Raw genomic sequence first — 54,520 nt, 5'->3', positions numbered from 1 at the left:
GCAGGCTGCGCGGCAGTGGCGCTCCGGCGTCGGCGGCCTGCAGCAGACCCTGCAGCAGCTGCGGCACCAGAATCAGACTGTGCGGCTGGCTCTGGTTCAGCACCGTCAGCAGCCGGGCCGGATTGATCTGCGCGCCCTGCAGGCCGGTGTCGGTCGGTACGCTGATGCTGGCGCCGTTGAGCAGCGCGGTGATGGCGCCCAGATTATCCAGCAGCACGGCCAGCGGCAGCAGAATCAGGTGCTGCTGCGGATCAACCGGCGAGCAGGCCTCACGCAGGCTGTCGGCGACCTGCAGCATGGCTTCGGCAGACAGACAGACGCCCTTGGGCGTCCCGGTGGTGCCGGAGGTAAAGGTGATCTTGGCGGTGCCGGCCGGGATGCCGACGCCCATCGGTGCCCGTTGCCAGCCCAGCGAAGTGGCGGCAAAGCCCTGTGCCAGCAGCTCGGCGCTGTCGTCGGCCATGCCCAGCACGGTGTCGACGCCGGCGCTGCGCAGCAGGTGCTCGCGCTGCTGACGGGTAAAGAACGGCGCAATCGGCACGCAGATCAGGCCGGCCTTGAGAATCGCCAGATCCCACAACAGCCACTCGCGACCGTTGGGCAGGGCCAGCGCCACGCAGCGGCAGCCGACCGCGCGCAGGTGCTCGGCCCGGCGCTGGATCTCGGCGGGCAGCTCGGCGTAGCTGATGCTGCCCTGCTCGTCGCTCAGCGCGAGCTTGTTGGGGCGCTCGGCCGCGAAACGGTCGAGGCTGTGCCAGAGCGTCTCAGGCGCAATCATTAGCGATCTCCAGGCCGGTTTGCAGGTAATCGGGTTGGTAGCGCATGCGCTCGAACAGGCCGCGGCGCTGCAGCTGGTTGAAGCCTTCGGGGATATAGCCGGCCATTACCCGGGGGCGGGTGGCGTAGTAGCTGCCCCACTCCAGGCGGGCTTCCCCCAGGCGCAGCGGGTCGGCCGGGCCCAGATCAATCGGGCTCAGGGTCAGGCGCTGGAAGCTGTTGAGCAGCATCGGTGTGCCGGTGAAGACCACCCAGGTGTACCCGCTGGTCGCCAGGTAGTGGGTCAGCGCGATGATCAGCAGGCGCCCGGCTCCGGGAGCCAGTGCGGCCAGATTGCCGACTTCCACCACCTGCTCGCGGTTTACCGGCAGGTCGGTGTGCTGACGAATGGCGTCGCACACCGGCTGATCCAGATAGTGTTCGAGAAACAGCGGGCCACTGGCGCCGCCGCGGATACCCACACCGGCCTGCAATGCGCCCTGCTGGCAAAGGCCGAGCAGCTCCGGCATGAACTGGCGGACGTTGGCGCCGTAGGTGTCGGCAAAACAATCGTGAACAAAGCTCTCCAGCCGCGACCGCAGCGTGCAGTCTGGGTGCTGGGGAGCGTGCAGCAGGGCGGCGTCATCGCCCAGGCGGGCGAGTTGTCGAGCCTGTGGAACCGGGGTCTGTGACATGGCCTTCCTCCTCATGTTGGGGAGGAGAATGGCGGGTGAATCTTAAGATCGGCTTAAGCGAATATTTTGCTGCGCGTTTTTGTTGGGTTTTGTGTGTGAGCGCCTTGTTTTCATCAGCACTCCCTGTGTTGGTCAGGTTCGCTTTTCGCCTTCGCGGCGAGCCAAGGGGGGCTGCTTGCCCAGCCCCCCAAGGGCAGTAATAGCCAATTCCACACGCCCTCTGCGAGTGCTCAAGCGTGCAGATGCAAGGCGCGATGTGCAGCCAATAGTGGTTCTATTGGCAAGCAGCGTAACGCAGCAGATGCATGCTTGAGCGCCCGCCCTGCGGGGCGTTCCGGCCGGGCTGCACTCTGCGTTGTGATTTCTCGACAGGTCTAGACATGCCTTCGAAACCACGCCTTGATTGCAGCCCGGCCGGAACGCCAGAGGGCATGTGGAGTTGACTATTACTGCCCCTCAATCCCCCCGGGGCACCCGGCTACGCGGCCCTTCGGGTTCGCTGCGTTGCTCGGTCTGACGGGGATGGGCGAAAACTCGTCGCTTTGCTCCTCAGACACCTCGCCCATCGTTTTCCCGTCAGCCCTGCGCTACTCGCCCGCGTAAACGGGAGTTGGTCCGTGCGCGCTTCACGTCTGGCTAACTAGAGCGCGCATCGCAGGGGCACGGCATGCCGTGCCCGTCTGCGTCTGGGAACCCAAGGGTTGAGCGCCTCCCTGTCCCTGCGTATATGCTTATCCCCTGCTGCCCCACGCCACCAACCCGAGACCTGTCATGGAACAGACTGCTCTGCTGATCAACACGCCAACGACCCTCGCGCTGACGGTGATTGCGCTGTGGCTGGGGTACTGGATCAACCAGCGGGTCAGTTTGCTCAGCCGTTACAACATCCCGGCTGCGGTCAGTGGCGGGTTGCCGATCAGTGCGCTGGTGGCGGTGATGCAGTTGCTGTCTGGTCGTGAAATTCAGTTCGATTTGGAGCTGCGCAACCTGTTGCTGATTGCCTTCTTCAGCACTATCGGGCTGTCGTCGCGGTTGCGTCAGTTGCTGGCCGGCGGGCGGGCGTTGGCGATTATGCTGGGGCTGGCTGTGGTGTTTCTGCTGTGTCAGAACCTGGTGGGTACGCTGTTGGCGCTGGGTCTGGGCGAAAGCCCTTTGGTGGGGCTGATTGGCGGCAGTATTTCGCTGGCCGGCGGCCACGGCACCGCACTCACATGGGGACAGTTGTTCGAGGAACACTTTCAGCTGGCTAACGCCAGCACCCTGGGGCTGGCAATGGCGACCGCCGGTTTGATCAGCGGAGGGCTGCTGGGCGGGCCGGTGGCGGCCTGGCTGATTCGTCGCCATCAACTGCTCAGCAGTCAGCCGGAGAGCGAGCTGCCGCACGTCGAGGCGCATGGCAAGACCACCTACATGATCGATCTGGATCACCTGCTCACGGCGGTGCTGCTGATTGCGCTGTGTTTTGCCCTGGGTGCCAGCGTTTACGACTGGCTATCCGGGCTAGGGCTGCGCCTGCCTGCGTTTCTGACTTCGATGCTCCTTGGCATTGTCCTAGCCAATGGTCTGGATCTGGCCGGCGTGGAGGTGGATGCACGGCCGATTCAGCTGGTCGGCGACCTCAGCCTGCAGCTGTTTCTCGGCATGAGTCTGATCAGCTTGCCGTTGTTGTCGCTGCAAGGCGCCTTTGGCTTTATCGGGGCGATGTTGCTGATTCAGGCGGTGGTCATCACGCTGTTTACCGTTTTTCTGGTCTTCCCGCTGCTGGGCCGCAATTACGACGCGGCCTGTATCAGCGCGGGGTTTATCGGCATGGGGCTGGGCGCCACGCCGGTCGGCATCGCCAATATGGATGCCTTGACCAGCCGCTACGGTCCCAGCCCCAAGGCCTATCTGGTGATCCCGCTGCTCGGTGCCTTCTTTATCGACATCGCCAACGCGACGCTGGTGCAGACGCTGCTCGAATTCAGGTTGTTCAGCTCTTGAGTACCTGACCGTCGCTGTCGAGCACGGTGAGCTTGATCGGCAGTGCCGCAGCAACGCTCTGCGAGACGGTGCAGAACTGCTCGAACTGATCAAGGATGCGGTCCAGCCGCTCGAAGCTGCCTGCCGGGTGGCCCAGATGCAGGGTGACCTCGACACCGACAACCCGCATGCGGTTCTGCTCGTTGCGGCCGATCAGGCCCACCGCCTCGGTAAGGATACCGTCATTGGGCTGGCGGAACTTGCCGAGGGCAAAGATCAGACTGTCACTCAGACAGTTGCCTAGTGCCGTGACCAGCAACTGCGCGGGGCTGGGACCCTGATTGCCGCCCAGCGGTGCGGGCTCGTCGGTGATCAGCGGCGGCGTGCCGTTGCTGAAGCGGGCTTCAAAGCGATAGCCCTGTTGTTGCTCAAGGGTGACTTCTACGCGGTCTTCACTCATCTGTGGCTCCATTTCCGTGGGCTTGCTTGCAAACAATCTATTTTTTTATATATTGTTAGTCAATAGAGTGTTGCAAGAGATCGTACAGCTGTATGAACAATCAAAGTGATATCCAGCGCCTGCGCAGCTCCGCCGATCAGGCCCATCAACTGCTCAAGGCGCTGGCCAATCGTGACCGTCTGCTGCTGCTCTGCCAACTGGTGGACGGAGAGCGCAATGTCGGTGAGCTGGAGGAGCTGCTGGGTATCGTTCAGCCGACCCTGTCGCAGCAACTGGCGGTATTGCGCCGTGAGGGGCTGGTCGATACCCGCCGGGAGGGCAAGCAGGTGTATTACCGCGTCGCCAGCCAGGAAGCGCTGGCTATTCTGCATACCCTGTATGGCCTTTATTGCGCCGAGGAGTCTGCTGATGAGCATTGATTGGATGGCCTTTACCCCGTGGTCGGCGTTGCTGGGCGGCGCCCTGATTGGCGCGGCGGCGGCATTGCTGATGCTGTTCAATGGCCGCATTGCCGGCATCAGCGGGCTGGTCGGGCGGCTGCTGACACCGCAGGCGGGTAACGGCGAAGCACTGCTGTTTGTACTCGGATTATTGCTGGCACCCTGGATCTATCTGGCCGTGGCAGGCGAGATCCGCGTGCAGGTGGAGGCCGGCCCGCTCGCGCTGATCGTCGGCGGCCTGCTGGTGGGCTTTGGTTCGCGGCTGGGCTCGGGGTGTACCAGCGGTCACGGCGTCTGCGGGCTGTCACGGCTGTCGCCGCGCTCGCTGGTGGCCACGCTGAGTTTCATGGGCGCGGGCTTTGTCACCGTGTTCGTGCTGCGTCATCTGTTGGGAGGCTGAATCATGCGTGGACTAATTGCGTTGGCCAGCGGCCTGCTGTTCGGTTTCGGCCTGCTGATCTCGGGCATGGCCAACCCGGCCAAGGTGCTGGGCTTTCTGGATCTGGCGGGCGCCTGGGACCCGTCGCTGGCGCTGGTCATGGCGGGCGCGGTGGCCGTTGCCTTCGTGCCGATGCAGTGGATACAACGCCGCGGCATTACCCTGCGGGGTGAGCAGGCGCAATTGCCGACCAGCCGCATCATCGACCGTCGGCTGGTGCTCGGCAGCCTGCTGTTTGGCGCGGGCTGGGGCGTGGCGGGATTCTGCCCCGGCCCGGCGCTGGTCGCCGCCTCCGCACTCATGCCACAGGCGCTGCTATTGGTTGCCGCCATGCTGCTCGGCATGTGGCTGTTCGCCCAATACGACCGCAGGGTGACAGCGTGAGTGAATCACCGCGTCTGCAGCCGCCGGGCAGCAATGCGCTGTTCGGCTGGATGCGCCAGTATCGTCGCGCCTGGCTGGGAGGTGATCTGACCGCTGGCCTGGTGGTCGGCATCATGATCATTCCGCAGAGCATGGCTTATGCCATGCTGGCCGGTCTGCCGGTGCAGATTGGTCTGTACGCCAGCCTGCTGCCGCTGCTGGGGTACGCATTGTTTGGCAGCAGCATGACCATGTCGGTGGGGCCGGTAGCGGTGACGGGATTGATGACGGCCACGCTGCTCTCGCCGCTAGCCGTAGCGGGCTCTGCCGATTATCTGCAGCTGGCGATCTGGCTGGCGCTGTTGTCGGGCGTCATGCTGTTTGCCTTTGGTCTGCTGCGTCTGGGCTTTCTGGCCAACTTTCTCAGTCACCCGGTGATCAACGGCTTTATCAGCGGCGCGGCGATTCTGATTGTGCTCAGCCAACTGCCGAAGCTGTTTGGTCTGCCCGGCTGGCCGGACAGCCCCGCCGCGCTGCTGGCCGGCTGGCAGCGCAGCAATACGGTGGTGCTGGGCATGGGGCTGTTGGCGCTGGGCTGGCTGTTGTATGCGCGTCACGGTCTGGCTGCTCAGCTGCAGCGTATCGGGCTGAGCGCGGCATTGGCCGGGCTGTTGGCCAAGCTGGCGCCGCTGGTGGTGGTGGTCCTGGGTGTGCTGGTCACCTGGCGTGCTGACCTGGCGGCGCAGGGAGTGCCGGTGGTGGGCAGTATCCCGGCGGGGTTGCCGGCACTGGTCTGGCAGACGCCGGATATGGCCAGCCTGCGGTCATTGTTGCTGCCGGCGGTGTTGATCAGCCTGGTCAGCTTTGTCGAAAGTGTGTCCATCGCCCAGTCGCTGGCCCGGCGCAAGCGCCAAAGCATCGACCCGGACCGCGAGCTGCTGGGCCTTGGCGCGGCCAACCTGGGGGCGGCGTTGAGCGGTGGCTTTGCCGTGTGTGGCGGCTTTTCGCGCTCCAGTGTGAATATCGAGGCAGGCGCCAATACTCCGCTGGCCGGTGTGATCTCGGCGGCGGTAATCGGTCTGATTCTGATCAGCCTGGCACCCATGCTTGCCTGGTTGCCCCAGGTGGTGCTGGCCGCCGTGATTCTGGTCGCGGTCGTGCCACTGATTGACCTGGCCAGCCTGCGTCGGGCCTGGCGCTATGACCGTGCCGAGGGGCTAACTCTGCTGGGCACAGCATTGGGAGTACTGTTGTTGGGCATTGAGGCGGGCATCGTACTGGGTATCTGCTGCTCGATCATTGCCCAGCTCTGGCGCGGCAGCCGCCCGCATGTGGCGGTGGTCGGCCGGGTGCCGGACACGCACTATTTCCGTAATACCAAGCGCCATCTGGTCGAAACCGAGCCGCACCTGCTGGCACTGCGCATCGACGAGAACATCTTCTTTGCCAATACCAAGGCGGTCGAGCAGGCCATTTATCAGGCGCTGGGTGACTACCCGGACACCAGAGAAGTGTTACTGATTCTGTCGGCCGTCAATCACATCGACAGCACCGGACTGGACATGCTCAGCGAGCTGACCGAGGGCCTGAAGGAGCGGGATATTGGCCTGCATCTCGCGGAGGTCAAGGGCCCGGTGATGGATCAGCTGCAGCACACCGACTGGATTGGTCGACAGATTGGCCAGGTTTTCCCCAGCACCGATATCGCATTCAACACCCTGGGCAAGGTGGCAAACCGCGCCCCAGAGCACTCTGGAGAGTAACCATGAAAGCAAATGTAGGTACCATTGATCGGGTTCTTCGCATTCTTGTGGGCGTATTGCTGATTGCCCTGACGCTGACCGGCACCATCGGTCTGTGGGGCTGGATAGGCTTGGTGCCGCTGGCAACGGGCGTGCTGCGCTTCTGTCCGTTGTACCCCTTGTTGGGGATCAGTACCTGCAAGCAGTGAAGTGCCTAGAAAAAAGCCGATAAGGAGATTATATGAAATCCGTGATTGCTACCCTGGTTGGCGGCGCTCTGCTCGCCGGCAGCCTGTCCGCCGCCGCCGTGGAGCCTGCAAAGCAGATCGAACTGCGTCAGGCCGGTTTCAGCTACATGGCCTGGAACATGGGCAAGATCAAGGCGCAGGTCATTGATGGCAGCGTCGAATACAACCAGCAGCAGGTAGAGGCCGCAGCCAACACCATCGCCGCCATCGCCAACTCGGGTATCGGTGCGCTGTTTGGCCCAGGTACTGAGCAGGACATTGGTGATGTGCATACCAAGGTCGACCCTGCGTTGTTCGAGAGCATGCAGGACGTCGCGCAACTGGCCGGTAATATGGGCACCGCCGCCAACACCCTGGCGGAAAAGGCTGCAAGCGGCGATCAGTCGGAAATCCGCGTGGCCTTTGGCGAGGTCGGCAAGACCTGCAAGGCCTGCCACGACAAGTATCGGCTCGACTGATACCTCACGCGAGATGAACGTGACCCCGCCGCTGGCGGGGTTTTGTTTTCTGGGGTGCCGCACGGCAATCCGCGGCACCGCTGTGGCCGGGCAGGCCCGCGGCTGTACCGATTACCAGGCCGGCACGGCCGGCGCCGGTGGCGGCGCGGGAATCCAGCTGCCGGTAGCAAACCAGATGGCCGCAGCAGCGATGACCAGAGCAATGACCAGTGCCAGCCAGCCGCCGCCCTTCACCGGGTCGGCCTGATTGGCCGGCACCTCTGCCTTGCCGTGCAGCATGGGCCCGAGCAGGTTCTTGCCGCGCAGGCGGTACAGCACGATGGCGAGGATATGCAGTGCCAGCAGCGCGTAGATCAGCTCCTCGGTGGAGCGGTGCCAGCCGCTCAGCAGGCTGCCGGTATCGCTGGAAACCAGCCGGCTGAGCGGGCCGTAAAAGGCGACGTCGTCGTTGCTGAACAGCCCGGTCACTGCCTGAAAGGCCATCAGCCCGAGCAGGGCAAACACCGACAAGGCACCCACCGGGTTGTGGCCCTGGTGCCGCCACTGACCGGTGACATAGGCCTTGAGGCGCGCAGGGGTAGGAAAGAAACTGGCAAAGCGTGAGTGGGTAGAGCCGCACAGGCCCCACACCAGGCGGAAGGCCAGCAGGCCGATCACGGCGATACCAAAGCGTTCATGCCAGAGCATCCAGTTGCCACCCAGACTGATGGTCACCAGGGCGCCGGTGACGCTCAGTGCCAATAGCCAGTGGAACAGTCGCAGGGGCAGGTCCCAGACCAGGGTTTTCATCAGACAGGTACTCGATCAGACAACGGAGGCCTGCAAGGCTAACCCCGCGCCGGCAAAGCCCGCAAGCGTCTGGGCCGCGGGCTTGTGAGCTGATGTTGCTCAGGGCTGCATGTTGCGGCCGAGTTTGTCGCGCAGCAGCTCCGGGTTGTTGCCGGCGGCCTTGTCCAGCTCGGCCAGGTCCTCGGGGATGTACCAGTGCAACTGGTCGGAGTGATAGCTGTTCCATACCGCCTTGGCCACTTCGATGGCCTCGATCAGGCGGAACGGGCCTTTTTCCGGTGCTGCCGCCATCAGCTCTTCGCTCGGCATGCCGGTCTTGATCAGTCCGGGCAGGGCGTCGGCGCAGCGGATGTCGTAGCGGCGAAACTCGTTGGACAGCGCCTCGGTGAGGCCTTTGACCGCGTGCTTGCTGGCCGAGTACACGGCGATCAGCGGCATGCCCATGGTGGCCGAGGACGACGAGGTATTGAAGCACAGCGCGTTGGGCGTCGCCTTGAGCAGCGGCAGCGCGCTGTGGGTGCCGTTCAGTACGCCGATCACATTGACGTTGATAATTTTCAGCTGGTCTTCGAAGGACATTTCGTCAAAGAAGCCGCGCATGATGATGCCGGCGTTGTTGAACAGAATGTCCATGCGCCCGTCCGTGGCCTGGCCGAACGTCGCTACCGCCGCGTCAAACTGCGCCTTGTCGCTGACATCCAGGGTCTGGATGACGCAGTTGTCTGCTCCCAGCTCGGCCTGCAGTGCTTCCAAACCTGCCAGATTCAGATCGAAGGCGCCGACAAACCAGCCCTTCTGATGAAACAGCCGCGCCGTCTCCCGTCCCATGCCGGATGCTGCGCCAGTAATAAAAATCGACTGCCGTCCTGCTGCCTGTGCCATGTCCCGTCCTCTTGTTGGTTTTCTGAGTTTGCTTGACGGTAGCACCACCGCCCGGGCTTGGGAGCCAAGCGGCAGCAGCATTGATTGAGGGGCAATCAGTCGGGTGATGGGGATGGCGACCGGCCGCAGCAGTGGGCCCGGATCGGGCCTCAAGGCAGTCGTTGGATGGCGCCCTGTCCCGTACCCTCTTCTGCCCGCAGGGTCAGCACTTCATAGCCATCGGCGGTGACGGCGATGGTGTGCTCCCACTGGGCGGACAGCTGCTTGTCGCGGGTGACCACCGTCCAGCCGTCCTTCTGCGTGCTGGTGCGGGCGGTGCCCTGGTTGATCATCGGCTCGATGGTAAAGGTCATGCCTTCGCGCAGGATCAGCCCTTGCCCTGGCCTGCCGATGTGCATGACCTCCGGTGCTTCGTGCATCTCGCGGCCGATGCCGTGGCCGCAGTAGTCGCGCACCACGCTATAGCCGTGGCGCTGGGCGTGCCGCTGGATGGCGTAACCGACATCACCCAGCGTGGCGCCCGGCTTGACCACCCTGATGCCTGCCCACATGGCCTCGTAGGTCTTGTCCACCAGTTGGCGGGCGGCGGGTGTGACCTCGCCAATCAGATACATCTTGCTGGAGTCGGCGATAAAACCGTTCTTCTCCAGCGTGATATCGATGTTGACGATATCGCCCGCCTTGAGCACCTGCGTCTCGGACGGCACGCCATGACAGACCACATGGTTGACCGAGCTGTTGAGCACATACTGGAAGCCGTATTGCCCTTTGCTGGCCGGGCGGGCCGCCAGCTGGTCGACAATGTAGCGCTCGGTCAGGTCGTTGATCTGCATGGTCGAGAGCCCGGCCCTGATGTGCTGGTCAAGGTAGGCAAAGACCTGGGCCAGCAGCTTGCCGGACTGCCGCATCAGCGCCAGCTCCTGCGGCTTCTTCAGCTTGACCTCAGACATGGGCAAGCTGCCCGGTGTCCACGTCCGCTTGCCTGAGCTGCTCGCGCATGATGTCGGTGAACGACAGGTGTGGATTGGCCTCGGCCAGCATGCCGACCTTCATCCAGTATTCAGCCTGTGCATTGATGGAGCGAACCATCACGGTGCTGGCCTTGCGCACCTCTTCGTGCAATTCGTCGTTGATCTTGACGATGCCCATAATCCGAACCTTGATATGAAATATATATGAATCATATACATTGTGTATGTTCTGCGCAATGACCACTGGACGGCCCGGATCGCCCACGCAGTCGTAACAATTGCACACCAAAAAGCGGGTTTTTCTTTGCGTGGACATCTACAGGTTGCGATGGGGGGTATAGCCTGCAGGAACGCAACAAGCGATGGATACGGGAAGCGCGCATGGCAGGTAGCGAATTTGATTACGAAGGCACTCTGGAGGCCTGCGCCGCAGGGGACCGGGCGGCGTTCAAAAGGCTGTATCAGCAGGAGGCCGGACAACTGCTCGGCCTGGCCATCACCCTGCTGGGCCGGCGTGATCAGGCGGAAGACTGTCTGCACGATGCCCTGCTCAAGGTCTGGGTCAACGCCGAGCGTTTTGATCGCAGCCTGGGGTCGGGCCGCGCCTGGATCTACAGCATCCTGCGATACCGGGCGCTCAACCAGCTGCGCGGACGCAAACAGCTGGTCGCCACCGACGACGGTTTTATCAACGACATGGCTGATGAAGCCGCGCAGGCAGAAGAGCTGGCCGATGCGCGCTCCTCTGCCCGTCAGCTGCACGCCTGCCTGCGGCTGCTGGAACGACCGCGCCGCCATTCGATATTGCTCGCGTTCTACCGGGGCCTGACCCATGACCAGATTGCCGCACGTCTGAGCGCGCCGCTGGGCACCATCAAGGGCCGTATCCGCGCCGGATTGCGCGCACTACAGGAGTGTCTGCAGCCATGATTCCGCAAGCACCCGAGCAACGCCGGGCTCTGATCGGCGAATACGTGCTGGGTCTGCTCGATGAGCCAGAGGCCAGCGAAGTGCGTGAGCTGATCGAGCACGACCGCGCTGCAGCGCGCATGGCGCTGGAGTGGGAGTATCACCTGCTCGATCTGGCCGACGCCCTGCCCGCCCAGCAGCCCTCCCCGGCGCTCTGGCAGCGCCTGCAGCAGAGCCTTGGCTGGTTGCCCGCTAGCGGCGCGACCGAGGGCGGCCTGAGTCGCTGGTGGAACAGCCTCGGCCTCTGGCGCCTGACCAGTGCCGGGTTGGCCCTGCTGGTGCTGCTAAGCTGGTTGCCGGGCGTACTGCGCGACGCCCCGACCGGCGCCAGTTATACCGCCGTGCTGCAGGTACCGGGTGAGAGCGCCAGACCGGGCTGGGTGATCACGGTAGATGGCGACGGCACCCTGACTCTCGACTCGCTCGTCGCGGACTCGATTCCGGCCGATCGTAGCGTACAGTTCTGGACGCTGGTCGATCCCAAGGATGGGCCGCGCTCACTGGGCCTGATCGAGCCGGGCAAGGCCGTAACGCTCAGCGCCGAGCAGATTGGCGCGGTGCAGGCTGGTCAGCTGTTTGAGCTGACGCTGGAGCCGAAGGGCGGCTCGCCGCTGGATCGGCCGACCGGTCCGGTGCTGTATATCGGGCGGGCGGTGTTGACGGCAAGCAACTAAAAAAATCTCAGCTGCTGACATCCAGGGTGCGTTGTGGCGGGTATTGCATCTAGAAAAGCACCACGTCAGACGGGCTTTCCGTCATCACCTGCAAGCGAGGATTCACCGATGAAAACAATCACTACTCTGATTCTTGGCAGCTCACTTGTACTGGCCGCCGGCACGGCCAGCGCAGCCCAACTGATCGCCCTCGGCCAGGACGGCATGCTGCACAAGGTCGACATCGACAGCCTGAGCGTGACCGGCAGCATGGCAGTGACCGGGGCCAGCGACCTGCGCGGTATCGACGTGCGCCCGGCCAACGGCATGCTTTACGCCCTCAGCGGCGGCGACGGGATCGTCACCATTGATACCGCCAGCGGCGCGGCCACGACCGCCACCACCCTCAAATCCGTACTGCCGGGCGACGGCCCCGCCGTAGTCGACTTCAACCCCAAGGCCGACCGGTTGCGCCTGCTCGCCGCCGACGGCACCAACTACCGGGTCAATGTGGATAACGGCGATGTCGCCGTCGATGGCAGCGTGGCCTATGTCGCTGACGGCGCCTACGCCGGGCAGACCGCGCAAATCGTCGCGGGTGCCTACACCCACTCCTTTGCTGGCGCGGACGTGACCGAGTTGTTCACCGTTGATCTGGCGACCGGCATGCTGATGTTCCAGAACCCGCCGAACGACGGCGTGCAGCAGGCTGTTGGTGAACTGGCCAAGGGCCTGGACGGCGCCGCCATGGACATTCTCAGCGACGGCAAGGGCGACAACACCACCTACGTGCTGACGGGCACGACGCTGCACACCGTCGACCTGACCACCGGCACACCCACAACCCTCGGCGATGTTTCCGGTTTGCCGAGCGACATCATTGATATCGCCGCTACCAACGGCATGTAAGGCCGGCTGGGAACATGAACCCCGCGCGTTGGCGCGGGGTTTTTGTTAAGCGCGCTGGTCGTCAGGTCACTCATGCGCCGGTTTTGAGTGCCAAATCAGGCCTGAATAGGGTGACTGCTCCAGTGCGCGCAGCCGTGTCTGCAGTGAGCCGCAGTGCAGCTCAAGCCGGTGTCCGTCTGGGTCCAGCAGATAGAGCGAGTCGCCCTCGCTGCTGTTCTGCTGCCATTGCTGTACAGCCAGATCCGGCAAGCGTGCGCGTAGCGCAGCCAGTGCCTCGGCCTGCACCGAGAAGGCGATATGGCTGTAGTCCGCAGCGGGTTTCGGCTGTCCAAGATTCAGGCAGAACCACAGCTCTCCGGCACTCAGGTAGGCGCCCTTGTCCCAACTGACATGCAACTGCATGCCCAGCACGTCGCGGTAGAAACTGATCGATGTGCCGAGGTCGCCGACAGTGATCGTGATGTGGTTTAGGGCTTGGATCATAGTGTCTGTCGAGAACCTAAGGTGCGAGCAGGGCGAAGGCACGAACTGCCCCGACAGCCTCGCAGGTGGCGACGTCAGTTCTTGCAGCCGTTCTTGTCGCAGGTAATACGCTCGGAGGACTGTACCCAGTGATGGGCGTTCTCCCGGGTGTTAAATCCACACCCGGTCTTACCGCCTTTGCTGCCTGAATGAACGATACCGGTCGGTGTGTGCTTCACGGCCATTTTCCATCTCCCTTGTGTTGTTGTCACATCCCTTATGGCGTTGCGCCTCTGCAGGTTCGCTGCAGAATATGCAGTGTAGTTGAAGGGTTTTGGCGGGAGGAAAGCCAGGGGACTCGGAGGCCAGGACTGCGATGAGCCGATTAGGCGTGCTATTCGGCTCATATGGTGAGCCGAATAACTGCTATATTTGGCTCATGACATCGTGAGGGCGGGTAATGAGTGGTGTGGAATGGATATGGCAGCGGCCAGAATGGCCGGCGTTTACCTGGCAGGCGGATGCCTTGGCCGCGCCGTTGCGGGCCTGCGTGCAGGCCCAGGGCACACTGCTGGGGATGGCCGGCGCGGTAGACCGGGCTGACGAGCTGCATGGTCAACTGGATACCCTGCTGCAGAACATCATCACCTCCTCGGCCATCGAGGGTGAAACGCTCAACGTGGCCTCGGTGCGCTCTTCGCTGGCGCGCCGCCTGGGCCTGGAGCCGGACAGCAAGCCCAGCCCACGCAGTGAGGGGGCTGCCGAGTTGCTGCTGGATGCTACCCGCAATATTGACCGGCCCTTGACCCTGGAACGCCTGCTCGGCTGGCACCAGCAGTTATTCCCGGATGATGCCTTGCCGCTGCACGGTGCCATGCACGTCGGCGGGTTGCGCGGCGACGAGCCGATGCAGGTGGTCTCCGGCCGGCTGGATCGGCCGAGAGTGCATTTTGAAGCGCCGCCCCGCGCAGGCCTGGAGGCGCAGCTGGAACGGTTTCTTCAGTGGTTTGCCGATAGCCGTGCAGACGCCGGGCTGGACCCGCTGCTGCGCGCCGGTATCGCGCATTTCTGGTTCGTTACCCTGCACCCCTTCGATGACGGCAATGGCCGGCTGACTCGTGCCATCACTGACCTGGCTTTGGCTCAGGCCGACGGTCAGGCCATCCGCCTGTATGCCATGTCGGCCAGTATTCTCGACGATCGTTCGGGGTATTACCGGGTGCTCGAAGCCAGCCAGAAAGGCGGTCTCGATATCACCGAATGGCTGCAGTGGTTTCTCGCTACCTTGCTGGACAGCCTGCGGCAAGCCATTGCGCGTATCGATCGATTGCTGACCAAGGCGCGTTTCTGGCAAAACCATCGCAATGATGGGTTGTCGGCTGAGCAGACCAAAGTGCTCAACCGATTGCTTGATGGAGGTGAGCGAGGTTTTGCTGACGGCATCAGTGCCAGCCAGTATCAGGCGGTTGCCAAGGTGTCCAAGGCCACCGCTACCCGCCATCTGGCTGATCTGCTGGAAAAGGGCTGCATTGAAAAGCTGCCGGGCGGTGGACGCAGCACCCGGTACCGGATTAGCGCTGGCCCGTAGGGCGGAGTAAGCGCAGCGTCTCCGCGGCTTTTTCGTGTGGGGTGTTGCGCACTTATGGTCGCCGGGTCGGTGCATGGATGGTGGAGACGCCGTTGGCTTTCTCCACCCTAACTTGCCGCGCCGACCTGTCCGTCAGAGCGCCGCCTTGGCCAGCAGCAACACGCCCGTGACCACCAGCAGGCTGTAGACCACTTGCCGAAAGTGCTGCTCGTTCAGGCGGTGATGGAGGATTTCGCCGAGCACCACGCCGATCACCAGCAGCGGCAGGTAGCTGGCGATGCGTGGCAGGTTGGGCAGCAGGCTGCCGTCGAGCAGAAACAGCACGGTCATGCTGCTGTTGAGGGTGAACCAGACGCTGATCAGGGTGGCGCGCAGTTGGCTCTTGTCCAGCCGGGTGCCGGCCAGTGCGTAGACCAGCAGCGGGCCGCCGGAGGCGAACAGGCCGTGGGTCAGGCCGGCGCCGAGGGTCAGGCTGCGGCTCAGCCAGCTTGGGTGCGGCGGGCTGATATGACCACGGAACATGCGTAGCAGCTCACGACCGGCAAACCACAGCACCAGCACACCGAACAGTGCCTTGAGCAGCTCACCGCTGAGCCAGGGTCGCAGGCCGTAGCCCAGCAGCATGCCGATCAGCATCAGCGGCAGGATCAGTTTCAGCAGCGTCGGCCAGTGGATGTGCTGGCGGTTGCGCCAGGCCAGATAGCCGCTCATGCAGATATTGAGCGGCACCAGTACCGGCAGCATGGCCGGAATCGGCAGCAGCAATGCGCCTAGCGACAGGGCAATGACGATACTGCCGAAGCCGGTGATGGCTTCGATGGTGTAGGCCAGCAGGATAAACAGCCCGAGCCATAGCCAGGGATTGAGCAGCAGGGTGTCGAGGGGCATGGTGTCTTCTTGTTGTCGCGGGTGTGTAAGGAATCCGGAGAGCGTGCGTGCCCTCACGCGTTGGCGCTGAGCCGGATTCTGCGTCCCGCCGGTGGGTGATCAGCCCAGCTCGCCGGCAAAGCGCTTGCGCACCTGACGCAGATACAGCGCCGGGGCAAATCGCCAGAGCAGGCTGCCAAAGCGGGACACCGGCTCGGGCAGTAGCCAACGTTGCCGCTTTGCCAGTGCCTGGTCAACCAGCCCGACCATCCACTCCGGGGTGCGCATGCCGCCGACCATGGAGCGTGCGTGGCTGGCGGGCTTGCCGTCCTTGCCCAACGCGTTGTGCTCGATCGGCGTGTCGAGGAAGCTCGGGTAGACCATCAGTACATGGATATTGTCGCGCTCCAGCTCCAGCCGCAGCACCTCGAAGAACTGGGTCAACGCGCCCTTGGCAGCGCAATAGGCGGCGCGGCCCGGCACCGGCATCCAGCCGGCCATCGAACCGATGCAGAGAATCTCGCCTTCACTGGCGCGCAGCAGTGGCAGCGCCGCCATGGTCAGCTCGACCGGGCCTTGCCAGTCCACCGCCATGACCCTGCGGAACACCGCCGGGTCGGTCTGATGGGCCGGTGAGCGGTGGGTGATGCCGGCGTTGTTGACCAGTCGATCAAGGCGACCGAAGCGCTGAGAGGTAGCCTGGATCAGTCGCTGGATGTCGTCGGCGCTGGTGATGTCGGCGGTGACGGTGAGCACCCGCGTGGGGGCGTTCAGTTCTTCTTCACGCTGCTTGAGCAGCGCCTCGTTGACGTCGGCCAGCACCAGACTGTGACCGGCGTCGAACCAGCGCTTGGCCATCGCCCAGCCGAGGCCGGAGGCGGCGCCGGTGATCAAAATAACCTTCATGGGGGGCTCCCTTTGGTCGCAGCTGCAAGCTTCAAGCTGTAAGCCTCAAGCGGGCCGCTGCATCTTTTGCATTTGGGGTTGGCGCCTCACTGCCGGGCGCGCCGAGTGGTTTTCGCTTGTCGCTTGAAGCTTATGGCTTGCAGCTATTACTGCCGCAGGCCGCGCTGTTCGATGAAGTATTCGAAGGTCTCCGCCGACGTCTTCTGCAACTGATACCCAAACTCCTCCTTCAGCCGCCGGTTGCTCAGCACCGGGCGGTAGCGCAGGAAGTTGATTTGCTCCGGGCCGGTGGGTTTGCCGAGCCATTTGGCGACCTGCAGTGCGCTTTTCAGCAGCCAGGGTGAGACGGTCATCAGCGGTTTGTTCAGGCGCTGGGCGATTTCGCGCATGGTCAGGGCGCCGTCGCCGGCCATGTTGAAGATGCCCTGCTTGTCTTCGCGGATGCCCATCTCCATCGCCGCCAGTACGTCCTGATCCCAGATGAAGACGAAGGGTGAGTCGCTGCCCTTGATCGCCAGCACGCGCTTGGACTCGAACAGGTTGGTGATCTGGTTGCGGGTCTCGGTGCCAAGTACCGTGCCCGGACGGAAGATCAGCTGGGCCAGCGCGGGGTGCTCGCGACGGTAGCGCGCCAGCAGTTCCTCGATCTGCCGCTTGTGATCGGAGTAGGCGAACTCGCGGTTGCCGCGGATGGCATCCTGCTCGTCGATCCAGGCCGGGTTATCAGGGTAGTAGCCGTAGGCGGCGCCGGAACTGGTCACGGTCAGCTGCTGTACGCCCGCTTCCACGCAGGCCTTGAGCACGTTGTGGGTGCCGTTGACGTCGATGTCGAAGTCGCGTTCGCGGTCCTTCGAGGCCTGCAGGATAGACGCCAGATGTACCACGTGGGTGATCTGCTCGCGCTTGAGCAGCTCGGTCAGCCCGGCGTCGCGGATGTCCATGACCTGCAGCGGGAAGTCGAGATCGTCGCGGCCGCGGATGTCGGTGCCGATGACGTAGAAGTCCCTGGCCAGGCGGTTGCCCAGCTGGTGACCGATATAGCCGGCAGCGCCGGTGATCAGAATGCGTTTGCTCATGGTGTCAGGCTCTTTGCGCGCCGCGGCGAGCGGCGTCTTGTTGTTGTTCTTGGCGTTCTGTGCGGCGGCTCTGACGTGCCCACAGCTGCGACAGGGTCAGCCCGGAGACCAGATGCCAGACGCCCCAGAAGGCGGTGATCAGCATCATGCCGCCGGCATCGGGGAAGAAGGTGAAGAGGATCACCAGCCCCAGGCCGGAGTTCTGGATGCCCACTTCCATGGTCACGGCGCGGCGGTCGGCCAGCGGCAGGCGCAGCAGCCGTGCCATGCCGTAGCCCAGGCTCAGCGCCAGCAGGTTGTGGGCGACCACCAGCCAGAAGAAGCTGTGGAAGCGTTCGATAAACAGATCGACGTTGTTGGTAAAGGCGATGGCGACAAAGCCGAGGAACACCAGTAGCGAGATCACCCGCAGCGGCTTTTCGCTGCGCGTCACCAGCGTCGGCCAGCGTTTGCCGCTGACCATGCCAAGCAGCAACGGCAGGGCCAGCACCAGCAGCACGATGACCAGAATACCGGTCGGGTCGAGGCTGATCTGGGTCAGATACTCGCGGGTGTGCGGGTTGAGCCAGCCATAGAAGGCAAAGTTGAGCGGCGTCAGCAGCGTCGCGGCCAGGCTGGAAACCGCCGTCATGCTGACGGAAACGGCGACGTTGCCGCGGCCCAGCCAGGTCATGACGTTGGAAAAACTGCCTCCCGGGCAGGAGGCGACCAGCATCATGCCCAGCGCCAGTTCCGGGTCGATGTTCAGCAGCCAGGTGAACAGGCAGGTGGCGGCCGGCAGCAGCAGAAACTGCGCAATCAGGCCGGCCACCGGTGCGACCGGCGCCTTGATGATGCGTTTGAAGTCATCCAGTGTCAGGCTCAGCGACACGCCGAACATCATGCAGGCCATGATCAGGTTGAGGGTGATCAGGCTGGCCGGGTCGAACTGGATCGGCAGCGCGCCGCTCATGTCGCCGGCACCGGCTGCGGTGCGGCCTGCTCAAGACCGGCCTCCAGCTCGGTGATGTGCTGGTGCAGGGCGTCCAGATAGGCATCCTTGTTGACGTAGTAGGCCATGCGCGCGAGCTTGATGTAGTCGTAGCCGCCGTCCAGATTGGTGCTGGCCTGCTGCCGTTTGGTGGCGGCAAAACTGGCGGCTTGCGCACTGCCCTGACGGTGCTGATGGATATACAGCGCGGTCAGCCGGGCCTGCAGGTTGCGGCCTTCCCAGCCGAGACCGGCGGCTTCGATCATGCCCATCATGAACAGGTTGTCGTACTCGGGGTGGAACACATTCAGGTACAGCTGCGGGGCATCCAGCGTGGCCGGCCAGTTCAGGTGCTCGCGCCCGATGAAGGGGTAGTCCAGCTGATACCCGGTGGCCAGCAGGATCAGGTCGTACTCGGCGCTTTGACCGTCGACAAAGTCGACCCGGTTGCCGTCCATGTCGCGAATGTCGCGGCGGGCGTGGATGTCGCCATGACCCAGGTGATGCAGGATCAGCGAGTTCACCACCGGGTGCGACTCGTACATGCGGTAGTCCGGATCGGGCAGGCCGTAGTCCGAGGGTTTGCCCATGATGAAGCGGATCAGGGCGGCGTCCATGCGTTGCTTCAGCGGGCGTGGCAGCTTGAACTTGCGGCCGGCGCTGAGGGTGTCGGTCGGCTTGCCCTTGATGAACTTGGGCAGGAAGTAATAGCCACGGCGCAGACTCATGTCGACCGACTTGGCGTGGTGCACCGCATCGACTGCGATGTCGGCACCGGAGTTGCCGCAGCCGACGATCAGCACGCGTTTGCCCTTGAACACCTCGGCGCTGCGGTATTCGGCCGAGTGCATGATCTGGCCGTCGAAGCGGCCCGGCAGGCTCGGCCGGTTCGGCGTATGCAGGGTGCCGTTGGCGATCAGCAGACCCTCGAAGCGGCGGCTCTGCTGCTGGCCGTCACGCTCGGTGATGAGGGTCCAATGGCTACCGTCGCGCTCCACACTCAGCACCTTGGTGTTGAATTCGTAGTGGCGGTACAGATCGAAATGCCTGGCGTAGTCCTGAAAGTAGCGACGCATTTCGCTGTGATGCGGGTACAGCGCCACGCTGTCTTGCATAGGGAATTCGGCGAACTCGGTCATCCGCTTCGAGGAGATCAGGTGGGCGCTGTCGTACATGGTGCTGTGCGGGTTGTCGATGTCCCACAGCCCGCCAACGTCGCTGTGCAGCTCAAGGCCGATGAAAGGAATGTCCAGCTTCTGCAGGTTGCGGGCAGTGGCCAGACCCATGGGGCCGGCGCCGATGACAGCGTACATGGGGATACCTCATTTGTTCTTGTCGTTGTTATGGGCCCTGCTCTGCGCGTGTTACATCCGGACGGTGGCAGGGTTATGATCACGAGTCTAGCCAAACGCCCTGCGGCGGTATCGGACAAAACGGGACAGGAATCCGGCAATTCAAGCCATGTCGAGTGTCGATCACAGCGTTACTCCCCTCTACGCCCAGGCCCTGCTGCAGTCCGCCCAGCGCCAGGGTATTACCCTGCCCGCCGACCTGATTGCGCGGCTGCAGGGTAACGAGCGTATCCCGCTGGCGGTGCAGGATGAGCTGTGGGAGTGCTACTGCGAGCTGGCTGCCGATCCACTGGCCGGTCTGCGGCTGGGGCTGGACATCCAGGTCGGCCATCTCGACAGCGCCGGCATGCTGCTGGTGACCTGCGAGACCCTTGGTGAAGCGCTCGCCGAGCAGGTTGAGTATGCGCCGCTGATCGGCGCCGGTGGCGAGTTTCAGCTGCTGCGTGACGGCGATGAGATGGCCATCGACTATCTGCCGCACCTGGCTGTGCGGCAGGCCGAACGGGTCGAGGCGGTGCTGGCCGGCCAGCTGAATCTCACGCGCTGGGCAACCGGCTGCCGATTCACCCCGAGCGGTATCTGGCTGGCCCACGCCCCGCTGGCGCCGCTGGACGACTACCGCGCGTTGATCGATTGCCCGCTGCACTTCGAGGCCGGCTTCAATCGCATCACGTTCTCTGCCGATCAGCTCGAGCTGCCGCAGATTCAGGCCAACAGTGCCCTGCGCGATCACCTGCGCCAGCTCGCCGACCAGACCCTCGCCAGCCTCGGCCAGCACAGTCTGGCCGCCGAGGTGCAGGCGCAGGTGCGCAGTCAGCCGCGCTGGGGCAAGGAGCGGATTGCCGAGCAGTTGGGGTTAAGCGGCCGCCACCTCAACCGCAAGCTGGCCGAGGAAGGGCTGTCGTTCAAGACCCTGCGCGAATCGGTGCTGCAGGAGATGGCCTGTCAGGCCTTGCAGCAGGGCCGCCTGAGCGTGGCGCAGATTGCCGAACAGTTGGGCTTCTCCGACGAGAACGCCTTTGTCCGTGCGTTCCGGCGCTGGCAGGGCGAGACGCCGGCGCGTTACAAGGCAGGTCTGTAACCACTGTTGTCGTCCGGCTTGCCTTTAATTTTTGCTGGCGTATGGTGGGACGATCTTTGTGATTCTGCCGGAGTCGTGCGCGTGCTCTTCGTTGTCAGCACCCCTGTTGTTGCCTTCCTGATCTAAGCCGGGGCGGTTCGTCCGTTCCCGGCCTGTCTGTCTATCCCCTTTTTCTGTTGTTGGAGACGTCGAGTATGGTGTTCGCCATGGTCGGGGCAGGACCGCGTCTGCGCGGTGCTGCGGACAGTTGGATGATTGGGCCGCACGAGCTGGCCAGTGTGATTGGCAAGCTGGAGCTGCTGGCGCGTGAGACGGGGTGCGAGCGCGCCGGTCTGGGCAGCGTGCTGGAGTTGCTGGATTTGCAGACGCAGGAGCTGGTGCGGTTGCGTCTGACAGAGCGACGGCTGCGACGCGACGAGGTGTCGATCTTCTCGCCGTTGGGTGCCCGGCTGCTGGCGGCGCGGGCGGGTGATGTGGTCAGCCCGCGCGGCGTGGGTCGGGGGTATCGGTTGTTGCTGGTGGCGGTCGCGCCGGCTCAGTAACCTGCCTGAATCACCTCGATACCCTTGCTCAGCACGTCACGCCAGGCGCGGCTGGTCTCGGCCGTGGCCTGCTTGTCGTGTCGCTCTACCGTGTGGATCAGCGCATCAACCCAGAAGGTGTAGAGGTGCGGCTGGATATCGAGGTTTTCCCGCGAGTGCGACTTGGCCAGCGCCTGCAGTTTGGTGGGTGGCAGCCCGCGCGAGAACAGCACCAGGTTGAGGATACCCTGACGCAGCAGCAGCTTCTGCGCGGGCATGTCGGTGTTGGTGAATTTGGCACGCACCTCGGGCGAACTTTGCAGGAAGTGCTGGTAAAAGTCGTCGAAAAACGTGGCAGAGGCGCAGCAGCGGCCGTAGCTCTGCATGACGATATCGGGGGCATTCATGGCGGAGGTCCTCGGTGCGGCAGGGTGACGCGGGGCGCAGAGTGTATCAGGTTCTGGCGCCCCGCTCGCTGCTGGCCATGTGCCCGCGCGCCGCTCTAACACGCGGGTTGTAGTCCGAACGCTGGAGCCCGCGCCCTGGCGCAGTCGTCAATACGGCTAAAGTTGAAAGCGCTCCATCTGGCTGCTGAGGTTGGCGGCCAGCTCGGCCAGGGCCTGGCAGTTGGCCTGGCAGTCGCGCACTTCGTTGGCGGTGGCGTGGGCCAGATCGGCAATGCCCTGCGCATTGCGGGTGACCTCTTCGGTGACGCTGGATTGCTCTTCGGTGGCGGTTGCGACCTGATGGTTGATGTCGCTGATCTGCTCAACCTGCCCGGCGATGGTCTGCAGCGACTCGCCCGCCGCGCGGCTGGCCTCGACGCCACTGACGGTCGCGTCCTGCCCGGCGCGCATGGCGCTGACGGCCTGTTCGGCACGGCTCTTGAGCGACTCGATCATCTGCTGGATTTCGTCGGTCGAGGCCTGAGTGCGGCTGGCCAGGGTGCGGACTTCGTCGGCGACCACGGCGAAGCCACGGCCCGATTCACCGGCGCGCGCCGCCTCGATGGCGGCATTCAGCGCCAGCAGGTTGGTCTGCTCGGAAACGCTGCGAATCACCGTCAGCACCCGATCGATGGAGGTGACCTGCTCGGCCAGTTCGGTCACCGAGTCCGCGGCGCGGCCGATGTCGGCCGACATGCGCTCGATGGCCTCGACCGACCGGCCGACCACCGTTCTGCCCTCGCCGGCCTCGGCGTGTGCAGCACTGGAGCTGTGCGCGGCGCTGTTGGCGTTGCGCGCAATCTCCTGCACGGTCAGCCCCATCTCATGGGCGGCGGTGGCAACCAGATCGGTCATCTCGTGCTGACGGCCGGCGCGTTCGGCGGTGTTGTCGATCACCTGGGCTACCTGGGTGACGGCGCTGCTCAGCTGACGGCTGGTCTTCAGCACGTCGCTGATCAACTGCCGCTGGCTGGCGACGAAGGCGTTGAAGCCGCGGGCCAGATCACCCAGTTCGTCTGCACGGTTGTCGTCCAGCCGGGCGTTCAGATCACCGCCGCCGGCCGAGATGGCGCCGAGTGCTTGCGACACGCGGCGCAGCGGTTGCACCAGGCCACGCACCAGCAGGGCCATCAGCGCCAGTGCCAGCAGGCCGACGGCGCCAGCGATCAGACTGGTGCGCAGCAGTGCGGCGCGGGCGTCGGCATAGATTTCGTCTTCCGGCACCAGGCTGACCAGGGTCAGGCCGAGGCGTTGCAGCGGTTGGGCACTGGCCAGCCAGGCTTCGTTGTCACGCTGAAAACGCACTGGCTCGCTGCCGCCTGCGGTCAGTGCGTTGGCGGCGTCGGCGCTGGTCAGGTCACTCAGGCTGCGGTTGTCATTGAAGCCGGCGTTGGGGTGTACCTTGACCTGCTGATCGGCGCCGATCAGAAAGACCACGCCGCGCTCGCCAAACTGAAAGCCGCCGATCAGCTCCGACAGGCTCTGCAGGCTGTAGCCCAGACCGGCGACGCCAAGGGTCTTGTCCTTGAGGGCGATGCGTTGATTGATGAACAGCGTCGGCAGACCGGACGCCTTGTCGGTGTCGATGGAAGCCACCTGGTCGGCGCCGCTGTCGACCAGGTTGTAAAACCAGCTGTCTGCCGGGTTGTCGCGACTCATCACCCGAATCTGGCCCTGCTCGGAGTAGAAGTTGCCGCTTTCCAGCACGGCGATGCTGGTGGTGAGTGCATTTTGCTGTTGCTTCACTCCGTCGAGATAACGCGCGAAGGCGCTCATGCGGATCGGATTCTCTCCGTAAGCGAGCCAGTCCTGCACCAGGCTGTTGCCGGCGATGGCCTCGGTGGCGGATATGGGGCCAGCCAGGGTGCGTTCCAGGTCGTTGCGAATGGCGCTCACCTGCGCGGGTAATGCTTGCTTGATCAGATAGCGCTCGGTCATCTGGCGCAGCACCGAGGAGTAGATCAGCACCACAATCAGGGTGGTGACGCCCAGCGCGGCGCCCATACTGATGATCAGCTGCCATTGAATACTGCGTTTCCAAAGGGTCATGGACGTGCTCTCGACAAAGCCTGACCGTCGCCGCAGGTGCTAGGGAAGCACTGATCAATTCCACACGCCCTCTGCGAGTGCTCAAGCATGCAGATGCAAGGCGCAATGTGCGGCCAATAGTGGTTCTATTGGCAAGCAGCGCAACGCAGTAGATGCATGCTTGAGCGCTCGCCCTACGGGGCGTTCAGGCTGGGCCGCACTCTGCGTTGTGATTTCTCGACAGGTCCAGACATGCCTTCGAAACCACGCTTTGATTGCAGCCCAGCCTGAACGCCAGAGGGCATGTGGAATTGATCAGTGCTTCCCTAGGCCTTCGGACGGGCAACGGTCAGGGGGAGGTAGAGGGGCTGCGGTGGCAGATGAGCCGGGCGAGTCGCCTGCAGCCCCGATAATCAGTCTTTCCAGAAGTCTTCGTGGACGCGGATGGATTCCTCTTCCAGCAGCGGGCCGATCACCTCGACGCTGCGCTGGCCAGACTCGAATACCGTGCGGCAGGGCAGATCCAGCGTCGGGTTTTCCGGGTGGTTGCCGGTCATGTCCTTCAGGCGCTTTTCGCTGGCGCCGTAGACCACCCGGCCCACGCCGGCCCAGTACACCGCGCCGGAGCACATGGCGCAGGGTTCGGCGCTGGTGTACATGGTGCAGCCGGCCAGCACCTCGGGGCTGTAGGTGGTATTGGCGCGGGTCATCAGCACCCGCTCGGCGTGGCCGGTCATGTCGTGATCGGGCAGAAAGGCGTTCAACTGCTCCATCAGGACGTTACCGTCGGCGTCGACCAGGATGGCCGCGAACGGGTGGATGCCTTGTTTGCCGGCATCGATGGCCAGCCGGAAGCTTTCACGCAGAAAATAAATATCGCGTTCGGTATGACTCACGGGGGGTGTCCTTGCTTGTAGCTTGAAGGCCGGCGGCGCAGGCACCGCCGGCTGTTGTCACTTCTTCTTCGGCAGGCTCCAGGCGAAGAAGATCTGTTGGGTCCACTGCACCGACTTGAACAGCAGCAGGCTGACAATGGCGAGGAAGAACAGACCGGCAAAGGCCTGCGGAATCTTGAAGAAGGAGGTCGAGAACTGGATGAAGTAGCCCAGCCCCTCTTCGGCGGCGACGAATTCCGCCACCACCGCGCCGATGATCGCCAGGGTGATCGCCACCTTGAGGCCGCTGAAGATGTGCGGAATCGCGTAAGGAATACGGATCTGCCAGGTTTCCCGGCGGGTCGGTGCATCCAGCGAGCGGCTCAGTTCGATCAGCTCGGCCGGCGTCTCGTTGATCCCGGTGGCGGTCGAGACCACCAGCGGGAAGAAGGTCAGCAGGCAGGTGATCAGCACCCGCGACGGATCGTCCGAGCCCATCATCACGATGATCAGCGGCGCTACCGCAACCACCGGGGTGGATTGCACCACCACCAGCATCGGGTACAGGGTGCGGGAGAGAAACTCCGAGCGCATCATCGCAATCGCCAGCGGAATGCTGATCACGATGGACAGCGCAAAGCCCATCAGCGCCACCCGCAGGGTCGCCCACAGGTGCATCATCCAGCGGCTGAACTCGACGTCGAAGAACGCCTTGCCGATCTCGCTCGGTGCCGGCAGCACGTAGGTCGGCAGCTCGAACACGCGGCAGACCAGCTCCCAGAGCAGGATCAGGCCGACAAAGAACAGCCACGGCGACAGGTTCAGCAGCAGCGCGCGACGCGCGGCGGCGTCAGTGGGCGTCTGGCTCATAGATGTGTTTCCTTATGCGGTCAGTCAGCTCACTGAAACGGGGTTGCTTGATGGTGTCCGCGCTGCGCGGGCGGGGCAGATCCACTTCGATCAGATCCAGCACGCTGCCCGGGCGTTTGCTCATCACCAGTACGCGGTCGGCGAGCAGCACCGCCTCGGAGATCGAGTGGGTAATAAACAGCACGGTTTTCGGATTTTCGTCCCATATTTTCAGCAGATCGAAGCCGATCTGCTCACGGGTCATGGCGTCCAGTGCCGAGAACGGTTCGTCCATCAGCAGAATATCGGGGTTGAGCAGCAGGGCGCGGACAATGCCGACCCGCTGCTGCATGCCGCCGGACAGCTCGTCCGGCATTTTTTCGGCAAAGGCTTCAAGCCCTGCCATGGCCAGCAGTTCGTCGGCGCGCTTTTCATCAGCGGCGCCGTAACGGCCAAATTTATGCTTGAGCGGAAACAGCACATTCTTGCGAACGGTCAGCCACGGCAGCAGGGTCGGCTTTTGAAACACGATGCCAACGTCGTCACGGGGGCCGTTTACCTGCTTGCCGAAAACGCTGACCTCGCCGTCGCTTGGAATCAGCAGGCCCGAGACCATGCGCAGCAAGGTGGACTTGCCGCAGCCGGAGGGGCCGACCACCGCCACAAACTCGTGGCGATGGATGTCGAGGTCGATGCCTTGCACCGCCATCGGACTGCCAGGCGTGGGATCGTAACGATGCCCGACGCCGGTCATCCGCACGAAAGCGCGTTCGCTAGTGTGCTCCATGGTTACTCCGCTTCCGGCATGAAGTCGCGATTGACGATGGTTTCCGGGTCCAGTGAGTCAACACTCAGCTCGTTGGCGCGGGCGACCCACTCCCAGGTGACGGCAAGACGCTCGGGCGTCATGGTGCCCAGGCCGTCAGCCTCGGTGATCTCGTTGAAGGTCAGCGGCATGGAGTCGCCGATCTGCGCGGTGGCGACCGCGGCGTCCACTTCCGGCACCATGGTGTGCAGGTCAGCCGCGGCCAGTTCCGGATGCTCGTGGGTGAAGCGCAGGGACTTGTCGTAGGCGCGCATGAAGCGCTCGGCGACATCCGGACGCTCGGTCAGGAACTTGTCTGCAGCAACAACGGCGGAGCTGTACAGCGACAGGCCGGCGTCAGACCAGCGGATCACGTTGATGTCCTTGCCGGCAGCGGCAGCTTGCTGCTTGAACAGCGCAATGTTGGTGACCCAGGCGATGATCGCCTCGGTGTTGCCGGTGACCAGCATCGGGCCCAGCGCGCCCGGATCGGACTTGGTCAGACTGACCGAATCGGTGGGCATGTTGTTGGCTTCCAGTACCAGCGGCAGGAAGGCGTTGGAGGAGGTGAACGGCGAGGTGGCGACCTTCTTGCCGGCGATGTCGGCAAAGCTGTTGATACCGCTGTCGGACAGCGCGAAGAAGGCGTGCGGGCCCTGGTTGAAGATCATGTAGACGGCGCTGACCGGCACGGTATCCTGCGCGCGGGCGGCCATCAGAGCGCCGATGTCGGCGCTGCCGATATCCGCCTGGCCGGTGGCGATCTTGGTGATGGCGTCGGTGGAACCACGGCCGCTGGCAACGGTGACTTCCAGGCCTTCGTCAGCAAAGAAGCCTTGCTGAATACCGGCGTAGACCGGAGCCTTGTCGCCCCCCGGCAGCCAGTCCAGTTGGTAGGTAACCTTGTCGGCTGCAGCGGCGAACCCGCTGGCAGACATGGCGATGACCATCGCCAGTACGCCGGACGCTTTTTTCAACATGAGTCATTCTCCAGAGTGATGTGCTTGGCTTTTTTATCCTGACCAGTTGGGCAGGTTTTGTTTATGTTGAGCAAGTTGCGGGCCAGTTTTCCAAAATGTTGAAAATTGGCTAAAAGCCCCCTGTTTTCAGGGCCTTGGCGGGGACGGCTACGTACTGACGGCGGCGTCTCTGAATTCCTGACCAGAGCGCCGCTCGTTTTTGGTGCGGTGTGAACCAGAGTCGTGCGTTGTCTCAGCCGACAGGCGCGCCACCGGCTGCCGTGGTGCGATTGCGCAGGGCCTGGCGTCGATCGGCGAGACCGACCACCAGAATGCCCAGCGCAATCAGGGCAAAGCCGGCGAGGTCGCTCGGCGTTGGCACTTCACCCAGAAACCAGGCGGCCGACAGCATGCCGACCGCCGGCACCGAGGCCGAGCTGAGCGACAGGCTGACCGCCGGCAGTGAGCGAATCGCCGCGACCTGCGCGGCCACACAGATGCCGGAGGCAATCGCGCCGCTGAATACCAGCATCCAGACAAAGCTCGGCTCCCAGTCGATCTGGTTCGGGCTCTCCAGCAGCAGCGCCAGTGGCAGCAACGCCAGCACCGAGGTCAGCAACTGCCAGGGGATCAGCGACAGCACGTCGCCGTGCCAATGGTGCCGACGTACGTGCACCAGCCCGGCGGTCCAGAGAATGGTGCCCAGCATGATCAGCCCGCCGCCGATGAACACATCGTGGTCGGACCAGTCGATGCTCAACGGATTGAACACGGTCAGCAGGCCGGCCAGCCCCAGGCCGACACCGATGGCGCGCGGCAGGGTAAAGCGTTCACCGAGAAACAGCGCCGCTGCCGGCACCACCCAGATCGGCGTGGTGTAGGCCAGAATCGCCGCCCGTCCCGCCGGCAGATACTGCACGCCGAGGGTGACCAGGGTAATGAAGGCCATGTTTTGCATAATGCCGACGGACAGCAGCACCGGTACATCTGCGCGCCGTGGCAGGCGCAGCACGCCGAGCACGGCGGCGATGATGAACATCGCCAGCGTGCCCAGCGCCATGCGCATGCAGGTGAACAGCAGTGGCGGGCTGTTGGCCAGCCCAAGCTTGAGGATCGGAAAGTTCAGCCCCCAGCCGAGGGCATTGAAGCACAGCAGCAGATAGCCCAGCCGGAAGGCGTAAGTGTGACCGCCGGTGCTGCCGGCGGTCGCGTTCCGGGCCACCTCAGTGCTCCACTTCGAGGGCGCTTTCGTGCCAGTTGTGCAGGGCGCGATTGGACAGCCAGACCATCAGGGCGAACAGCGCGATACCGGTCAGGGTAATCAGCAGCAGGGCGGCAAACATGCGTGGAATCTGCAGGTTGTAGCCCGATTGCAGAATCATGTAGGCCAGCCCGGCCTTGGCCCCGCCGGTGCCGGCGACGAACTCGGCGACGACCGCACCGATCAGCGCCAGCCCCGAGCTGATGCGCAGGCCACCGAAGAAGTACGGCAGCGCCCCCGGAATACGCAGGCGGACCAGCTCCTGCCAGCGGCTGGTGCGATACATGCGGAACATGCTCAGCAGGTTCGGGTCGACGCTGCGCAGGCCCAGGGTGGTGTTGGAGATGATCGGGAAGATGGCGATGATCACCGCACAGACGGTCAGCGCCCAGGTGGTGTCATCCACCCAGATGATGATCAGCGGGGCAATCGCCACCACCGGCGTCACCTGCATCAGCACCGCGTAGGGGAACAGGCTCATCTCGATCCACTTGCTCTGTACAAACAGCAAGGAGGCGGCTACGCCCAGTACCACCGCGATGGCAAAGGCCAGGAAGGTCACTTTCAACGTGATGTACAGCGCCCCCAGCAGCGGCTGCCAGCCGTCGATCAGGGCTTTGAAGATCTCGACCGGTCCCGGCAGGATATACTTGGGCATCTCCAGCGCCTGGACGGCAATTTCCCAGAACAGCAGGAACAGGATACCGACGCCCAGGGGCGCGGCGACTTTGACGAAGTTCTCGTTCTGGATCAGCGGCGCGCTCATGCCTTGATCTCCTGTGGCTGGCCCATGGCGCTGGCTCGTTCCAGCGCCTGCGAGACCTGGCGGCAGTAGCCGGCAAACTCGGTCGAGACACGGAAGTCGGCGTTGCGCGGGAAGGGTTGATCGATGCTGATATCGTCGACGATGCGGCCCGGACGCGCAGCCATCACCACCACGCGGCTGGACAGGTAGACCGCTTCGTAGACGCTGTGGGTCACGAACACGATGGTCCAGCCGTTCTTCTGCCACAGCTTGAGCACATCGTCGTTGAGCTTGTTGCGGGTCATCTCATCGAGCGCGCCGAAGGGTTCGTCCATCAGCAGCAGGTTGGGCTCGGTGACCATGGCGCGGGCAATCGAGGCGCGCATCTGCATGCCGCCGGACAGCTCGCGCGGGAAGGCATGGTCAAAACCCTTGAGACCGACCATCTCCAGTGCGTCGTCGATCTTGGTTTCTACTTCAGGCCCCCGCTGGTGTTCCAGATCCAGCGGCAGGCGCACATTCTTGCGCACCCGTGCCCAGGGCATCAGGGTCGCGTTCTGAAACACGAAGGCCAGCTTGCGGCCCTTGTCGCCAACCACGTCATAGCCCTGCTCCCAGAACTTGACGGTGCCGGTGGTCACGTCACCCAGGCCGGCCATGATGCGCAGCAGGGTGCTCTTGCCGCAGCCGGAGGGGCCGAGCAGGCTGACGAACTCGCCCTGGCGGACGGTCAGGTCCGCGCCCTTGAGCGCGACAGTGCCGTTGGAATAAATCTTGTTGACGCCTTCAACCTGCAACACAGGGCGCGGGTTGCCATTGCTGTCGGTGTGCGCCAGCTCGGCGGCGCTGTCATCGACCGGCGTGGCCTTGAGCGGCGTCACTTTGGAGCGTGTCATGGGGTATCTCCCGCGGCGGCCCGCAAGCAGGCCGCCGGCTGGTCGGTTAATCAGGGCAGAACGGGTTCGGTCGGCAGGTAATCCAGGCTGTACACATCGTGGATATCCAGGCTGGCATCAACCAGGCCGGCTTCCAGCATGAACTCGTGAATCTTCGCCCAGCGTGCGTCGGTCATCACCCCGATACCGCGGGTGGCCGCGTCGCCGCCGGTCACCAGACCGTATTCCTGCATCTTGGCGATGCCGTAGGCGATCTGCTCGTCGGTCATTTCCGGGTTGGCTTCCTTGATCAGCGCGTTACCCGGTGCCGGGTCCTTGAAGTAGCTGGCCCAGCCTTCCATGCTGGCTTGCACGAAGCGGCGCACCAGGTCGGGGTTCTCTTCGATCAGCCCGTCAGTGGTCTCGATGGTGGTGGCGTAGGCCGGATAGCCGTAGTCCGCCAGCAGGAATACGGACGGCTGAATGCCGGCCTTCTCCATGGCGAAGGGTTCGGACGACAGATAGCCCTGCTGCACGATGTCCTTGTCGGCCAGGAAGGGCGCGACACTGAAGGTGTAGGGGCGGATCATGTCATCGGTGTAGCCGTACTTGGACTTCAGCCAGGGCCAGAAGGTGGTGTTGGCGAAAGCAGCGATGTATACCGGCAGACCCTCGGCCTTGATTTGTTCCAGCGAGGTGATGTGCGGGTGCGCGATCAGTGCCTGCGGGTCGCCCTGGAAGGCAGCGGCCACGGTAGTGACCGGCATGCCCTGCTCTACTGCCTTGACGGCGCCGACGGCGTAGCCCATGGAAAAGTCGCGCTTGCCGGAGACCAGCAGCTGCATGCCGTTGACCTGCGGGCCGCCCATTTCAATGGAGACGTCCAGACCGTACTTTTCATACAGACCGGTGGCCTTGGCCTGGTAAAAACCGCCGTGCTCGGCCTGGGCGTACCAGTTGGTGCCGAACACCACCTCGTCCAGCTCGGCTGCCATCAGGGGGCTGGACAGGCTGCCAGCAAGGACTGCGCCGGCCATGCCGAGCAGTGCAGACGACTTCAGGTTCTTGCGGGGGTGGCGCATGTGGTGCTCCTTCGATTCGGTGATAGCTGACCATTTATTCAACATTTGAAGGACAGCAAGCGCCGTGCCACATGCTCGAAAGGCCCGGTTTTACATTTCCTGATCAGTTGGTCAGCAAAAATCGTGCACCGCATTGCGCCTTTTGCAGGCACGGCTGCACCCCAAATGCACATGCGCAGCGCAGCTCGCGTCAACGCGGCGGCCAATCACCTCTGCGCCAAGGCGCGCGACGCCGGCGCTCATCTGGATACGCTAGCCTGACTTGCACCGTGGGCGGGTCACTGGGAGGAGGTCAGGCTGCGGGTGGTCTCAGGGGCGTTCGAGGATATGTGCGCCGGGGCCTTGATTGGCCATTACGTCATTCGGGTTGCGCAGCGGGCAGTCGTCCAGCGACAGGCAGCCACAACCGATGCAGCCGGTCAGTTCGTCACGCAGGCGCTGCAGTTGTGTGATGCGCTCGTCCAGATTGGCGCGCCAGCGCTCGCCGGCCTCTTTCCAGAGCCGGGAGGAGGGTTTTATGCCGGGCCGGAACGGGCCGATAGTCGCGCGTACCTCCTCCAGCGGTATGCCCACGCGCTGGGCGACCCTAATGATCGAGAGGTAACGCAGCACGCCGGATACGTAGCGCCGCTGGTTGCCGGCGGAGCGGGTGCTGGTGATCAGTCCGATGGACTCGTAGAAGTGCAGGGTGGAGGCCGGCAGGCCGCTGCGGCGAGAGACCTCGCCGATGGTCAGAATGCGCTGGACAGGAGGAGACTTGGCCATAACAAAACCTCAAGAAAACCTGAGGTGTTTATAAGCGCACGCCGCGGTGCAGGCAAGTCCGCATGGCCGGTAAAAACTGACCTGCTGCACAGCTTTGTAGCGCTAGGCCCGCTGCGGCGCTGTTTTCGCACCGCATTGGGTCGCCGCTGCAGGCTTAGTGCGATTGTCCGGCAGCCAGATCGACCGATGCCGGCTCAGGGATCACCTGCCCCGCCAGACGCGCAACGCGCGCGCCTAGGGCGCGAGCAATCGCCTGCTCGCCGTCATCCACGCCGAGGGTGCCATTGAAGCCGGTGACCGCCGAGGCGCCGTAGGGCGAGCCGCCGCTGCGGGTGTGCACCAGCTCCGGCACGCTGTGCGGTACGCCCGCGAGGATCATGCCGTGCTGCAGGAACGGCAGCAGCAGGTTGAGCAGGGTCATCTCGTTGCCCGAGTGCATGCCGCCGGTGGAGGTGAAGGCCGCGCCCACCTTGCCGATCAGCGCGCCCTGGCGCCACAGTGGCGCGACCTCGTCGATAAAGGCGCGCAGCGGGGTGCTCATCAGCCCGTAGCGGGTCGGCGAGCCCCAGATGATGCCGCCGGCCCATTCCAGGTCCGCCATGCGGGCCTGCGGTAACGACCGGTATTCGGTTTGCGCGGCAATGAAATCAGCGCGCTCGGTGTCCACGCTGAACTCGGGCTCGGACAGCGCAACCCGGCACAGGCGCACCTCGGCACCCTCGTTGGCAGCGCCTTCGGCGATGGCTTTGGCCAGGGTAAGGGTGGTGCCGTAGCGCGAATCGACGACGATGGTAATACGTGATGCGGACATAAAAGCGTGCTCCTGAAAGCCTGATTTACAAAGTCGGTTTAGCCGTGCTGTACGCCTTGGCATGCAATATGAATACCTGACCAGATGGACAAGTTGATTTTCCATCCCCCAGGAGAACGAAATGACAGAGCAGTATGGTGCAGCGACTGCCAATCTGCCGGTAATCGATATCAGCCCGATGTCGGGCGGCAGCGCACAGGCCAAGGTGGCAATGGCCGCGACCCTGCGCGACGCCTGCGAGCACAGCGGGTTTTTCTACGTCAGCGGCCATGGCATCGAGCCAACGTTGATCGAGCAGGTATTCAGCGCATCAAAGCAGTTCTTTGAGCTGCGGATGGCCGACAAGCTGGCGGTCGACAAGGCCCAGTCCAAGGCCAACCGGGGCTACGAGCCGTTGCGCGGCCAGACGCTGGAGGCCGGTGCGCCGCCGGACTTGAAGGAAGGCTTTTATATCGGCGAGGAGGTGGCCGCCGATGACCCCCGCGCCCTCAGCCGCTTCAACACCGGACCCAACCAGTGGCCGCAGAGCGTCTCGGCCTTCCGCCCGGCGATGGAGCAGTATTACGCCGCAATGACCGAACTCAGCGCCCGGATCATGGCCGCGCTGGCGTTGTCGCTGAACCTGCCGGAGGACTTCTTTGCCGATTTTTGCGAGTCGCCGCTGTGTACCCTGCGCCTGCTGCACTACCCGCCTCAACCCGGCAACCCACAGCCCGGTGAAAAGGGCTGCGGCGCGCACACCGACTTTGGCGGCATCACCGTGCTACTGCTCGACGACAAGCCCGGCCTGCAGGTCTGGGATGCCGCGGGCGAGCGCTGGATTGACGCCAACCCGATCCCCGGCACCTTCGTGGTCAACCTCGGCGACATGATTGCCCGCTGGACCAATGATCGCTATCGCTCGACGTTGCATCGGGTGGTCAACACCTCCGGCGCGGAGCGCTACTCGGTGCCCTTCTTCTACAGCGGCAACCCCGACCATGAAGTGCGCTGCCTGCCGGTCTGCCTGCAGCTGGGCGATGCGCCGCGTTATCCGGTAACCACGGTCGAGGCGCATCTGCAGGAGATGTACCGGAGGACCTATGCCTGAGCCAGAGAACAAGCCGACCTTTGTATTGATCCACGGCGCTTGGGCCGGCAGCTGGGTATGGGATGCCCTCAAACCGGAACTCGAAGCCGCTGGCCACCGGGTGCTGGCGCTCGACATGCCGGGCAACCCGCAGCATCCAGCCGCAGCCGAAGACATCAGCATGGCCGGCTGCATGGCGCATATCGCCGCCGCCTGCGCCGAGATTGAAGGCCCGTTGCTGCTGGTCGGTCATTCCGGCGGCGGCGTGATCGTCACTCAAGCGGCGGAGATGCTCGCCGAGCGCGTGGCGGGCGTGGCCTATCTGGCGGGCATGATGCTGCCCTCCGGCCTCGGCTTTGCCGAGCTGACCACCGAGTTGATACAGAACCATCCGGAAGCCGTCGGCATCTGGCCCCATCTACACTGGGCGGAGGATCGCCAATCCTCGACAGTGCCGCCGGAGGCGGTATGCGAAATCTTCCTGCAGGATCTGCCGCGCGACCAGGCCATGGCCGCAGCGCAACGCTTCTGTAGCCAACCCGAAGGCACCCGAGCGTTGGTCGCCAACTGGACCGCCGAGCGCTTTGGCCGTCTGCCACGGCTGTATGTAGAGGCCACAGAGGACCGCTCCGTGGTGCTCGCCGCGCAGCGCAAGATGCAGGCGCTGGTGCCGGGCGCGCAGGTCGTCAGCCTGCCCTGTGGGCATGTACCGCAGGTAGTGCAGACGGCGGCGGTTGCTGAAGCCTTGCTGGCGTTTGCCAGTTGATGGAAGCAGGGAGCCGCAAGCGGCTCCCTGCTTTACTTACTCCGCGCCGTACATTGCTTTAACAAAGGTCAGGTCAAACGCCTTCTGCCAGTCCAGGTCGGCGGGCAGGGTGCCGGCTGCGACCATATCCTCGAAGAAGCCTTTCCAGCGCGCGGTGGTCATGATGCCGTATTGGCCGTTGGCCGCATCGCCCGACAGCAGAATGCCTTCTTCCTGCATCTTGGCGGTGCTGTAGGCCAGCAGCTCATCGGCCATTTCCGGGTTGGCCTCTTTGATCAGCGCGTTGGCCGGTGCCGGGTCGGCGAAGTAGGCTGCCCAGCCTTCGGCGGTGGCTTCAACCATGGCCTTAACCACGTCCGGGTTCTTTTCCAGCATCTCGGCGGTGGTATCCAGCGTACAGGCATAGGCATCCCAGCCGTAGTCGGCCAGCAGCAGACTCTTGGCCGCTACGTTCTCCTTGGCCAGAAAATATCCGTCGTTGGTCACGTAGCCTTGCTGGATCGCTTGCTGATCGGCGATGAACGGGCCAAAGCTGTAGTCATACGGGCGCAGCTGCTCATCGGAGAATCCGTACTGCGCCTTCATCCACGGCCAGTAGGCCACGCGCCCGGCGGTCGGAATACGGATTCCCTTGCCGGCCAGATCTTCCAGACTGTCGTTACCGGCGCCCTCATGCACTACCAGCGACTGCGGGTCCTTCTGGAACCACGCCGCCACGGTCACCAGCGGGATATCTTCTTTAACCGCATTCAGCGACTGCAGCGCATAGCCCATGCTGAAATCGGTCTTGCCGCCCATCAGCAGTTGCACGTTGTTGACCTGCGGGCCGCCCATGTCGATGGTCACATCCAGGCCGTGCTTCTCGTAGATACCGGCGGCCTTGGCGGCATACAGCCCACCGTGTTCGGCCTGTGCATACCAGGTGGTGGTGACGGTCACCGGGATCAGGTCGGCGGCGCTGGTAGTGGCGGCGCTGAAGCCCAGCGCCAGGGCCAGACCGGTCAGTTTCAATGACTTCAATTGCATGGTTACAACTCCTTGATGGTGAACTCAGTAAGTCGCGTTGAGGCGTTGCAGCAGGTGGTCGCCAGCAGAAATCGGGGCGTAGCGCGCGGGGTTGTCGGCGCTGGCGCAGGTGTCGATGCAGGCGATCTCGGCATCCTTGTTCGGATGACAGAAGAAGGCGATGGAATAGCGATCGCGGTGCTGCGCCTGCGGCGGCACGTTCACCCGGTGCGGGGTTGAGCAGAACACGTGGTTGGTCCAGCGGTGCATCAGGTCACCGGTGTTGACCACCACGGTGCCGGGGATCGGCGTCGCGGCCAGCCATTCACCGGCGCGGGTGCGCACTTCCAGTCCGCCCGCGTCATCCTGAAACAGCAGGGTGATGCTGCCGTAATCGGTATGCTCGCCCGCGCGGTTCTCGCCGCCTTGCGGGCTGAAGCCCTCTGGCAGCGGCGGGTAATGCAGCAGGCGCAGGGTGTGGTGATGGTGGTTGTGGGCGGTGACGAAAAAATCGTCCGGCTGATCCAGTGCCACGGCAAAGGCTTCCAGCACCCGGTCGGCGGTAGCGATGCACTCGGCCATAAAGGCTTCCATCTCAGGCCGGAAAGCAGGTTGCGCCGCAGGCCACAGGTTGAGCGGGCCACCCGGCTGCTCGGGTGCGAGGTTGAACGCTTCTTTCAGATCACCGGGTTTGCTCGCGTCCAGCCGTTCGCGACGCACACCCACGTAGCCGCGATTGCTCTCGGCGCTCTGCCAGGCGATGGCCTGTTTGTCGTCGTCGGGCAGGGCGAAGAAGGCCTTGGAGGCGGCGAAAGCCTCGGCCAGCTGCGCGGCTGGCATGCCGCAGCCAGACAGATAGAAAAAGCCCCAATCGCTGCTGGCCTGACGCATCTGCCGCGCTACCTCGGCGCGGGCCGCTGCGTCGCCGTCGATAAAGGGTGAAAAGTCGATTACCGGTATTGAGTCCGTTGTCATCAGTGTCTCCTGTTGCGAGTGAAGCTCCAGCGCGCGCCGGAGCGCCTGTGGTTTAGTCCTCGCACCTGCAACAGGACGACACGACTCATAACCTGACCAAGTAAGCAGGAATTGAAAAAGCAAGGGCTGTGCCAAGCGCTCTGGCATGGGGGTGGGTGCGCGATTACGCGCCAGTTTGGCCGGCGAATGCACTGATGCTGTGCTGAAATGAATGCCAAGGCACCCAATCTGCGCGGTTTTGCGGCGGCCCCACAATTGCATGCCGCGCGGCAGGAGAAAGTTTGTCCTTCTGGTCAACATAACGAATACCGAGGAATCTTATGACGCCCACCCTGCTGCTCAAGAACGCGCTGGTCATCGCCACCATGGATGACGAGCAACGCGAAATTGCCAATGGCTCCGTGTTCATTCGCGGCAACCGCGTTGAAGCGGTCGGCCCCGCCAGCGAGCTGCCAGCAACCGCTGATAAGGTCATCGACATGACCGGCCACGTGCTGATTCCGGGCCTGATCAACACCCACCATCACATGTTCCAGTCGCTGACCCGCGCCCTGCCCGCTGCGCAGGATGCCGAGCTGTTCGACTGGCTGACCGCGCTGTTCCCGGTTTGGCAGAACATCACCCCGGCCATGCAGCGCGCTGCCACCCGCACTGCGATGGCCGAGCTGATGCTGTCGGGCTGCACCACCGCCGCCGATCACGCCTACCTCTACGTCAACGGCACCCGGCTGGACGACAGCGTGCAGGCCGCGCAGGAAATGGGCATGCGTTTTCACGCCGTGCGTGGCGCCATGAGTCTGGGCCAGAGCAAGGGCGGGCTGCCGCCGGATGCACTGGTCGAGCAGGATGAAGAGGCCATCCTCAAGGAGATGCAGCGCGTGGTGGAAGAGCTGCACGAGGCCACGCCCGACGCCATGATCAAGGTCGCCCTCGGCCCCTGCTCACCCTTTACCGTCACCACCGACCTGATGCGTGAAGGTGCTGCACTGGCGCGCTCCTACGGCGTTGGCCTGCACACCCACACCGCCGAAAACGCCAAGGACCTTGCCTTCAGCAAGGAGCGCTACGGCATGACCCCGACCGAATACACCGAATCCGTCGGCTGGGTCGGACATGACGTCTGGCACGCCCACTGCGTGCATCTGGACGACCCGGGCATCGCCCTGTTTGCCCGCACCGGCACCGGCGTCGCCCATTGCCCCTGCTCCAACATGCGCCTGGCCTCCGGCATCGCCCCGATCCGCAAGATGCGCGACGCCGGGGTCAAGGTCGGCCTGGGCGTGGACGGCAGCGCCTCCAACGACACCAACAACCTGCTCGACGAAGCCCGCCAGGCCATGCTCTCGGCCCGCGTACGCGATGAAAACCCGACCGCCATGAGCGCCCGCGAAGCCCTCTACATCGCCACCCGCGGCGGCGCAGACGTGCTCGGCCGCAGCGATGTGCTGGGGCGTATCCAGCCCGGCTACTGCGCCGACATCATCGCCTTCCGCACCGACGACATCGCCATGGCCGGCGCCCTCATCGACCCCATCGCCGCCCTCGTCTTCTGCACCCCGCAACGCGTCGCCCACAGCATCATCAATGGCCGGCAGGTGGTTGAAGACGGCGTGCTGCTGACGCGGGAACTGCCGCTGATTATCGAAGAGCACAATGCGTTGGCAAGGGAGCTGGTGTTGGGGAAATAGACACGAGTCTGCGCGGACCGGCGTCCATGCACCCGTAGGGGCACTGCGTGCAGTGCCCGTGGTCGCACCTGCACCGGCGTGACCTGTTGATGGTTCCCACGCTTTGTGTTCTTCAGGTGCGGCGGAGGGTCGTTCCGATCAGCCTTTCGCCCTGACGGCGAGTCACTTTTCTTTGCGTGGCCAAAGAAAAGTAACCAAAAGAAAGGCCACACCGGCTACGCGGCCCTTCGGGTTCGCTGCGTTGCTCGGGCTAACGGGGGCCGGCAGAACTCGGCTCTTCGAGCCTCAGACATGCTGCCGTCCTATTTCCCGCCAGCCCTGCGCTACTCGCCCGCGTAAACGGGGACCTGGGGTCCGTGCATTGGTCATGTATTTTGGCGGTAAAGCACAGCTTGGGCATTTTATGGGTGCTAATTCCTTCGGTGCTGTTTCCGCATTACGCACGCATTTGCGGCTGGTTTGGAGCGAAGCGGAAAACCAGTCCGGCAACATGCGCTTGTTATGTGCAGCTCTGGTATAAGTCCTTACTTCCCGTCTCGCTCATTAATATGCTGCTGAGTTTCCTCTGGCACAACGTCCGAATACAAAAGATCAAGCTCTTTAGGCTTTGAAATCATTTCGTCGGCGATGAAATTAAGCACATGAAAGAGTTTCAGAGCTATATCACGACCATCTTCAAGGTCTATCTGGCCTGGATGAACCGCGTTATTGCCAACAACACGTAGAAGGTCTAGTGCTTTCTGAATTTTTGGACTCAATCCATCAGCGACGAGTTCTTTAATATCATTGTTGATGTTCTTGCCCGACTTGCCTAGCTGTTTAAGAAGTAGTTGCAGAGCTAAACGCAGTAAAGCTGTAGCGCCTTTTGGAGAATCAACAACAATAGTTGATGCTTCTAGATAAAGATTTTGTATCTCCTGCTCCATGTCTTCATTTGGCGGAGCCACACTTGTCTGTTTCGGGTAGACAATCTCTTGATTTACCCAAAGAGATATATCGCCACATGATGAACAGGTAGCTACAGAAAATCCTTTAGGAACAAATTCAGACATATGCCTTTTATTTGCAACCTCTACCTGCGCTATAAAGTGAGCAATAGCTTCTTGTTTATAATCTTGAATATGCGTTCTGTAGTCATAGAAAACGTGGTTCAGAATTTTGTTCGCAGCGCCACTAGAGCTATTCAAATCAAACCAAGCCTGTTGCGAGGCAACTTGGCAGTGTGGGCACTGAAATTTTTCGCTTTTGAATTTCGGGCTTAAGTCCAAAATCAGACTCCTATCTTATTGAGCACATAACGTGTGAAGCCAAGCACCAGTCGCGCTTGCGCGAGTGTGTGACTTGGCGACTTGTTATTTGCTGATGGCGTTGCACTGACATTTGCCACAGCAAATGGATACGCCAACAGCTTGCCGAATAGCGAGCGAGGGGGATGAGCAATTGATGGCCTCTTCTCTGCCTTAAGACCAAGTGGTTGTCCGGTACAGCACTCGGTGCTTCCCGGCAACCACTTGGTCTTAAGGTTTGATGTTAGGCGGAGGTCTGTCAATTTCATTTCCTAGACTTTGTGCTCATATCAGCTGCAGCCAATATACTGTTTGGATATACAGCATTCTGTGCGGTTTGCACTATGCTGATATGGGGTCTCGCTCGCTATCGCGCAAATAACAGTGATTAGATCGCGCTAACTTTAAGGCGCGGCATAGCGCCGGACTAGAGCGGTCTAGTATTTTATTGTATATCAATGAGTTAGCAGCGCTCTGCCGCGAGTGCGGAACGTTAAGCCGCACGAGGCTTAATGTTCCGTTGGTCGACGGTGTCGGCTTGCGCACAGGTGATGGCGCTGTTGGGTATTCGAGGTGAAATGTGTCGAGTCTCTGTAGCATCCATGCCTCCCAATGGGGCCGCGAGAAGTGCGGTGATTTGATATTGCTACCGCACTGCGCGTTTGCCAACCCTGAATACGGTTAAAGGCTCGCTCAAGTAGCGTGGCCTTGCCGTGCAAAAGCGAACGTGGCGCATGCACGGACTCGAGTCCCGTTTACGCCGGCGAGTAGCGCAGGGCTGGCGGGAGATAGGGCGGCAGCATGTTTGAGGAGCGCAGCGACGAGTTCTGCCGACCCCCGCTAGCCCGAGCAACGCAGCGAACCCGCAGGGCCGCGTAGTCGGGTGCCCCGGGGGATTCAGGGAAGCGCTAATCCATTTCACATACCCTCTGGCGCTCAGGCCGGTTCGCAATCAAGGCGTGGTTTCGAAGGCATGCCGGGACCTGTCGAGAAATCACAACGCAGAGTTCGGACCGGCCTGACCGCCCCGCAGGGCGAGCGCTCAAGCATGCATCTGACAGCGTTGCGCTGCTTGCCAATAGAACCACTATTGACTGCACATCGCGCCTTGCATCTGCATGCTTGAACACTCGCAGAGGGTGTGTGAAATGGGTTAGCGCTTCCCTTTGGGGGGCTGGGCAAGCAGCCCCCCTTGGCTCGCCGGGAAGGCGAAAGGCGAGCTAGAAGGCGGCGTAGCGAGCCAGCCAATGGTGCAGTGGTGCAGGTCGTGCGGCCACGGCATGCCGTGGCCCGAGCGTCGCGACATCGAAGCGAATAGATGCTGGGTGCCTATTGCTTTAGTGAAGCAAGCCAACGCGCTGGCCGAGTTAAAACCCGGCCCTCCCAGAATCAGCTCCGAATCAACTGCGCCACCGACTCCTGTACCCGCGCTGTCAGCTCGGCTTCATCCAGCCCACAGATATCGCCGTTATCCACCGCCGGGCGGCCCTGGATAAAGCTGTATTTCACGCTGGCCGGTTCGCCACACATCAGCGGGGCGGTGAGCGGGCTGTGCACGCCGGCAAAGCGCGGCTGGTTGATATCGAACAGCACCAGATCGGCGGCCATGCCGACCTTGATCTCGCCGACATCGTGCAGGCCAAGCAGCTCGGCGCCGTTGCGGCTGCCCCAGCCGAGTACCTTCTCCAGGGTGGTGGCGTCCGGGCCGTGGACGGCGCGGTGGATCAGCCAGGCCAGGTTCAGCTCCTGCAGCATGGAGCCGGATTCGGCCGAGGCGGAGCCGTCCACACCCAGGGTGATCGACATGCCGGCCTGTTCCATTTTGATCGCCGGGGCGATGCCGCTGCCCAGGCGGCAGTTGGAGGTGGGGCAGTGGGCGATGCCGGTGCCGGTGCTGGCGAGGCGGTCGATGATGTAGTCGTCGCAATGCACCAGGTGGGCAAACCAGACGTCATCGCCCAGCCATCCGCAATCACCGGCGTAGTCCACGGCGCGCTTGCCGTACTTTTTCAGCGAGGCGACCTCGTCAAAATCCACTTCCAGCAGGTGCGAGTGCATGCCCAGCTTGAACTCGCGGGCGTAGGCGGCTTGTTCGCGCAGGCCATCCGGGTCGCTGGAGTGAATCAGGCTGGTCGGCGCGACCACCAGTTTGCGCATGGCGTCGCCGCCGTCCTGGTGATAACGCACGCGGCTGGCATCCAGGCGTTCAATGATCTGGCCGATGGTTTCCGGGGAGATGCCGTGTTCGAGCATGCCGTGGTGGCTGCCGACTGAGGTAGCGCTGCCGCGGCACAGTACCAGGCGCATGCCGAGTTCGTCCGCAGCGCGCCAGACGGCATCCTCCAGCTCGGGGCTGGTGGTGGCGTGATACAGGTAGTGGTGATCGGCGCAGGTAGTGCCGCCCGAGCGCAGCAGTTCATACAGGCCCAGACGCGCGGCGTGGTACATCAGCTCCGGAGTGACCTTGGGCCAGTAGCGGTAGGGTACCGAGCCCAGCCAGTCGTTGAGGTTCTGGTTCAGGCCGCCGGGCACGCCCTTCATGATCGACTGGGCCAGATGGTGGTGAGTGTTGACCAGACCGGGCCAGGCCACGCAGCCACGGGCATCGATCAGGGTTTCGTCGGCGGCCGGCGCAAGATTGCGCCCGAGTTCGGTGATCTTGCCGTCGCTGATGCGGATATCGGTCGCGTCTGCGGCGGTGGGGGAAAAGACGGCTTGTGCGTTCTTGATCAGGTACGCCATGCAGGTACTGCTCCTCTGTTGCTGCCAAAGAGCAATGTCCTGGAGCTGGGGAAGCACGGATCAATGCCTCACGCCCCTGACCGCTTCTACTCTGTTGCGTTGTGTTGATGTGACCGCAGCATGCGGTGCTGCGGTAAAGAGTGCAATTTTTTGACCAACCCGTCAGCGTCCGTGCAGGCACCGATTCATCAGGCGTGCGCCTTGGGCAAGGTGACTGAAATGATCAAATCCGGTGCGAATGGTCAGCTTTTGCGCGATCGCGGTGCAGCCAGGCAGGTCATCGGCAGACCAGCGATTTGCGCTACGCCGCGTCAGCCGGCGCGTTCGTCGGGTTTGCTCAAGTTGGCGCAATAACTGCTTGAGTATTTGTGCCTGAGGATTATCCTCGGCAACGTGAGTAGAAGCTGTCAGGGGGCAACACCCCAGGTCATTGCTCAGTTAGCGGACAATGCGCATCGCGCGGTGGACGCCGGACTGACTGACCACAGCCTCTTTCCGACTCCCCGCCCGCGTCATTCTCCGCACCATTTGCCCCAATGGGACTACTCGGAGATTCAACATGACAACCGCAACAACCCCTGAATACGGCCTGAAAGAACTGCAGCTGGAAACCACCTTCGGCGGCATGGGCAAGGAAACCGTGCGCGAGATTCCGCTGATCGACCTGACCGACTTTGAGAACCGTCGCAGCGAGATCACTGATCAACTGTGGAGCGCCGCGACCGAAGTCGGCTTCTTTCAGCTGGTCAACCACGGTCTGGACGTCAAGCTGGTGCAGAGCGCCTTTGCCCTGTCTGAAGCCTTCTTTGCCCTGTCCAACGACGAAAAAGCCCGCTTCCCGCTGAAGAAAGGTCTGAACGCCGGTTGGGAGTTCATGTCGCAGGTGCGCCCTTCGACCCGCACGGCTGACCAGAAAGAGTCCTACCAGATCACCCTGCCGCACATGGATGACCTGTGGCCCAACCAGACCGTGGTGCCGGAGTTCCAGCGCATCATGCTGGATTTTGAATACCGCGCCTGGCGTCTGGGCATGGACGTGCTGTCCTGCTTTGCCGAGCGTCTGGGTTTTGCCCGCGACTTTTTCACCAAAGCCCACGACCGCAGCCTGCCTGATTACCAGAGCACCCTGCGCCTGCTGCACTACCTGCCGATGCCGGAAGAAGACCTGGACGAAAGCCTCTGGCGCGCCGGTGCGCACACCGACTTTGACTGCCTGACCATGGTGTTTCAGAAGGAAGGTCAGGGCGGCCTGCAGGTCAGCCCCGGTAAAGACGCAGAAGGCGCCGGTGACAACCGCGAGTGGAGCAGCGTAATTCCGCGTGACGACATCATCACCTGCAACATTGGTGACATGCTGATGCGCTGGAGCGACGATCAGCTCAAGTCCACCCTGCACCGCGTGCGCATGCCCAAGCCGGGCGAGTACCGTGGCCCGCGTTACAGCATGGCGTTCTTCTGCCAAGCCAATAAAGAAGTGATGATCGAGACTCCGGCCGGCAAATACCCGCCGATCTCGGCGGCCGACTACCTGCTGCAGCGCATTCAGGCAAACTTTGCTGAAGCCAAGAAGTAACGTCTCAGCGGTGTTAGACAAACCCGGCTACTGTGCCGGGTTTGTTGTTTTTGGGGCTGGGAGGGCCGAGGCTTGACTCGGCCACGGGGTTGCACGGCGGTTTGCTGGTCGAGCGGGAACTCGACCTTTGCGGGTGCAGAGCGCGGCCACGCCTTTGGCTTAGGCCGCCCTACTTAGGCCGCCCACAAAAAAGCCCGCGCCGTGTGCTGGCGCGGGCTTTGGTGCTGTCTTGCAGCACCCGCCGTTGGCGGGCGGTGCGGGGCAGGCTTACTTCGGAATGGTCGCGGTCATGCCTTCGACGTACCAGTCCATGGTGGCAAGCTCTTCGCGGGTCATGCTGGCGCCTTCGGCTACGCGTTCGGTGCCGCTCTGGTCCTTGATCGGGCCAGTGAAGGGATGAAACTCGCCGCTCTTGATGGCGGTGATGACGCCTTCAACTTTGGCGCGTTGCTCGTCGGTCAGCTTGGCGTTGATTTCCTTGATCTGGATAACGTCATCGCTGATGCCGCCCCAGTAGTCAGCCGACTCCCAGTTGCCATCCATCACGGCCTGTACGGTGTCGATGTAGTACGGGCCCCAGTGGTTCACCACTGACAGCAGGTGGGCTTCAGGCGCAAAGTGGCTCATGTCAGACGCCTGACCCACGCCCCAGACGCCGCGCTTTTGCGCAGCCAGCAGCGGAGCCGGGCTGTCGGTGTGCTGGATGATGACGTCAGCGCCTTGGTCCATCAGGGTGTTGGCGGCGTCGGCTTCCTTGGCCGGGTCAAACCAGGTGTTGACCCACACAACTTTCAGCTCGATGTCCGGGTTAACGGCTTTGGCGCCCAGGTAGGTGGCGTTGATGTCGCGGATGACTTCCGGAATCGGGAAGGAGGCGATGTAGCCCAGCACGTTGCTCTCGGTGACCAGACCGGCAGCAGTACCGGTGACGTAGCGGCCTTCATAGGTCACCGACAGGTAGGTGCCCAGGTTCTCGGCCTGCTTGTAGCCGGTGGCGTGCAGGAAGGTCTTGTCCGGGTAGTCGGCAGCCACGCGCTCGGTGGCGTTCATGAAGCCGAAGGACGTGGTGAAGATGACATCGTTGCCGGCCTGGGCCAGACGGCGGATGGTACGCTCGGCGTCGGCGCCTTCGTTGACGTTTTCAACGTAGGTGGTCTGGACCTTGTCGCCAAAGTGGGCTTCCAGCTCCTTGCGGCCCTGGTCATGCTGGTAGCTCCAGCCGTGGTCCCCGATGGGGCCCACGTAGACAAAGCCGACTTTCAGCGGATCGTCGGCAGCCACGGCCTGCAATGGCAGGGTCAGCGCTGCGGCGAGGGCAAGCGTGCGTTTCAGACTCATGTAACTTCTCCTGGATATGATCTTGTTGGCGACCGTGCCGCGTCCTTGGACGGCGGCCGATGGTTCCTGATACAGCAAAAAGCTGGCCATCTGTTCAAGAAATCGGCGAAATTCTAGCGTTCCTGCTGTCATGCGGCCAGCAGCAGCGCATCGATAACCGCAAAATGCACGGCAAATGCACAGGGCTGGTGCAACGCCCAGGTGCGTGCACCAGCAAAGCAGCAGATTTAAGGAAGCACTGATTAATGCTGCGCCAGTGGCAGCACCCCACCGTGCAGGCTGGCCACCTGCTCAAAGCCCGCTCCGCGCAGGATGCCGGTGGCCAGCGACGAACGCTTGCCCGAGCGACAGAGCGCGACCACCGGCTTGCCCTGCGGCACCTCCGCAACGCGGTCGGCCAGGCTGCCGATCGGGATCTGCACCACGCTATCCAGCTGCGCCGGCAGCGGCTCGTTCTGCCACTCGCCCGGCTCGCGCACATCCAGCAGGGTGACCGCATCGCGGTGCTCCATCAGCCATTGCGGGCCTACCTCCGGAATACCGGCGTAGGTCATGCGCAGGTCGCTTGACCAGTCCGGCTCGGGCGGCAGCTGGCCGTCCTGCGGGCAGCCGCTGCGCAGGTTGGCCGGCACCGCCTCCGCGATGCGCTTGGGGTGCGGCAGCTTGAGCGCCTGCATGTAACCGACAAAGTCGGCCTCGTTGGCGTCGCCCCCCAAGCGTGCGTTGCAGCGCCGCTCTTCATCGATGCTGCTGCTGGTGCGGCCGTTGTAGTCGTGGGCCGGATACACCGCACAGCTGTCGGGCAGGCTGAACAGCTGCTCGACCACCGAATGGTAGAGCGTATGCGGGTTGCCTTGCTGAAAGTCGCTGCGCCCGCAGCCGCGAATCAGCAGGGCGTCGCCGGTGAACACCATCGACTGATCACTCAGCACGTAGCTCATGCAGCCGTCGGTGTGGCCGGGCGTGGCGCGGGCTTCCAGCTCGATGCCGCTAACGCCGAAGCGCTGGCCGGGTTGCAGCGGCAGGTCGACGTGCTCGGCGTTGATCACCGCCGCCGAGGCAATCTGGCAGCCGGTTTTCTGCTTCAGCAACCAGGCGGCTGTGACGTGGTCGGCGTGGGCGTGGGTGTCGACCACCAACTTGAGGGTCAGGCCCAGCTCGCGCAGCAGCGACAGGTCGCGGGTGCTCTGCTCGAACACCGGGTCGATCAGCAGGGCCTCGCCGCTGGCCGGGTCCGCCAGCAGGTAGGTATAGGTAGAGGAAGCAGCATCGAACAGTTGACGAAAGAGCATGGTCACCTCGCAGCAGTACAGTTAAGGTCAATACAATATATAAAAAAATAGATTGAAAGCCGGGCAACTGCAAGCCTCTGCTCTGCGGCGCGGGGTCGCAGGCCATAAAAGACGAGAAAATGGCGCAATCGGCAGGTTATTGGCCGGCGTTATGCCGCATTGGACCTTATAATGCGTGCACTCTTTTTTGCCCCCTTATTGCCAACTACTTCGCAGGTTACCCATGGATCGTGCTGCACGCTGGATTGCCATAGGTCTCTCGGCCATTGTGTTCACCACCTTGTTGTCCGGTTGCTCCGAGCCGGCTGAGCCGGCACCGGACAAGCCGCGACCGGTCAAACTCTTCTCCGTGGCGGACCCGGGCGCCGAGCGCACTCGCGAGTTTCCGGCCCGCCTGAAGGCACCGGAGGAGGCCCAACTGTCGTTCCGCCTGGGCGGCGAGCTGCAGTCGCTCAAGGTGCATGAAGGCCAGGAGGTCAAACGCGGGGATCTGATCGCCGTACTGGACGACACCGACTACCGCCTCAAGCTGAGCGATCGCCAGGCCAACTATGACCTGACCCGCAGCCAGCTGACCCGCATGGAGCAGCTGGTCGAGCGGCAGATGGTCTCGCAGGCCGAGTACGACCAGCGCAAGGCGCAGTTCAATTCGGCGGAAGCCGCGCTCAATCTGGCTCGTCAGGAGCTGGCCTACACGCGCATCAACGCGCCCTTTGACGGCGTGGTGGCGCGTACCCACGTCGAGCAGTTCCAGGTGGTGCAACCCAATCAGCCCATCGCCACGCTCTACAGCGGCGACAGCATTGACGTGGTGTTTCAGGTGCCGGAAAACCTGTTCAGCAACCTGCGCCGCGATCTGCAGCCCGAGGATCTGGTCGCGCGGGTGCGACTGGAAAACCTGCAGGACACGCTGATTGAAGCCGTCTACAAGGAGTACGCCAGCCAGCCGGACCCGTCCACGCTGGCCTATGACGTGACCCTGAGCATGCCGATCCCCGACGGCATGGTGCTGCTGCCGGGCATGAGTGCCACCGTGATCATCGATTTTGCCCGTATTACCCGCAACACCCGCGTGCCGATGGTGGTGCCGGTTGAGGCGGTGTTCAGCCCGGACAGCGAGAGCAGCGAGGTGCGTCAGGTCTGGGTGGTTACCGAGCAGAACGGCGAGCTGCGCGTCAGCGCCCGCGATGTGACCGTAGGCCAGCTGACCCATGATGGCATCGAGGTGCTCAGCGGACTGGAGGCGGGCGAGCAGATTGTCGCCGCCGGCGGCAACGAGCTGAGTGAAGACCAGCAGGTCCGTCGCTGGGTCCGCGAGCGGGGGCTGTAATGAATATTGCCGCGTACTTTATCCAGCGCCGGGTCACCAGCTGGCTGGTCGCGCTGCTGCTCGGTATTGGTGGCGTGATTGCCTTTATCGACCTTGGGCGGCTGGAAGACCCGGCCTTTACCCTGAAGATGGCGATGGTGGTCACGCCCTACCCCGGCGCCTCGCCGCAGCAGGTGGAAGAGGAACTGACCTACCCGCTGGAAAACGCCATCCAGCAACTGCCCTACGTCGATACCATCACCTCCACCAGCAGCGCCGGCCTGTCGCAGATCATGGTCGAGGTGCAGGCTCAATACCGCGCCGAGCAGTTGCCGCAGATCTGGGACGAGATGCGCCGGCGCATCAACGACCTGCGCCCCAACCTGCCGCCGGGCGTGAGCGAGCCGCAGATCATGGATGATTTTGGCGACGTGTTCGGCACCTTCTTCATGATCAGCGGCGACGGCTACGACTACCGCGAACTGCGCGACTATGCCGACTACCTGCGCCGCGAGCTGGTGCTGGTCGAAGGGGTCGGCAAGGTCAATCTGGCCGGCGTACCGCAGGAAGAGGTGCACCTGGAAATCTCCCGCGCGCGCATGACCGCACTGGGCATTGCGCCGCAAGCCATCTATGACCTGCTGAGCCGTCAGAACGTAGTGTCGGACGCCGGCCGCATGCTGGTGGGCAGCGAGTCCATTCGCCTGCACCCGACCGGCGAGTTTCAGGATGTCAGTGAGCTGGAGCGGGTGATCATCAGCCCGCCCGGCAGCTCCAAGCAGGTCTATCTCGGAGATGTAGCGCGCATTACCCGCGGCTTTACCGAAACCCCCACCAGCCTGTATCGCAGCCAGGGTAATCCGGCGCTGGGGCTGGGCGTGTCCTACGCCGCCCACGTCAACGTGGTGGATGTCGGCAACGCGGTGGCCGCGCGCCTCGCCGAGCTGGAGCAGGACCGCCCGGCCGGCATGCAGGTGACCATGTTCTACAACCAGTCCGCCGAGGTGGAAAACTCGGTCAGCGGCTTTGTCTGGAACTTCCTCGCCTCGGTCGCCATTGTCATCGTCGTGCTGCTGATCTTCATGGGCCTGCGCAGCGGCCTGCTGATCGGTCTGGTGCTGGCGCTGACGGTGCTCGGCACCTTTATCTTCATGCAGATCATCGGCATCGAGCTGCAGCGTATTTCGCTCGGCGCCCTGGTGATTGCGCTGGGGATGCTGGTGGATAACGCCATCGTCATTGTCGAAGGCATTCTGGTGGGGCGCCAGCGCGGCCAGACCACGTTGCAGTCGGCGGGCGACATCGTCGGCCAGACCAAGCTGCCGCTGCTCGGCGCCACCGCCATCGCCATCATCGCCTTTGCGCCGATTGGCCTGTCGGATGATTCCACCGGCGAGTTCTGTCTGTCGCTGTTCCAGGTGCTGATGATCTCGCTGACCCTCAGCTGGGTCACCGCGATTACCCTGACGCCCTTCTTCGCCAGCCTGTTCTTCCGCGACCAGCCGGCCAAGGACGAGCAGACCGAAGCGCAAGACCCCTACCGCGGCGTGGTCTTTGTGGTGTATCGCAAACTGCTGGCCAACGCGCTGCACCACCGGGTGCTGACGCTGGTGATGCTGGCGGTGCTGCTGGTGGCCGCGCTCGCCGGTTTCAGCCAGGTGCGGCAGGCGTTCTTCCCGCCGTCCAACACGCCGATGTTCTTTGTCGACGTCTGGCTGCCCAAGGGCAGCGACATCCGCTACACCGAGCAGGTGGTCGCCGAGATGGATCAGTACGTGCTGGCGCAGGAGGGCGTCACCGAGGTGACCTCCACCATCGGTCAGGGCGCGCTGCGCTTTATCCTCACCTACTTCCCCGAGCGTATTCACGCCAACTACGCGCAGCTGCTGGTGCGCACCGAGCAGCGCGACCAGATCGTGCCGCTGATCACCGAACTGGACGAATACTTCAAGACCCAGCACCCGACCGCCAAGGTCAAACTCAAGCAGCTGATGCTCGGCCCGGGTAGCGACAGCAAGATCGAAGCGCGCTTCACCGGCCCCGACCCCGAGGTGCTGCGTGCCCTGGGCGACCAGGCCATCGCCATCCTCAAGGCCGACCCGGTGGCCGATGCCGTGCTGCACAACTGGCGTGAACGGACCAAGCTGGTGCGCCCGCAGTTTGCCGAAGCGCAGGCGCGTGAACTGGGCGTGGACAAGCGAGACCTGGACACCCTGCTGAAGATGAACTTCAGCGGCGTGAACGTGGGCCTGTACCGTGACGGCACGCACATGTTGCCGATTGTCGCGCGTACCCCGGAGTCCGAGCGGCTGGACGCCGGCACGCTGAATGACCTGCTGGTATGGAGCAGTGTGCGCAGCGCCTATATTCCGATCACCCAGGTGGTCAACGGCTTCGTCACCGACTGGGAAGACCCGCTGATCCTGCGCGAAGACCGCAAGCGCACCCTGACCGTACAGGCTGACCCGAGCATCCTCAGCGGCCAGACCGCCGCCGAGTTGTTTGCCCGCGTGCGCCCGCAGATCGAAGCCATCGAGCTGCCGCGCGGCTACAAGCTGGAGTGGGGCGGCGAGTACGAAAGCTCACGCGACGCCCAGAAGGCCGTGTTCGGCAGCCTGCCGCTGGGCTACCTGGCGATGTTCCTGATCACCGTGCTGCTGTTCGACTCGGTGCGCCGCGCCGCCATCATCTGGCTGACCGTACCGCTGGCGGTGATCGGTGTGACCCTGGGCTTTTTGCTCACCGGCATCCCGTTCGGCTTTATGGCGCTGCTGGGCTTCCTCAGCCTCAGCGGCATGCTGGTCAAGAACGGCATCGTACTGGTGGACGAAATTCGCCTGCAGCTCGACTCCGGCAAAGAGGCCTATAGCGCCCTGGTGGACTCGGCCATCAGCCGGGTACGCCCGGTCTCCATGGCCGCGCTGACCACCATCCTCGGCATGGCGCCGCTGCTCACCGACGCCTTCTTCCAGAGCATGGCCGTGGTGATCATGTTCGGCCTGGGCTTTGCCACCATCCTCACCCTGGTAGTGCTGCCTGTGATCTACAGCCTGTTCTACAAGATCCCGGTCGAAGGGCGGCGGGTATAACCCCGCCGCCGCACTGCCGTCGCCGTAGGGTGGAGAACCGCAAAGCGTTCTCCACCATCGTGAAGCCCGGCCCAACGCTGCCGTTTACCGCCCACGGCTGACGCGACCGACACACTGGGGTAGGCTGCAATAATCCACTCGCAGCCGGAGCCGTCATGAGCAGCCACCCTGTCAGCGCCCAACGCATCACCGCCCGCAGCGCCGAAATTGGCGGCACCCTGCCGGTCAACCGCGTACTGCCTACTCGCCAGCGCCGACAGATCGGCGCCTGGTGCTTCCTCGATCACGCCGGCCCCGCCCGCTTTGACTCCGGCGACGGCATGCACGTCGGCGCGCACCCGCACACTTGCCTGCAGACCTTCACCTGGATGATCGAAGGCGACGTGCTGCACCGCGACAGCCTTGGCAACGAGCAACTGATCCGCCCAGGCGAAGTCAACCTGATGACCGCCGGCCGCGGCATCAGCCATACCGAAGACTCCACCGACGCCACCGACCGCCTGCACGCCGCCCAACTGTGGATCGCCCTGCCACCGAATATGGCAAACGCAGAGCCCGCCTTCACCCATTACCCAGACCTGCCCACTTGGCAGCAAAACGGTATCGACTTCACCCTGCTGTTCGGCGAGTTTGCCGGCCAAACCTCCCCGGTCGAGGTCTACAGCCCCCTGCTTGGGCTGGACATCCACAGCCCAAGCGGCGGCGATTGCGAGCTGACCCTTAACCCCGCCTTTGAACACGGCCTGCTGGTGATGGAAGGCGAACTGGACCTGGACGGCGAACGCTTCGCCGAAAACGAACTCGCCGCCCTGGACCCAGGCCCCACCACTTTGCACCTGACCCTAAGCCCCGGCAGCCGCCTGATCCTCATCGGCGGCGCACCAGCCGAGAAGGTGCTGATGTTCTGGAATTTTGTCGGTTACAGCCGGGAATACATCATTGAAGCAACGCGGGAGTGGCAGGCGGAATCTGCGCGCTTCGGCAAGGTCGCGGGGTTTGATGGGGAGCGGTTGGCGGCACCGGCGTTGCCGTGGCGGAGTGGGTGATCGACGTTGCGTCGTTGATCGTTCCCGCGCTCTGCGTGGGAACGCCTGTACGGACGCTCCGCGTCCGGCTATCGCACGGTCCCGTTCGGCTGCGCGGATTCTTCACGTCACCCTTTCGCCTTTACGGCGAGCAGGGGGAAATGCGTGGCCATTTCCCCCTGCACCCCCTAGGCCACCCCGGCTACGCGGCCCTTCGGGTTCGCTGCGTTGCTCGGTCTGACGGGGAGCCGTAAAACTCGGGGCTCCGCCCCTCAGACATCCTACGGCTCTTTTCCCGTCAGCCCTGCGCTACTCGCCCGCGTAAACGGGGACCCGGTGGGGCCGTGCATTGGGTCGCGTTCTTACTGCTGGCCGAAGGTTCTAGTTATTTATGGTCGTAAACTAGGCGCGAGATAACGTAGAAAATGTAGTTTGGAAATTTTGTAACGCCCGCATCACAGGAGACAACGGAGCAGAGCCAATTGTGGCACAGTGCGCGACGCGCACCACAATTGGCGGCGCGTAGTTGGCTTCCTGTGCATGCGCTTGTTAGCCTCTTTAAATCAACTCTCTTCCACACGATCTACATACAGCCTCGTTATCTTCTGGATAGAGATCAATATCAATTAGATTATCAATTAAGCAGTGGTCACAAGGGACCCATCTATCTTGTATGAACTTTTCAAGATTTACAGTTCGATGCATTAGTCTTACTGCAACTGGATCTGTTACACAATAAAAGTTGACAGGTCTCTTTGCCGGAGGAACAACGACCGTCCCGACTTTTGCGACTAAGCCAGAGTCAGACCACGCAGTTATTTTATTTCTAGCGCCTTGTCCTGAAATTTTTAACACATCGTTGGCGATATAGTTAGTTGTAAACAGTTCACGCCCGACCTTTTGAATATCTTTTATGTAGTCTTCTCCGTATAATTCTTTGCATAGCATTTCAGAGTAAATTAAGACTCCAGAATCAACGGCTTGGATGTCAATTTTAGCTGATTCGGGATTTCTTTCTGCTTGGGCAGCAAATATTTTCTCACAGGCTCTAATGAGGTTTCGCGGCGAGTTATGAGCCATCAAACATAAAGCGTCATCAATGTTAATGGCAGCGGTTGAAGACATGAGGGATTGCATATTTTGAATCTTCCCCTCGCTAAAAGACTCCATTCTTTTAGATAAAACAGTTTTCAGTGATCTACTCGTCCATGTCAGATTGTACTGAGCAACGCGGTCTGGCCTAGCATCCTTCCGGTAAAAGGGTTCAATTTTATCCCAAAGAAAAAACTTGAAACCAAACCCTTTCATTCCAAGCAGCTCTAGATCCCTTAGCAATGGCTGAACAAGCGTATAAGTTGCTTCAGGGTTATTCCCTGTTTTCTCGGTTTCATCCGTTCGATCTATCAAAATATAGATAGATTTAAATCTTAACTTCTTAACGAGCGAGAGGAGAATCTCTAACTGGTACTTATATGTTTCTGAGAGCCTCTTTTCTTCCATTTTGACATCCGGCATGTCAATCGGCTCCAGGTCATAGCTTTTCAAAACAAAGTTAACAACCGACTCCATAAAGCCTACATTTTCAGACCAAAATTTTTTGAACTTTTCAGGTAGGCTTTTCAGCTCATTCATAAGCTCCTGCAATCTGTCACCAGTTAGATCACCCAAGTAGGTGGATACAAAAACACTTAGTTGAGATCGCTCTTCTTTTGATAGCGCCTTTAATACATCAGGATATTCTGATAAATAAGATAGGAATGAAATCAGTACTCTAGTAATAATATTTCTTAGATGGTATTGAAGGCTAATGCTTTCGATGCTTTCTCCTGCTGAAAACTCGAAACGATCATAAGTCACTGCTAGGAACTGCGAATTTATTGCATGTGCCTCTACCATGCGACGTAGTGCTGTTTTCCCGGCCCCTCTTGGTGCCAAAACCACACTTGCAGAAGGTGACGATGAATCTCCAACAACAGCATCAAAGTACGGTGGCGGAACGAAGTAGCTTGACAAGTCAGGCTCTTCGTCTGCATTTGTTTTTGAAAAGGGATGCTGACTGAACCCTAGTGATCTAAATAATGGCATTTAGTATTTTATCCTTAAATACACCTTTAGTTTCGTGGTGGGCTAACAGTGATTAGATCGCACTAACTTTAATACGCGGCATAACCCCGGATGAGGCGATCTCATATTTTCTTATATTTCAATGGATTAGCGGCCTCGCGCACGAGTGCTAAACGTTAAACCGCGCGAGGCTTAAGGCTCCACCGGTCGACGGCGAAGGCTTGCACGCAGGTGAGGGT

54 protein-coding genes (1 of these 54 cut by a window edge) are annotated in these 54,520 nt (G+C 62.5%); 21 read left to right on the top strand and 33 right to left on the bottom strand.

What is annotated here, in order from left to right; all coding sequences use genetic code 11:
* Positions 1-778 carry the 5' portion of an AMP-binding protein gene (locus CNQ84_RS16405; protein WP_096005918.1) on the bottom strand. Its footprint begins 683 nt before the window's first position, so the window shows 778 of its 1,461 coding nt (coding positions 1-778); the start codon lies at positions 776-778; the stop codon falls past the left edge of the window.
* Positions 765-1,451, bottom strand: coding sequence for a thermostable hemolysin (locus CNQ84_RS16400; protein ID WP_096005917.1), 687 nt, complete (start codon positions 1,449-1,451; stop codon positions 765-767). The genes CNQ84_RS16405 and CNQ84_RS16400 overlap by 14 nt, the downstream gene beginning before the upstream one ends.
* Positions 1,452-2,222: 771 nt before the next feature.
* Between CNQ84_RS16400 and gltS the strand changes: the two genes are divergently transcribed.
* The gene (gltS, locus tag CNQ84_RS16395; RefSeq protein ID WP_096005916.1) at positions 2,223-3,434 is read left to right on the top strand and encodes a sodium/glutamate symporter; all 1,212 of its coding nucleotides are present in this window, start codon (positions 2,223-2,225) and stop codon (positions 3,432-3,434) included.
* Here gltS and CNQ84_RS16390 read toward each other — a convergent pair.
* Positions 3,424-3,873, bottom strand: a complete 450-nt coding sequence (locus CNQ84_RS16390) for an OsmC family protein (RefSeq protein ID WP_096005915.1) — start codon at positions 3,871-3,873, stop codon at positions 3,424-3,426. The two genes, gltS and CNQ84_RS16390, sit on opposite strands and share 11 nt — an antisense overlap.
* 92 nt (positions 3,874-3,965) lie before the next feature.
* Here CNQ84_RS16390 and CNQ84_RS16385 point away from each other — a divergent pair, with 92 nt between their 5' ends.
* From CNQ84_RS16385 to CNQ84_RS16360, 6 genes are read left to right on the top strand one after another with little or no spacing between them, the layout of a single operon-like run.
* Entirely contained in the window at positions 3,966-4,292 is a 327-nt protein-coding gene (locus tag CNQ84_RS16385; RefSeq protein WP_096005914.1) for an ArsR/SmtB family transcription factor, read from the top strand.
* Positions 4,282-4,713: a YeeE/YedE family protein gene (locus CNQ84_RS16380; RefSeq protein ID WP_096005913.1), complete on the top strand. Its 432-nt coding sequence runs from the start codon at positions 4,282-4,284 to the stop codon at positions 4,711-4,713. The genes CNQ84_RS16385 and CNQ84_RS16380 overlap by 11 nt, the downstream gene beginning before the upstream one ends.
* 3 nt (positions 4,714-4,716) lie before the next feature.
* On the top strand, positions 4,717-5,136 hold the full coding sequence (locus CNQ84_RS16375) for a DUF6691 family protein (protein ID WP_096005912.1): 420 nt from the start codon (positions 4,717-4,719) through the stop codon (positions 5,134-5,136).
* The gene (locus tag CNQ84_RS16370; RefSeq protein WP_202974647.1) at positions 5,133-6,878 is read left to right on the top strand and encodes a SulP family inorganic anion transporter; all 1,746 of its coding nucleotides are present in this window, start codon (positions 5,133-5,135) and stop codon (positions 6,876-6,878) included. The genes CNQ84_RS16375 and CNQ84_RS16370 overlap by 4 nt, the downstream gene beginning before the upstream one ends.
* 2 nt (positions 6,879-6,880) lie before the next feature.
* On the top strand, positions 6,881-7,066 hold the full coding sequence (locus CNQ84_RS16365; protein WP_096005911.1) for a YgaP family membrane protein: 186 nt from the start codon (positions 6,881-6,883) through the stop codon (positions 7,064-7,066).
* A gap of 32 nt (positions 7,067-7,098) precedes the next feature.
* On the top strand, positions 7,099-7,563 hold the full coding sequence (locus CNQ84_RS16360; protein WP_174704269.1) for a c-type cytochrome: 465 nt from the start codon (positions 7,099-7,101) through the stop codon (positions 7,561-7,563).
* A 111-nt stretch (positions 7,564-7,674) separates the two neighbouring features.
* Here the strand turns inward: CNQ84_RS16360 and CNQ84_RS16355 are convergent, their stop codons facing one another.
* From CNQ84_RS16355 to CNQ84_RS16340, 4 genes are all read right to left on the bottom strand, one after another.
* Positions 7,675-8,352, bottom strand: coding sequence for a cytochrome b/b6 domain-containing protein (locus CNQ84_RS16355; RefSeq protein WP_174704268.1), 678 nt, complete (start codon positions 8,350-8,352; stop codon positions 7,675-7,677).
* Between the two features lie 99 nt (positions 8,353-8,451).
* Entirely contained in the window at positions 8,452-9,234 is a 783-nt protein-coding gene (locus CNQ84_RS16350) for an SDR family oxidoreductase (protein WP_096005909.1), read from the bottom strand.
* A 149-nt stretch (positions 9,235-9,383) separates the two neighbouring features.
* Positions 9,384-10,184: a type I methionyl aminopeptidase gene (gene map / locus CNQ84_RS16345; protein ID WP_096005908.1), complete on the bottom strand. Its 801-nt coding sequence runs from the start codon at positions 10,182-10,184 to the stop codon at positions 9,384-9,386.
* Positions 10,177-10,383 carry a ParD-like family protein gene (locus CNQ84_RS16340; protein WP_096005907.1) on the bottom strand — a complete coding sequence of 69 codons (207 nt, stop codon included), beginning with the start codon at positions 10,381-10,383 and terminating at the stop codon, positions 10,177-10,179. The genes map and CNQ84_RS16340 overlap by 8 nt, the downstream gene beginning before the upstream one ends.
* A 203-nt stretch (positions 10,384-10,586) precedes the next feature.
* On the opposite strand from CNQ84_RS16340, the gene CNQ84_RS16335 reads away from it, so the two are divergent.
* From CNQ84_RS16335 to CNQ84_RS16325, 3 genes are all read left to right on the top strand, one after another.
* Entirely contained in the window at positions 10,587-11,135 is a 549-nt protein-coding gene (locus tag CNQ84_RS16335) for a sigma-70 family RNA polymerase sigma factor (protein ID WP_096005906.1), read from the top strand.
* Positions 11,132-11,848: an anti-sigma factor gene (locus CNQ84_RS16330; RefSeq protein ID WP_096005905.1), complete on the top strand. Its 717-nt coding sequence runs from the start codon at positions 11,132-11,134 to the stop codon at positions 11,846-11,848. The genes CNQ84_RS16335 and CNQ84_RS16330 overlap by 4 nt, the downstream gene beginning before the upstream one ends.
* A gap of 108 nt (positions 11,849-11,956) precedes the next feature.
* A complete protein-coding gene (locus CNQ84_RS16325; RefSeq protein ID WP_096005904.1) occupies positions 11,957-12,736 on the top strand; it encodes a DUF4394 domain-containing protein in 780 nt (259 codons plus the stop codon).
* Positions 12,737-12,802: 66 nt separating this feature from the next.
* On the opposite strand, the gene fos is transcribed toward CNQ84_RS16325, so the two are convergent.
* Both fos and CNQ84_RS20535 read right to left on the bottom strand, forming a co-directional pair.
* Positions 12,803-13,219 carry a fosfomycin resistance glutathione transferase gene (fos, locus tag CNQ84_RS16320; RefSeq protein WP_096005903.1) on the bottom strand — a complete coding sequence of 139 codons (417 nt, stop codon included), beginning with the start codon at positions 13,217-13,219 and terminating at the stop codon, positions 12,803-12,805.
* A gap of 74 nt (positions 13,220-13,293) precedes the next feature.
* On the bottom strand, positions 13,294-13,443 hold the full coding sequence (locus CNQ84_RS20535) for a hypothetical protein (RefSeq protein WP_096005902.1): 150 nt from the start codon (positions 13,441-13,443) through the stop codon (positions 13,294-13,296).
* A 215-nt stretch (positions 13,444-13,658) separates the two neighbouring features.
* Between CNQ84_RS20535 and CNQ84_RS16310 the strand changes: the two genes are divergently transcribed.
* Positions 13,659-14,786: a Fic family protein gene (locus tag CNQ84_RS16310; RefSeq protein ID WP_096005901.1), complete on the top strand. Its 1,128-nt coding sequence runs from the start codon at positions 13,659-13,661 to the stop codon at positions 14,784-14,786.
* Between the two features lie 132 nt (positions 14,787-14,918).
* Here CNQ84_RS16310 and CNQ84_RS16305 read toward each other — a convergent pair whose 3' ends face one another.
* From CNQ84_RS16305 to CNQ84_RS16285, 5 genes are all read right to left on the bottom strand, one after another.
* Complete coding sequence (locus CNQ84_RS16305) at positions 14,919-15,674, bottom strand: sulfite exporter TauE/SafE family protein (RefSeq protein WP_096005900.1); 756 nt, start codon at positions 15,672-15,674, stop codon at positions 14,919-14,921.
* Positions 15,675-15,773: 99 nt separating this feature from the next.
* Positions 15,774-16,559 (bottom strand): SDR family oxidoreductase, encoded by a 786-nt coding sequence (locus tag CNQ84_RS16300; protein WP_096005899.1) that lies wholly within the window; start codon positions 16,557-16,559, stop codon positions 15,774-15,776.
* A gap of 146 nt (positions 16,560-16,705) precedes the next feature.
* Complete coding sequence (locus tag CNQ84_RS16295) at positions 16,706-17,635, bottom strand: SDR family oxidoreductase (RefSeq protein ID WP_096005898.1); 930 nt, start codon at positions 17,633-17,635, stop codon at positions 16,706-16,708.
* A 4-nt stretch (positions 17,636-17,639) separates the two neighbouring features.
* Positions 17,640-18,587 (bottom strand): bile acid:sodium symporter family protein, encoded by a 948-nt coding sequence (locus CNQ84_RS16290; RefSeq protein WP_096005897.1) that lies wholly within the window; start codon positions 18,585-18,587, stop codon positions 17,640-17,642.
* The gene (locus tag CNQ84_RS16285) at positions 18,584-19,918 is read right to left on the bottom strand and encodes a flavin-containing monooxygenase (RefSeq protein WP_096005896.1); all 1,335 of its coding nucleotides are present in this window, start codon (positions 19,916-19,918) and stop codon (positions 18,584-18,586) included. The genes CNQ84_RS16290 and CNQ84_RS16285 overlap by 4 nt, the downstream gene beginning before the upstream one ends.
* Positions 19,919-20,066: 148 nt before the next feature.
* On the opposite strand from CNQ84_RS16285, the gene CNQ84_RS16280 reads away from it, so the two are divergent.
* Both CNQ84_RS16280 and CNQ84_RS16275 read left to right on the top strand, forming a co-directional pair.
* Positions 20,067-21,038 (top strand): AraC family transcriptional regulator, encoded by a 972-nt coding sequence (locus CNQ84_RS16280; RefSeq protein WP_096005895.1) that lies wholly within the window; start codon positions 20,067-20,069, stop codon positions 21,036-21,038.
* 251 nt (positions 21,039-21,289) lie between these two features.
* The gene (locus CNQ84_RS16275) at positions 21,290-21,580 is read left to right on the top strand and encodes a hypothetical protein (protein ID WP_165771313.1); all 291 of its coding nucleotides are present in this window, start codon (positions 21,290-21,292) and stop codon (positions 21,578-21,580) included.
* On the opposite strand, the gene CNQ84_RS16270 is transcribed toward CNQ84_RS16275, so the two are convergent.
* The 12 genes from CNQ84_RS16270 to wrbA form a co-directional block, all read right to left on the bottom strand.
* Positions 21,574-21,966, bottom strand: coding sequence for a globin (locus CNQ84_RS16270; protein ID WP_096005893.1), 393 nt, complete (start codon positions 21,964-21,966; stop codon positions 21,574-21,576). The genes CNQ84_RS16275 and CNQ84_RS16270 overlap by 7 nt on opposite strands.
* A 156-nt stretch (positions 21,967-22,122) precedes the next feature.
* On the bottom strand, positions 22,123-24,054 hold the full coding sequence (locus CNQ84_RS16265; protein ID WP_096005892.1) for a methyl-accepting chemotaxis protein: 1,932 nt from the start codon (positions 24,052-24,054) through the stop codon (positions 22,123-22,125).
* Positions 24,055-24,446: 392 nt separating this feature from the next.
* Positions 24,447-24,929, bottom strand: a complete 483-nt coding sequence (locus tag CNQ84_RS16260; protein WP_096005891.1) for a nucleoside deaminase — start codon at positions 24,927-24,929, stop codon at positions 24,447-24,449.
* A gap of 57 nt (positions 24,930-24,986) precedes the next feature.
* Positions 24,987-25,778 (bottom strand): ABC transporter permease, encoded by a 792-nt coding sequence (locus CNQ84_RS16255; protein WP_096005890.1) that lies wholly within the window; start codon positions 25,776-25,778, stop codon positions 24,987-24,989.
* Positions 25,759-26,544, bottom strand: coding sequence for an ABC transporter ATP-binding protein (locus CNQ84_RS16250; protein WP_096005889.1), 786 nt, complete (start codon positions 26,542-26,544; stop codon positions 25,759-25,761). The genes CNQ84_RS16255 and CNQ84_RS16250 overlap by 20 nt, the downstream gene beginning before the upstream one ends.
* A gap of 2 nt (positions 26,545-26,546) precedes the next feature.
* Positions 26,547-27,542, bottom strand: a complete 996-nt coding sequence (locus CNQ84_RS16245) for an ABC transporter substrate-binding protein (RefSeq protein ID WP_096005888.1) — start codon at positions 27,540-27,542, stop codon at positions 26,547-26,549.
* A 232-nt stretch (positions 27,543-27,774) separates the two neighbouring features.
* Complete coding sequence (locus tag CNQ84_RS16240) at positions 27,775-28,743, bottom strand: DMT family transporter (RefSeq protein WP_096005887.1); 969 nt, start codon at positions 28,741-28,743, stop codon at positions 27,775-27,777.
* Position 28,744: 1 nt separating this feature from the next.
* Positions 28,745-29,548 carry an ABC transporter permease gene (locus CNQ84_RS16235; RefSeq protein WP_096005886.1) on the bottom strand — a complete coding sequence of 268 codons (804 nt, stop codon included), beginning with the start codon at positions 29,546-29,548 and terminating at the stop codon, positions 28,745-28,747.
* The gene (locus tag CNQ84_RS16230) at positions 29,545-30,423 is read right to left on the bottom strand and encodes an ABC transporter ATP-binding protein (RefSeq protein WP_096005885.1); all 879 of its coding nucleotides are present in this window, start codon (positions 30,421-30,423) and stop codon (positions 29,545-29,547) included. Before CNQ84_RS16230 ends, CNQ84_RS16235 begins: the two co-directional genes overlap by 4 nt.
* Before the next feature lie 50 nt (positions 30,424-30,473).
* Positions 30,474-31,484: an ABC transporter substrate-binding protein gene (locus tag CNQ84_RS16225; protein WP_096005884.1), complete on the bottom strand. Its 1,011-nt coding sequence runs from the start codon at positions 31,482-31,484 to the stop codon at positions 30,474-30,476.
* Positions 31,485-31,793: 309 nt separating this feature from the next.
* Positions 31,794-32,249, bottom strand: a complete 456-nt coding sequence (soxR, locus tag CNQ84_RS16220; RefSeq protein ID WP_096005883.1) for a redox-sensitive transcriptional activator SoxR — start codon at positions 32,247-32,249, stop codon at positions 31,794-31,796.
* A 154-nt stretch (positions 32,250-32,403) separates the two neighbouring features.
* The gene (gene wrbA / locus CNQ84_RS16215; RefSeq protein ID WP_096005882.1) at positions 32,404-33,060 is read right to left on the bottom strand and encodes an NAD(P)H:quinone oxidoreductase; all 657 of its coding nucleotides are present in this window, start codon (positions 33,058-33,060) and stop codon (positions 32,404-32,406) included.
* Between the two features lie 121 nt (positions 33,061-33,181).
* On the opposite strand from wrbA, the gene CNQ84_RS16210 reads away from it, so the two are divergent.
* The gene (locus tag CNQ84_RS16210) at positions 33,182-34,150 is read left to right on the top strand and encodes an isopenicillin N synthase family dioxygenase (RefSeq protein WP_096005881.1); all 969 of its coding nucleotides are present in this window, start codon (positions 33,182-33,184) and stop codon (positions 34,148-34,150) included.
* The gene (locus tag CNQ84_RS16205) at positions 34,143-34,895 is read left to right on the top strand and encodes an alpha/beta fold hydrolase (protein ID WP_096005880.1); all 753 of its coding nucleotides are present in this window, start codon (positions 34,143-34,145) and stop codon (positions 34,893-34,895) included. Before CNQ84_RS16210 ends, CNQ84_RS16205 begins: the two co-directional genes overlap by 8 nt.
* A 36-nt stretch (positions 34,896-34,931) precedes the next feature.
* Here CNQ84_RS16205 and CNQ84_RS16200 read toward each other — a convergent pair whose 3' ends face one another.
* Both CNQ84_RS16200 and CNQ84_RS16195 read right to left on the bottom strand, forming a co-directional pair.
* Complete coding sequence (locus CNQ84_RS16200; protein WP_096005879.1) at positions 34,932-35,921, bottom strand: ABC transporter substrate-binding protein; 990 nt, start codon at positions 35,919-35,921, stop codon at positions 34,932-34,934.
* 24 nt (positions 35,922-35,945) lie between these two features.
* A complete protein-coding gene (locus tag CNQ84_RS16195) occupies positions 35,946-36,875 on the bottom strand; it encodes an isopenicillin N synthase family dioxygenase (protein WP_096005878.1) in 930 nt (309 codons plus the stop codon).
* Positions 36,876-37,195: 320 nt separating this feature from the next.
* On the opposite strand from CNQ84_RS16195, the gene CNQ84_RS16190 reads away from it, so the two are divergent.
* On the top strand, positions 37,196-38,563 hold the full coding sequence (locus tag CNQ84_RS16190; RefSeq protein WP_096005877.1) for an 8-oxoguanine deaminase: 1,368 nt from the start codon (positions 37,196-37,198) through the stop codon (positions 38,561-38,563).
* A gap of 524 nt (positions 38,564-39,087) precedes the next feature.
* Here the strand turns inward: CNQ84_RS16190 and CNQ84_RS16185 are convergent.
* Together CNQ84_RS16185 and CNQ84_RS16180 are read right to left on the bottom strand one after the other, a co-directional pair.
* Positions 39,088-39,831: a DUF4145 domain-containing protein gene (locus CNQ84_RS16185; RefSeq protein ID WP_096005876.1), complete on the bottom strand. Its 744-nt coding sequence runs from the start codon at positions 39,829-39,831 to the stop codon at positions 39,088-39,090.
* A gap of 1,407 nt (positions 39,832-41,238) precedes the next feature.
* Complete coding sequence (locus tag CNQ84_RS16180; protein WP_096005875.1) at positions 41,239-42,591, bottom strand: amidohydrolase family protein; 1,353 nt, start codon at positions 42,589-42,591, stop codon at positions 41,239-41,241.
* A gap of 559 nt (positions 42,592-43,150) precedes the next feature.
* On the opposite strand from CNQ84_RS16180, the gene CNQ84_RS16170 reads away from it, so the two are divergent.
* Complete coding sequence (locus CNQ84_RS16170; RefSeq protein WP_096005873.1) at positions 43,151-44,164, top strand: isopenicillin N synthase family dioxygenase; 1,014 nt, start codon at positions 43,151-43,153, stop codon at positions 44,162-44,164.
* A 267-nt stretch (positions 44,165-44,431) separates the two neighbouring features.
* On the opposite strand, the gene CNQ84_RS16165 is transcribed toward CNQ84_RS16170, so the two are convergent.
* Positions 44,432-45,520, bottom strand: coding sequence for a BMP family ABC transporter substrate-binding protein (locus CNQ84_RS16165; protein WP_425222276.1), 1,089 nt, complete (start codon positions 45,518-45,520; stop codon positions 44,432-44,434).
* 41 nt (positions 45,521-45,561) lie between these two features.
* Here CNQ84_RS16165 and CNQ84_RS20415 point away from each other — a divergent pair, with 41 nt between their 5' ends.
* Positions 45,562-45,744 carry a hypothetical protein gene (locus tag CNQ84_RS20415; protein WP_133065911.1) on the top strand — a complete coding sequence of 61 codons (183 nt, stop codon included), beginning with the start codon at positions 45,562-45,564 and terminating at the stop codon, positions 45,742-45,744.
* On the opposite strand, the gene CNQ84_RS16160 is transcribed toward CNQ84_RS20415, so the two are convergent.
* Positions 45,745-46,794: an MBL fold metallo-hydrolase gene (locus CNQ84_RS16160; protein ID WP_096005871.1), complete on the bottom strand. Its 1,050-nt coding sequence runs from the start codon at positions 46,792-46,794 to the stop codon at positions 45,745-45,747. It abuts the gene before it with no gap.
* Positions 46,795-47,017: 223 nt separating this feature from the next.
* Between CNQ84_RS16160 and CNQ84_RS16155 the strand changes: the two genes are divergently transcribed.
* The 3 genes from CNQ84_RS16155 to CNQ84_RS16145 all read left to right on the top strand — a co-directional run bounded on the left by CNQ84_RS16155 (position 47,018) and on the right by CNQ84_RS16145 (position 52,238).
* Positions 47,018-48,124, top strand: coding sequence for an efflux RND transporter periplasmic adaptor subunit (locus CNQ84_RS16155; RefSeq protein ID WP_096005870.1), 1,107 nt, complete (start codon positions 47,018-47,020; stop codon positions 48,122-48,124).
* Positions 48,124-51,192 carry an efflux RND transporter permease subunit gene (locus CNQ84_RS16150; protein ID WP_096005869.1) on the top strand — a complete coding sequence of 1,023 codons (3,069 nt, stop codon included), beginning with the start codon at positions 48,124-48,126 and terminating at the stop codon, positions 51,190-51,192. The genes CNQ84_RS16155 and CNQ84_RS16150 overlap by 1 nt, the downstream gene beginning before the upstream one ends.
* Before the next feature lie 155 nt (positions 51,193-51,347).
* Positions 51,348-52,238, top strand: a complete 891-nt coding sequence (locus CNQ84_RS16145; protein WP_096005868.1) for a pirin family protein — start codon at positions 51,348-51,350, stop codon at positions 52,236-52,238.
* Positions 52,239-52,775: 537 nt separating this feature from the next.
* On the opposite strand, the gene CNQ84_RS16140 is transcribed toward CNQ84_RS16145, so the two are convergent.
* Positions 52,776-54,302 (bottom strand): anti-phage protein, encoded by a 1,527-nt coding sequence (locus tag CNQ84_RS16140; protein ID WP_133065910.1) that lies wholly within the window; start codon positions 54,300-54,302, stop codon positions 52,776-52,778.
* Positions 54,303-54,520 lie beyond the last annotated feature (218 nt).

It is taken from the genome of Pseudomonas abyssi, from assembly GCF_002307495.1.
Taxonomy (GTDB): Bacteria; Pseudomonadota; Gammaproteobacteria; order Pseudomonadales; family Pseudomonadaceae; genus Halopseudomonas; species Halopseudomonas abyssi.
This window is presented reverse-complemented; position numbering and strand designations above follow the sequence as displayed.

Excerpts from the sequence above, each read along its gene's own strand:
- CNQ84_RS16290 (WP_096005897.1), bottom strand. The coding sequence starts at position 18,587 with ATGAGCGGCGCGCTGCCGATCCAGTTCGACCCGGCCAGCCTGATCACC.
- CNQ84_RS16350 (WP_096005909.1), bottom strand. The coding sequence starts at position 9,234 with ATGGCACAGGCAGCAGGACGGCAGTCGATTTTTATTACTGGCGCAGCA.
- CNQ84_RS16190 (WP_096005877.1), top strand. The coding sequence starts at position 37,196 with ATGACGCCCACCCTGCTGCTCAAGAACGCGCTGGTCATCGCCACCATG.
- CNQ84_RS16250 (WP_096005889.1), bottom strand. The coding sequence starts at position 26,544 with ATGGAGCACACTAGCGAACGCGCTTTCGTGCGGATGACCGGCGTCGGG.
- CNQ84_RS16385 (WP_096005914.1), top strand. The coding sequence starts at position 3,966 with ATGAACAATCAAAGTGATATCCAGCGCCTGCGCAGCTCCGCCGATCAG.
- CNQ84_RS16275 (WP_165771313.1), top strand. The coding sequence starts at position 21,290 with ATGATTGGGCCGCACGAGCTGGCCAGTGTGATTGGCAAGCTGGAGCTG.
- CNQ84_RS20535 (WP_096005902.1), bottom strand. The coding sequence starts at position 13,443 with ATGGCCGTGAAGCACACACCGACCGGTATCGTTCATTCAGGCAGCAAA.
- gltS (WP_096005916.1), top strand. The coding sequence starts at position 2,223 with ATGGAACAGACTGCTCTGCTGATCAACACGCCAACGACCCTCGCGCTG.
- CNQ84_RS16155 (WP_096005870.1), top strand. The coding sequence starts at position 47,018 with ATGGATCGTGCTGCACGCTGGATTGCCATAGGTCTCTCGGCCATTGTG.
- CNQ84_RS16225 (WP_096005884.1), bottom strand. The coding sequence starts at position 31,484 with ATGCGCCACCCCCGCAAGAACCTGAAGTCGTCTGCACTGCTCGGCATG.
- wrbA (WP_096005882.1), bottom strand. The coding sequence starts at position 33,060 with ATGTCCGCATCACGTATTACCATCGTCGTCGATTCGCGCTACGGCACC.
- CNQ84_RS16245 (WP_096005888.1), bottom strand. The coding sequence starts at position 27,542 with ATGTTGAAAAAAGCGTCCGGCGTACTGGCGATGGTCATCGCCATGTCT.
- CNQ84_RS16280 (WP_096005895.1), top strand. The coding sequence starts at position 20,067 with ATGTCGAGTGTCGATCACAGCGTTACTCCCCTCTACGCCCAGGCCCTG.
- CNQ84_RS16340 (WP_096005907.1), bottom strand. The coding sequence starts at position 10,383 with ATGGGCATCGTCAAGATCAACGACGAATTGCACGAAGAGGTGCGCAAG.
- CNQ84_RS20415 (WP_133065911.1), top strand. The coding sequence starts at position 45,562 with ATGGTTCCTGATACAGCAAAAAGCTGGCCATCTGTTCAAGAAATCGGC.
- CNQ84_RS16375 (WP_096005912.1), top strand. The coding sequence starts at position 4,717 with ATGCGTGGACTAATTGCGTTGGCCAGCGGCCTGCTGTTCGGTTTCGGC.
- CNQ84_RS16160 (WP_096005871.1), bottom strand. The coding sequence starts at position 46,794 with ATGCTCTTTCGTCAACTGTTCGATGCTGCTTCCTCTACCTATACCTAC.
- soxR (WP_096005883.1), bottom strand. The coding sequence starts at position 32,249 with ATGGCCAAGTCTCCTCCTGTCCAGCGCATTCTGACCATCGGCGAGGTC.
- CNQ84_RS16360 (WP_174704269.1), top strand. The coding sequence starts at position 7,099 with ATGAAATCCGTGATTGCTACCCTGGTTGGCGGCGCTCTGCTCGCCGGC.
- CNQ84_RS16285 (WP_096005896.1), bottom strand. The coding sequence starts at position 19,918 with ATGTACGCTGTCATCGGCGCCGGCCCCATGGGTCTGGCCACTGCCCGC.
- CNQ84_RS16335 (WP_096005906.1), top strand. The coding sequence starts at position 10,587 with ATGGCAGGTAGCGAATTTGATTACGAAGGCACTCTGGAGGCCTGCGCC.
- CNQ84_RS16355 (WP_174704268.1), bottom strand. The coding sequence starts at position 8,352 with ATGAAAACCCTGGTCTGGGACCTGCCCCTGCGACTGTTCCACTGGCTA.
- CNQ84_RS16150 (WP_096005869.1), top strand. The coding sequence starts at position 48,124 with ATGAATATTGCCGCGTACTTTATCCAGCGCCGGGTCACCAGCTGGCTG.
- CNQ84_RS16380 (WP_096005913.1), top strand. The coding sequence starts at position 4,282 with ATGAGCATTGATTGGATGGCCTTTACCCCGTGGTCGGCGTTGCTGGGC.
- CNQ84_RS16170 (WP_096005873.1), top strand. The coding sequence starts at position 43,151 with ATGACAACCGCAACAACCCCTGAATACGGCCTGAAAGAACTGCAGCTG.
- CNQ84_RS16180 (WP_096005875.1), bottom strand. The coding sequence starts at position 42,591 with ATGGCGTACCTGATCAAGAACGCACAAGCCGTCTTTTCCCCCACCGCC.
- CNQ84_RS16270 (WP_096005893.1), bottom strand. The coding sequence starts at position 21,966 with ATGAATGCCCCCGATATCGTCATGCAGAGCTACGGCCGCTGCTGCGCC.
- CNQ84_RS16145 (WP_096005868.1), top strand. The coding sequence starts at position 51,348 with ATGAGCAGCCACCCTGTCAGCGCCCAACGCATCACCGCCCGCAGCGCC.
- CNQ84_RS16300 (WP_096005899.1), bottom strand. The coding sequence starts at position 16,559 with ATGAAGGTTATTTTGATCACCGGCGCCGCCTCCGGCCTCGGCTGGGCG.
- CNQ84_RS16305 (WP_096005900.1), bottom strand. The coding sequence starts at position 15,674 with ATGCCCCTCGACACCCTGCTGCTCAATCCCTGGCTATGGCTCGGGCTG.
- CNQ84_RS16265 (WP_096005892.1), bottom strand. The coding sequence starts at position 24,054 with ATGACCCTTTGGAAACGCAGTATTCAATGGCAGCTGATCATCAGTATG.
- CNQ84_RS16235 (WP_096005886.1), bottom strand. The coding sequence starts at position 29,548 with ATGAGCGCGCCGCTGATCCAGAACGAGAACTTCGTCAAAGTCGCCGCG.
- CNQ84_RS16365 (WP_096005911.1), top strand. The coding sequence starts at position 6,881 with ATGAAAGCAAATGTAGGTACCATTGATCGGGTTCTTCGCATTCTTGTG.
- fos (WP_096005903.1), bottom strand. The coding sequence starts at position 13,219 with ATGATCCAAGCCCTAAACCACATCACGATCACTGTCGGCGACCTCGGC.
- CNQ84_RS16325 (WP_096005904.1), top strand. The coding sequence starts at position 11,957 with ATGAAAACAATCACTACTCTGATTCTTGGCAGCTCACTTGTACTGGCC.
- CNQ84_RS16390 (WP_096005915.1), bottom strand. The coding sequence starts at position 3,873 with ATGAGTGAAGACCGCGTAGAAGTCACCCTTGAGCAACAACAGGGCTAT.
- CNQ84_RS16295 (WP_096005898.1), bottom strand. The coding sequence starts at position 17,635 with ATGAGCAAACGCATTCTGATCACCGGCGCTGCCGGCTATATCGGTCAC.
- CNQ84_RS16230 (WP_096005885.1), bottom strand. The coding sequence starts at position 30,423 with ATGACACGCTCCAAAGTGACGCCGCTCAAGGCCACGCCGGTCGATGAC.
- CNQ84_RS16140 (WP_133065910.1), bottom strand. The coding sequence starts at position 54,302 with ATGCCATTATTTAGATCACTAGGGTTCAGTCAGCATCCCTTTTCAAAA.
- CNQ84_RS16195 (WP_096005878.1), bottom strand. The coding sequence starts at position 36,875 with ATGACAACGGACTCAATACCGGTAATCGACTTTTCACCCTTTATCGAC.
- CNQ84_RS16255 (WP_096005890.1), bottom strand. The coding sequence starts at position 25,778 with ATGAGCCAGACGCCCACTGACGCCGCCGCGCGTCGCGCGCTGCTGCTG.
- CNQ84_RS16310 (WP_096005901.1), top strand. The coding sequence starts at position 13,659 with ATGAGTGGTGTGGAATGGATATGGCAGCGGCCAGAATGGCCGGCGTTT.
- map (WP_096005908.1), bottom strand. The coding sequence starts at position 10,184 with ATGTCTGAGGTCAAGCTGAAGAAGCCGCAGGAGCTGGCGCTGATGCGG.
- CNQ84_RS16210 (WP_096005881.1), top strand. The coding sequence starts at position 33,182 with ATGACAGAGCAGTATGGTGCAGCGACTGCCAATCTGCCGGTAATCGAT.
- CNQ84_RS16330 (WP_096005905.1), top strand. The coding sequence starts at position 11,132 with ATGATTCCGCAAGCACCCGAGCAACGCCGGGCTCTGATCGGCGAATAC.
- CNQ84_RS16400 (WP_096005917.1), bottom strand. The coding sequence starts at position 1,451 with ATGTCACAGACCCCGGTTCCACAGGCTCGACAACTCGCCCGCCTGGGC.
- CNQ84_RS16205 (WP_096005880.1), top strand. The coding sequence starts at position 34,143 with ATGCCTGAGCCAGAGAACAAGCCGACCTTTGTATTGATCCACGGCGCT.
- CNQ84_RS16200 (WP_096005879.1), bottom strand. The coding sequence starts at position 35,921 with ATGCAATTGAAGTCATTGAAACTGACCGGTCTGGCCCTGGCGCTGGGC.